Source organism: Vibrio marinisediminis (genome assembly GCF_014050145.1).
In the GTDB taxonomy this organism is placed as follows: domain Bacteria; phylum Pseudomonadota; class Gammaproteobacteria; order Enterobacterales; family Vibrionaceae; genus Vibrio; species Vibrio marinisediminis.
Genome location: NZ_JACFYF010000004.1, coordinates 57,672 through 115,342 on the forward strand (window position 1 = coordinate 57,672; position 57,671 = coordinate 115,342).

A 57,671-nucleotide genomic window follows, 5' to 3' on the forward strand; every position below is an offset into this window, starting at 1 on the left:
TCTTAACCCATAAGGGGATTTAAGGCGGTACTATGCATAAGATATCAGAAGCGGAGGTCTTACCGTCAAGCACTGTGGCTTTACAAAGAAAACGAGTAATGCTGGTTGATGACGACCCAATATTTCGTCGAATGACCGGAACCTATTTGGAGTCTCAAGGCTATGAAGTTATAGAAGCAGAAGACGGTCTCGAAGGACTAAAATTCTTAAGAGAATGCGAACCCGATTTGGTGTTGTGCGATTTATTAATGCCCGTTTTAAACGGTGTTGAGTTCGTTGAAGAAGTTAGCATTGCTTATCCTTCGATTCCTATGATTGTCGTTTCTGCGACTGAAAGTATTTCTGATGTGGCGAAAGTGGTTAAATGCGGCATCAAAGATTTTCTTACCAAACCCATTTCTAACCCAGACAACTTACGTGATGCAATTGAAAGCTCACTTGAGGATGCTGACAGCCATCTGAGTGATCAGCGTGACATTGCCACTCAATGGTTCCGAGTTGATGGCGCTGAAATGCCAGAAGAGCAAGAACTGCATTGGCATTTAGAATATTTAGCGCAAAATCCTAGTGCGGCAAAAGACTTTTTACTGGCTTTACTACCCGAGAAAGAAACCTCACAAGGCGATTGGAAGTGTACCTATCGCTTACTTCAATCAACGGATGTTATGCCGCTGGTGTTTGATTATGCATGGTTGATCAGTGGGCAGTTTGTTTTTTATTTGGTGGATTCGGATAGTGAAACAAAACATGGTGCAGCAACAACATTGCTCGTTAGAGCGCTATTCCATGACTATTTGCGTGGTCTGAAATCGCAAAGTACCGACTTGAATAATATTGCGCGAATATTAGAGAAGGGGATTGATTGCGCACATTGTGCCTCCCCAATCAATGTTGTATTGGGTATAGCCGATGTGGTGGATGGGACGCTCAGTATACTTCCCGCGGGTTTAGAAGTGAGGGTTTCTGACCAAAATGGTTCACAGCAAATTCATTCGAGTCGTCGTTTAGGTGAGTTATCGGCGGGCAACCATCAAGTTATGGATTTAAAGTTGGGCAATCGTTGTTCTATTAGCTCAAGCCGAATGGGAACAAGTAGCTTTGCACTTGAGATAATCGATAAGTACCCAAATTAGAATGAAATAACATTATTTCGGTCCCAGAAAAGCAGCCTAATGAGCTGCTTTTTCCTATTAATAACCCCAATTATCTTCCGTGTTTGTCGCCTAAAGATTGAGGTATAGTCTTAATTCAACATAAAAAATACATATCAATAACATTTGTATTGATTTTAAGTGTTTTAAATTTTCTTACCAATTTGAGATTGAGCAATGGCAGACAAAGATTTTAAAGAACCTTATAATATCTTCTACTTTCTTGGGTTTATCGCAGTACTACTAATCCCAACACTTCCAGCTACGTTGACTTGGATGCGCGTTATTAACGGGTATGCTGGATTCTAGATTATTTGGAGCTGAGCCATCGTTATTCGACGTTTTCTACTAAACCTGATTGGTGGCTTTAGCTTGTGTTTAGGTGTCCTTGGCATCTTTCTTCCTGTCCTTCCAACTACGCCATTTGTTTTACTTGCCAGTGCATGCTTCATGCGCAGTAGCCCTCGTTTTCACCGCTGGTTAAGTGAACATCAAATCTTTGGACCGATTATCGTGAATTGGCAGCAACATCGTGCTGTGTCGCAAAAAGTAAAATGGCGTGGCGCGCTGATGATGGTCGCGAGTTTTGCGTTATCTATCTATATTGTCCCCCATGATTGGCTAAAGATTATGCTACTAGTCATGTTGCTAGTCCTACTTAGCTGGTTTATTCGTTTGCCTGTGATAGAGCACCTTGCTGACCAAGAAGAAAATCACTAAGATTGGCGAGAAGTGTGCCCACGTAATTAGGTGGGCGTTTGTTTTTTCATCCTTGGCTTTTTCAGTTTTGTAGGGTGGAAACAATTAGTATTCGTAAGTCGTGAGCTAAAATTATTACGACTTCGCAGCCAATCATTAAGAATAAATTATGACGACTGAAACAATCTCATTGATCAAAGCGAGCATTAAAAGCATTGCTGATTACCCAAAACCAGGCATCCTTTTCCGCGACGTAACAAGTCTTCTTGAAGATGCACAAGCATACCAAGCAACTATCCAACTGCTTGTTGATAAATATAAAGCGATGGGCTTTACCAAGGTTGTTGGTACTGAAGCTCGCGGTTTCCTATTTGGTGCGCCTCTTGCGCTTGAACTAGGCGTTGGTTTTGTGCCTGTTCGCAAACCAGGTAAATTGCCACGTAAAACTGTTGCTCAAACTTACGATCTTGAGTACGGCACAGACACATTAGAAATCCACGTTGATGCGATCAATGAAGGTGACAAAGTACTAGTTGTTGATGATCTACTAGCGACTGGCGGCACTATTGAAGCAACAACTAAGCTTATCCGCCAACTTGGTGGTGAAGTTGAACACGCAGCATTTGTAATCAACCTACCGGAAATCGGTGGTGACAAGCGCCTAGAGAAATTAGGTCTGAATGTTTACAGCATCTGCGAGTTCGACGGTCACTAATCGGAATAGTTCATGAGTTATCTTGCCTTAGCGCGAAAATGGCGACCAACTAAATTTAAAGAAGTGGTTGGTCAAGCCCACGTTTTAACCGCTCTAGAGAATGCTTTAGCGCAAAATCGCTTGCACCATGCCTACTTATTCAGTGGCACGCGTGGGGTAGGTAAAACCACAATCGGGCGTTTGTTTGCCAAAGGTTTGAACTGTGAAACAGGAATAACCGCTACGCCATGTGGTGAGTGTGATACTTGCCGTGAGATCGATGAAGGTCGATTTGTAGACTTGCTCGAAATCGATGCGGCGTCGCGCACTAAAGTGGAAGATACTCGTGAACTGCTCGACAACGTACAGTACAAACCTGCACGCGGACGTTTTAAAGTTTACCTAATCGATGAAGTCCACATGCTGTCGCGCCACAGTTTCAACGCGTTGTTAAAAACGTTGGAAGAGCCGCCTGAGTATGTGAAGTTCCTTTTGGCAACCACTGATCCGCAAAAATTGCCGGTGACGATCTTATCTCGATGCTTACAGTTTCATCTTAAGCCAATCAGTGTTGATGATATTCATCAGCAATTAGAGCACGTGCTTAACCACGAACAAGTGAGTTTTGAACAGCGCGCTCTTGGCATGATTTCTCATGCCGCAGATGGCAGTATGCGTGATGCGTTGAGTTTGACAGATCAAGCCATTGCCCTAGGTAATGGTCAAGTGCAAACCGAACTTGTTAGCCACATGTTGGGGACGCTTGATACCGACCAAGCATTGCACTTATTAGATGCGATCGCTTCGAAGCAGCCGCAAACGGCAATGGACGCAATCTTGCGTTTGGCACAAAACGGTGTTGAGTGGGATGGTTTACTCAATCAGCTAGCAGCGCAGTTGCATCGAGTTGCTATGTTCCAAGCTTTGCCATCGACATTGGATAAAGCACAGCCTGACGCTGAAAAAGTTGAGTTGTTGAGCCGTGCTCTGTCACCGGAAGATGTACAGCTATACTACCAAATTGCACTCAAAGGTCGCCAAGATCTGCCGTTTGCTCCTTCTGAACGTGTTGGTTTAGAAATGGTGGTTCTGCGCATGATGGCATTTCGTCCTGCGCCAGTAAGCAGCAATCTGATTTCTACTCAAGTGGCGCAACCACAGGTGAGTAATGCGAATCCTGCTCAAACTGCACAGCCAACCACAGCAAGTCAACCAACACCAGTTCAACAAGTGGTATCACAACAAAGTGCACCACAGCATTCGGCACCGATAACGAATACGCCAATGGCGAGTGCGCCTAGCCCTGCAGCAGGAATGCCAAATACGCAGCCATCAGCTCCGCGACCAATGGCGCCGGAATATGATCTTGCTCCGCCGCCAGAAGGTTATTATGAAGAGTATGACGCAGCCCCTATGCCTGCGCAGCATGTGGCTCCGCGTCAAGAACAACCGCCTCAGGCACAGAGCCAAGCGGCAGTTGAGCCTTCAGCTCGTCCATCACTTGGTGGTTTACGTCATCAGTTGCGTTCTCAGCGCTCTGGGCAAACTCCAACCGGTGGTATGCCAAAAAAGGCTAATGCGACATCTGCAAATAAGAAAGAATCTGTGCTCGACCGTGTTGCTCAAAAACACGCTGGAGCCGCGCAGGTGTCGCCATTCAAGCATGGTTTGCCTTCTGTCCCAGTAGAGGCAGAGAAGGATGATGCGTACCGCTGGAAGCCATCTTCTCCGCAAATCAAGCAAGAAAAGAAAGAACTAACGCCGACTCAAATTAAACAAGCGTTAGAACATGAAAAGACACCTGAAATGGTTAAAAGGCTAGCAGACGAGTCAATCGTGCAGAATTCATGGGCGGCGATGATCGACCAGTTGAATACCGCAAAACTTGTTGAACAGCTCGCACTAAACTCATTCTATGAGAAGAATGGTTCTACCATTTCGTTAACGCTAAGAGCGCAGCAAGCACATTTGAATACCGATCGTGCACAAGCTGAGTTGTTAGCGGCGTTAAATGATAACCTTGGAGAAGAATGTCACTTAACCGTTGAGATAGGTGACAAAGGGCAAACCCCACTGGAGCTGCGCGAAGCACTCTATCAAGGTAAGTTGCAACAAGCATTTGACAGCTTAGAACAAGATCCTCACGTACAATTTATAGAGCGACGCTTCGCAGCCGAGCTAGATAAAGAGAGTGTGAGACCAGTTTAGGGTTGAAAGCATTACTTTTGACCCCAATCTAACATTACAACCACAAGCAATTAGCTGAACCTTATTAAATTAAAGTTCTGTTAAGCACAACCAGAGAGATAAACATGTTTGGTAAAGGCGGTATGGGCAACCTGATGAAGCAAGCCCAGCAAATGCAAGATCGTATGCAAAAGCTTCAAGAAGAAATCGCAAATATGGAAATAACTGGCGAGTCAGGTGCTGGCCTAGTTAAAGTGACTATCACTGGCAGCCATAGTGTGCGTCGTGTCGACATCGACGAGAGTTTGATGGAAGACGACAAAGAGATGCTTGAAGATCTTATCGCAGCGGCATTTAACGATGCAGCTCGTCGCGTAGAAGAAACGCAAAAAGAAAAAATGGCTCAAGTGACTGGCGGTATGCAACTACCACCAGGCATGAAAATGCCATTCTAATCAGCAAGGTTAGTAAATGCGCACCAGTCATATGCTGGAGCAATTGATGGAGGCCTTACGTTGTCTACCTGGGGTGGGTCCCAAGTCGGCGCAACGTATGGCCTTTCATTTGTTACAGCGAGATAGAAAAGGCGGATTGCAGCTTGCCGATGCATTGAGCCAAGCAATGACTGAAATAGGTCATTGTAATGAATGTCGAACCTTTACCGAGGAAGACGTTTGTCATATCTGTACCAATCCTAAACGTCAAGAAAACGGTTTGATGTGTGTGGTTGAAAGCCCAGCAGATATTGCTGCGGTGGAAGCGACCGGTCAATTTTCAGGACGCTATTTTGTACTGATGGGGCATTTGTCACCACTGGATGGTATTGGTCCAAGTGACATTGGCTTAGATGTGCTTGATTACCGCTTGCGCCGTGGGGATGTGAAAGAAGTGATTCTAGCCACTAACCCAACGGTTGAAGGCGAGGCTACCGCGCACTACATTGCAGAACTGTGTCATGAACACCAAGTTGAGGCGAGTCGTATCGCCCATGGTGTGCCAGTGGGTGGCGAGTTAGAGTTGGTTGATGGTACAACCTTGTCTCACTCCTTACTCGGGCGTCACAAAATCTGACTTATTAAAAATAGAGCCGCTTTAAGCGGCTTTATTTTTTACTAAACCTTATTCATCGCTGCCGGCAATGACTTTATAGAGTAAAGCGCCTATCACTGCGCCTACAATTGGGGCAAACCAGAACAGCCAAAGTTGGCTGACCGCCCAGTCACCCACATACACCGCAACGCCTGTACTACGCGCTGGATTGACAGAGGTATTCGTCACTGGAATAGAAATTAAGTGGATTAAGGTTAAACATAAACCAATAGCCAATGGGGCAAACCCTTGTGGTGCGCGAGCATCTGTTGCGCCCATAATCACCAGCAAAAATATCATCGTCATCACCACTTCACAGACTAATGCTGCCGTTAGTGAATACTGCCCTGGGGAGTGCGTACCATACCCGTTAGCGGCAAAGCCGGACGCCGGAACATCAAAGCCTGCTTGCCCTGTGGCTATAATATATAAAACACCACCCGCAATAATACCGCCAATCACTTGAGCAATGATGTAGGGCAAAACGTCTTTTGCATCAAAGCGCCCGCCAACCCATAGCCCAACCGTAATCGCAGGGTTCAAATGGCAACCTGAAATATGACCAATCGCGTAAGCCATGGTGACGACGGTTAAACCGAATGCCAGTGCCACGCCGAGTAATCCTATGCCCACTTCTGGAAATCCTGCCGCTAATACGGCACTACCACAGCCCCCTAAAACCAACCAAAAGGTGCCTAACATTTCTGCTAATAATCTATTCATAACGACGAGATCCTCTTTGAGAGTACTTGCTGAACATAGTCAAAGATTGTTCATTTTGCTTACTTTGATATGAAATCAAGCCAGCCAAGTATGCAGTCTGTTCACTATTGCATATGGAAAACATCAAATTAGTTTTAGTTTTTTGCTGAATTCACTGGCAGATAAACCTCAGAAATAGTTGAGTGATCTTGCTAATTTGGGTAACTAATACCAAATATGTGATCTATACCGATTGTATAAATCATATTTTGTTGAGAATATGGCGCGGTGATAAGTTGTTGCTCAAAACAATTTGAATTAAAAATAAAATATATATGAGGAAAATCATGAAAAAAGTGATCTGCGCAGAACAAGCTCCTGCAGCTATCGGTCCATACTCACACGGTACTACTTTTGGTGATATGATCTTTACTTCTGGTCAGCTACCTGTAGATGGCGCAACGAGCAAAGTTGTTGAAGGTGGTATCACTGAGCAGAGCGTTCAGTCACTAACTAACCTTAAGCTTGTTCTAGAAGCAGGCGGCGGCAGCATTGATACAGTCCTAAAAACAACGTGCTACCTAGCAAACATTTCTGACTTCGCTGAATTCAACAAAGTGTACGCAGACTTCTTCAAAGAAGAGTGCCCAGCACGTAGCTGTTTTGCAGTAAAAGATCTACCACTTGGTGTTCTTATCGAAGTTGAAGCAATTGCTCACAAACTGTAGTTAAACCGCTCATCGCTTTTTGATGAAATAATTGACTAGCTAGAAGGGTAATCGTGCGGTAAATGAATGATTCCCTTATACATAGATACGCCTATGTATTCGTTGGATGATCTTTCACGGAATGAGAGCATCCAGCCTTGCTGCAACTTCTCGTTAGTCGGTTAAACGAGTCAATGGTAAGCGAAGAGACAACACTATAGTGAGCATGGGCTTGATTACGTATTTAATACAGCAATTTACTGTGTAACGTTTTCGAGCCCTTCCTTTTTATCGTAAAAAGCTAAGGCAAGTAGATTGGAAATAAAGAAACTGACCAAAAGTGATCTTGATATTCTTTACTCGATGAGAAATGTGGTTGATGGTATTGCTCGTATGTATGGCGAATATACCGAAGTCGTGCTCCACAGCCTTGATGCCGAATCTCCGGCAATTATAAAAATCGCGAATGGCCATGTTACTGAACGAGGTGAAGGGGCTCCAATCACCAACTTAGCTTTGATGAAATTAAAAGAGGGCAAGGATGTTTCTGACTCGTATTTGACTAAAACCTCATGCGGTAAGACATTGCACTCTATTACAACTATCGTAAGAAACCCAAAAAATAAGCCAATTGGTTTGCTGTGTATTAACGTGGATATGGATGCGCCTATTCAGTCATTCTTAAAAACGTTATTGCCGCCATGCTCGGACAATGAATTGGAAGTGGCTTCACCTGAAACTTTTGCTAGAAACATCGATGAGACGATAGAAAGTACCATTGATACGGTGCAAACCGAAGTATGGCAAAACGAGATGATTCCGCCTTCAAAGCGTAACCGAGAAGTGGTTACACGCTTACATGGATTAGGCATATTTAAGATAAAAGATGCGGTTTTGATGGTTGCCAATCAATTAGGTATTTCGCGAGATACGATATATCTATATTTACGAGAATTGGGTAACAATTGATGCATCGTTTGATGGCATCGACATAAATCAATTCCCTTGGAATTGGTAAAATAAGCACAAACGGTCGCTCTTCGGGGCGACTTTTTGTGTTTTAGAGCCGCAGTCATTGTAGGCATAAGACCAACCAATCGTTGGTCTTAGAGTTGATTAACGTTTGAGATAGTGTTTGTAGGAAATCGTCTCAGGTTTTGAGGTGATCTTAGTGTACTCAAAGATACGCCCATCCTTTAACACACCCAGAGAAAGGATCTGAATTAACGGTTTTTTTGGATCGACCTTCAAAGTATCGCACATGTGTTTATCAGGTAAAATGGCGTCAAAATCTTGATAAGCGCCATCAATTTCAAAACCAAGCTCTTCTTCTAAGTATCGATACTTAGAGCCTTCCATCGACATTACATTCATTTTCGGGTACATCGACATCGGCATGTATGAGTCTTCATAAACCGAGGGTAAATCGTTTACCAGTTTAAAACGGCGAATAAAGTAGACTTTTTCATCCATACCGATTTTTAAGATCTCGGCGAGATCTTCATCAGGGTCGATCAACGCAAATTCGCAGATCTTATATTCAAGCTTCGATTTACTGTCGCTTAAGTACTCCTTGGTACTTTTGAGTGTCAGCATTGAGCTAACCATGGTTTTACCAATAACCGTCGAACCAGCCCCTTGGCGTTTCTCTACTAAACTAAGTGCGACCAGTTCGTCTATCGCTTTACGAATAGTGATACGGCTAACGGAATATTGTCCGATCAACTCTTTCTCGGTTGGTAAAGTATCACCAATAGAGAACTCTTCTGAATCAATGCGGGAACGCAAGTCCTGCATCACCTTCTTATATAGCATATGCCACCTCTCTTAGGGGATAAATTTACCATATTTTAATAGAACAAATCAATTACCTATTATCTGTGGCACAGTTCAAAATCAGCTTGTTATGGTTAAAATGCGATTAATTGTTACTCAAAGGTATTAAATATTGATCGATATCTCAAAATACATCTCTTATTTGTACTTGATCACGTTAAACATATCTTATATTTGTCATGTCTAATTTGTTGGAGTAGTTTAAATCCTGTCGAAAGACGGAACACTCTGGAAAATATTAATAACAAATTTAAGGACACTGCCATGTTGAGTTCGATACAACGATTAGGCGGAGCAATGTTTACCCCGGTCTTGCTGTTCCCATTTGTGGGGATATTAGTCGGCTTAACCATTGTTCTTAAAAACCCGATTTTTGTTGGTGATCTAGCTGATAAAAACGGATTGTATTATCAAGTGTTACAAGTCATTGAAGAGGGTGGCTGGACTATCTTCCGCAACATGGCTCTATTATTCGCTGTAGGTTTGCCAATTGGTTTAGCAAAAACCGCCCATGCACGAGCAGTGATGGTGGTGATGGTTTCTTACTTAACCTTTAACTACTTCGTTGGCGCGATGGGTGGCTTCTGGGGTGAATATTTCGGTGTTGATTTCACGCAAGCAATCGGCGGAACATCGGGTTTAACTGAAATTGCAGGTATTAAGACCATTGATACCGGTATCTTCGGCGCGATTATTATATCCGGTCTGGTGACTTGGATTCACAACCGTACATTTGAGAAGCAATTACCCGCATATTTAGGTATTTTCCAAGGTGCTTCATACGTTGCGATGATCTCTTTCTTTGCCATGTTACCAGCCGCTTGGTTAACACTATACGTGTGGCCATCTATTCAGCACGGCATCTTAGGTTTACAGACATTCTTTGTTGAATCTGGCGCATTTGGTGTGTGGCTATTCACCGCTCTTGAACGAATCCTTATTCCTACTGGTCTGCATCACTTTATCTATACCCCGTTCCAATTTGGCAACGTTGTCACGCCAAACGGTATTACTGTGGACTGGTTTACTAACCTAGAAGCATTTACTCAATCAAGCCAAAGCATGAAAGAGCTGTTCCCTGCGGGTGGATTTTCTTTACACGGCAACTCTAAAGTCTTTGGTTGTACGGGTATTGCGCTTGCGATGTACCACACGGCAAAACCTGAAAACCGTAAGAAAGTGGCTGCGCTACTTATCCCTGCAACCTTTACGGCTGTGTTAGTGGGTATTACTGAACCGCTTGAGTTTACCTTCCTATTTATTGCGCCATGGTTATTTGCGATTCATGCAATCCTAGCAGGTACGATGGCGATGGTGATGTACAGCTTTGGTGTTGTTGGCAACATGGGTGGTGGTTTGATTGAGTTTATCACTGGTAACTGGATTCCACTGCTTGGTAACCATACCGCGATGGTGGTGACTCAAATCTCGATAGGTCTATGTTTTACGGTTATTTACTACTTCACCTTTAAGTACCTGATTATCAAATTTGATGTGCCAATTGCAGGTCGAGGTGACGCAGAAATGAAACTGCACACTAAAGATGATTTTAACAAGAAACATGGCATTACAGGCAAAGACGCGCAAGGTGTTAACCCGCTACAAATCCAAGCGATTGAAACCATTGAAGGGCTAGGTGGCGTTGAAAACCTAGAAGATTTAAGCAACTGCGCGACTCGCCTTCGAGTCACGGTGATAGACCCAGACAAAGTTCAATCAGCAGAATATTTCATGAGTACAGGCGCGGTGAACTTAGTCAAAAATGGTAAAGCAGTGCAAGTCATTATTGGTCTGAGTGTCCCTCAGCTTCGAGAGCAGTGCGAGCAGATAGTCAGCGCATATAAAGAAGAACAGAAAGAAAAACAACAAGAGCTAACACTCAGTACGGCGAGTTAAAGGTTGTAGCGTAGATACCATAAAGGCTTAAACAAGATTTCGAAACAAACAGATTTTATTTAAACACGATTCACATACTAATTTATAGGGCGGCATTGGCGCCGCCCACATTAAGCGAGGCTTATTATGAAAACAGAATTCTCAGTAGTTATTGCAGGCGGCGGTTCAACATTCACACCTGGTATCGTAATGATGCTATTGGAAAACCAAGATCGTTTTCCTATCCGCAAACTGAAATTCTATGACAACTTTGCTGCTCGTCAAGAGACGGTAGCGGAAGCGTGTAAGATTCTATTGAAAGAACGTGCACCACATATCGAGTTCTCATACACCACAGACCCAGAAGAAGCGTTTACAGATGTTGATTTCTGCATGGCACACATTCGTGCGGGTCTATATGCAATGCGTGAGCAAGATGAGAAAATCCCACTACGCCATGGCTGTGTTGGCCAAGAAACTTGTGGTGCTGGTGGTATGGCTTACGGTCTTCGCTCTATCCCTGCAGTAATCGAAATGATTGATTACATGGAAAAATACTCGCCAAATGCTTGGATGCTGAACTACTCAAACCCAGCGGCTATCGTAGCTGAAGCGTGCCGTGTAATGCGTCCTAACTCAAAAGTGCTTAATATCTGTGATATGCCAATTGGTATTGAAACTCGTATTGCAGAAATCTTGGGCTACGAAGATCGCAAGCAGTTCGACATTATGTACTACGGTCTAAACCACTTCGGTTGGTGGAAAGAGTTTAAAGATGCGAAAACAGGTGAAGACCTAATGCCACGCATTAAAGAGTACATCAAAGAGTTCGGTTACTTGCCACCAAGCGCGATGAATGGCGCACAGCATACCGATGAATCTTGGAAAGAAACCTTCATCAAAGTACGCGATGTGTATGCATTGGATCCAGAAACGATTCCCAATACATACCTAAAATACTACATGTACCCAGACTACGTAGTAGAGCACTCAAACAAAGAGTTCACTCGCGCGAACGAAGTAATGGAAGGTCGTGAGAAAGAAGTATTTACAGAGTGTCATCGCATTATCGCAGCTGGTACCGCGGTAGACACGACCATTGAAGTGGAAGAGCATGCTTCTTACATTGTTGACTTGGCAACAGCGATTGCTTTCAACACCAAAGAACGTATGTTGTTGATTGTACCTAACAACGGCGCTATCAGTAATTTCGACCCAACAGCGATGGTTGAAATCCCATGTATCGTCGACAACACAGGTGCAAAACCGCTACAAATTGGTGAAATCCCTGAGTTCCAAAAAGGCATGATGAGCCAACAAGTTTCTGTTGAGAAGTTGGTTGTTCAAGCGCATGTTGAGCAATCAAAACAAAGACTATGGCAAGCACTAACACTGTCGGCAACGATTCCAAGTGCGTCGGTAGCGAAAGCGATTCTGGATGACCTAGTTGAAGCGAACAAAGAGTTCTGGGTAGAAATGAAATAGTCGTAACTAACCATCAATGCCCTGCCAATGCGGGGCATTTTTCATAGGTGTAACGAATGTTGGATATTACAACACTTGGCTACGTCGCGGCATTTTGTACTACATGCTCGTTTGTGCCCCAAGTTCTTCACATCCTTAAAACTGGCGACACGGCCTCTATCTCACTCGCGATGTACAGTTTGTTTGTTTTTGGTGTATTTCTTTGGTTTGTGTATGGCGTTGCGATGGTTGACTGGCCAATCATTGTTGCCAATGCCATCACTTTGCTGTTGGCGTGCATGATTCTGGTGCTCAAAATTCGCGACCTGTTTCGCACGAGAAATGCCATAAAAGCCAAGGCATAAAGAATACGAAACGCCTACCTGCATCTTCAAATAATGTGGGTATAACCAAACAAAAATGAATAATTAATAAGAGCTTAAATAACGGAATTTTGCCTGATGAAATACAAACAAATTAAAGACATCAATGCTTCAGCAATCGGCTTTGGTTGCTGGGCGATTGGTGGTACTTGGAACAATGTCACCGATGATAAGTCCATTCGCGCAGTTAAAACGGCGATTGAAACCGGGATCAACTTCTTTGATGTAGCACCAGTATATGGCAAAGGGCATGCGGAAACGGTCTTAGGTAAAGCGCTAAAAGGCGAGCAGCGTGATTCAATCATCATTGCGACAAAGTGTGGTTTGCCGTGGTCACAAGATGAGCGAAGAAAAACGCGTAAAGATCTCAGCAAAGAGAGCATCTTTAAAGAGGTTGATGACTCTTTGACTCGTCTTCAAACTGATTATATTGATTTATACCAAGTGCATTGGCCTGACCCAAACACACCAATCAGCGAAACCGCGCAAGCGTTAGCTGAGCTAAAAAAACAAGGCAAAATCCGCCATGTGGGTGTATCAAATTACTCGTTAGAGATGACTCGTGAAATGATGGCAGGCGTGGAGGTAGCAACCTTCCAAGGTTTGTATAATTTACTTGAGCAAAACCCAGAGCATTACCACAACATCCCATTGCAATATCGCGCCCGTGAAGAAGCGCTGCCATTTTGTAAAGAGCATGACATGAAGTACTTGCCATACTCACCACTGATGCAAGGTTTGCTAACCGGCACATTAAAACGAAGCGGTAATTGGGATGAGCATGATGACCGCCGCAATAACCCAAAACTCAATGGTGCGGCATTTGAACCTTACTTCGATTGTGTTGAACAGCTAAAAAGCTTAGCTAAAGATGCGAACATTTCACTGGCTCACTTAGCTATTCATTGGCTAGTCGCCCAACAAGAAGTCGGTCCGGTCATTGCCGGTGCTCATACCGAAGAGCAAGTGCGTGATAACGCCGCGTTTATGCAGTCTACTTCTAGCACTGAGCTCCTGAAACGTGCAGAAGAGATTGTGGCTAAATGGCAACTGAAATAGTTGCGAACAGCGCGATGAAAGCAATGCGCCATTAGCCTGAACAAATTCCCGTCACTCCCCCTGACGGGATTTTTTTCTTGTAACAAATGAGAAAAAGCTCAGTCCGTTGCTGATTCCAAATCTAATAAAATGGCTAACGCCTGCTCAGGACCACCGCTGCAAATAGCGTCATCACTATCAAATGCCGAGCAGACTTTTGGGCGTTCTGGCTGACCAAATATCTTACACAGATTGTGTTCGTTTAACTGAATACAGCGCACGCCAGAAGGTTTGCCATTTGGCATCCCGGGAATTGGCGAGCTGATAGAAGGGGCAATGCAGCACGCGCCGCAGCCTCGGCTCAAAGTGGCAGAGATACAAGGGGACCAATCAGAAGCGTCGATAGTGGAGACTTCGATAGTAGTGGCGGTCATGTTTTTTCCCTCAAAGGTGGTCGAGCGTATCGGCAGTAAAGTTAAACGATGGAATTCAAAGAGGGGCGATTCTAGAGGATTGTTTGATAGGTTGCCAGTATAAGGCGAGAAGTAATAATCAAGCCCCAATAGTGGGGCTTAGGGATTAGTAGCGTTAACTGCGAATAAAACGGTTATATAAGAAGAGCAGAACAAACGCCCCCAACGTAGCGGTCACAATACTGCCAATGTTGACACCGTCTGCACCACCAAAGCCAAGTAAGCCACCTAGAAAGCCACCGACAAACGCGCCAGCAATGCCAAGAACCATTGTAGCGATCCAACCGCCGCCGTCTTCGCCTGGCATTAACCATTTCGCAAGTGCCCCCGCGATTAAGCCGAGAATGATCCACGAAATTACGCCCATGTGTACTCCTTAGTTGAAGTGTCAATGACGTATTAAGAATAGAACACTCAGAGAAAAGCGCTTATTTCAGTGTGAGACTTGCACTTATTAGTTGAGAGCGGTATAAATCGCACCCTGTTTTGAATCGAAGTATGAGTCTATGAGCGAACAATTTTGGCAAACGAAATCCCTAGAACAAATGAGCGACCAAGAATGGGAAGCGCTTTGTGATGGTTGTGGCAAGTGCTGCCTGCATAAACTCATGGATGAAGATACCGATGAAATCTACTACACCAATGTGGCGTGTAGTTGGTTAAATAGCAAAACGTGTTCATGTAAAGATTACGCGAATCGTTTTACCTCAGATGAAGACTGCACCAAGCTTACTCGTGAAGACATTGAAGACTTCGAGTGGCTACCGCATACCTGTGCGTATCGCTTATTAGCGCGAAATGAGCCTCTGCCTGAATGGCATCCGCTAATTACCGGGTCTAAATCGGCAATGCACAAAGCTGGAGAGAGCGTACGTAACAAAGTGGTGTACGAAATTGAAGTGGTGGATTGGCAAAACCACATTCAAAACCTACCGGACTGGGCTAGAAAAGCCTAAGTTGTTTTTCCAGTTTTGTTATCCCTAAGTTATTACCTTGGAGCGATGTTTAGAACACTTTGCCCATTGTATTGCTTTCAACTGCTACTGAAGCGTTAAGAGATGGTGTCTTTAAGCGCTTTGGCAGCAGTTAAATAGCCTAAATCTGAGGTTGTTTTCCTGATTTTTCCAAATTAACCACGCATTTAATATGGTTAATTTGTGGCAATTCTATTTCATATGTCGTCACGTGATCAATTCCTCTATTTACATAAATAAAACATTTAGAATACAAAAAATTGACGTAAATCAATCTGTTTGATTTTTCATCAACTAGTCTTAAGTAACATTTTGACCTGCCTCATATGGAGCTGCAAATGGGTTACATGTTACGAGCACCATGTTGGTTTAATAAAAGCCAAACCACTGTAATCCTGATCTGCTCTGTTTTTTTGCTCACATTGTTTTCATTTTCAGCTCAAGCACTATTTGTTAGCCCCCCGAAAGACCCAATCCCTCTTATAGAAGAAACATTTCCTAATTTAACCAGTATCTCTGACAAGCAGGGTGAGCCACTTTTGCGAGTGGTAAAGAAAGATCAACAGATCCTTGGGTATGCATTCGAAACGGACGATATAGCGAAAATTCCTGCCTATTCTGGTGAGCCAGTCAATATGTTAGTGATCATCGATCCTAGAGGGGAGTATCTTGCCTCAAAAGTACTTGAGCATCATGAACCGATTATTTTAGCTGGTATTCCCGAGAGTAAATTGTGGGATTTTAGCGATCAATATGTAGGTCTTTCTGTCAAAGACCGAATCAAAGTAGGTGGCAAGCCGAATAAAGGCTATATCCCTATTGATGGTCTATCTGGGGCTACTGTGACGGTGATGGTGATGAATGCGGCCATAACCAAATCAGCCACCAAGGCGGCAGAGTCTCTGGGTATTATTGAGCGCCAAACCAACATCATTCAGCCTATCTCAACAATTAAGCAAGAGCTATTTAGCCCCAAAAGTTGGCTTGATTTAACCGGCGATGGGTCAATAAGAAAGCTGTACTTAACCAATGAAACGGTACAGAAAGCGTTTGATGACACTGAGGCGGAAAATGTTGACACTGTAGATGCGTCAAAAAAAGATGAGATGTTTGCTGAGATTTACTATGCCCTTGCTGATATTCCTACTATTGGTAAAAACCTGTTTGGTGAAGCAGAGTATCAGTGGCAAATTAAACAACTTAAACCCAATGAGCACCTTATCGCGGTGTTTGGTAACGGCTATTCTTACAAAGGCTCGGGTTATGTGCGTGGTGGGATATTTGACCGAATTCAACTCCACCAAAATGATAATGAAATAACCTTTCGTGATCTCGACCATAACCGCATTTCTGATTTGTACACCCAAGATGCCCCTCATTTTAATGAAATGTCGGTATTTAAAGTACAATCACATCATGAATTTGACCCCGGAGCCAGTTGGCAATTAGAACTGCTTGTACGTCGACAAACCGGTCCAATTGATAGTGTATTTACCAGTTTTAAAGCGAGCTACGATGTACTCGAACAATATGTAGACACTCCGGCACCGATTGTTCTAGAGCCTGAACTTAGTCTCACCGAGCAAGTTTGGCAGGAGAGCCAAGTCAAAGTCATTATTCTTCTTATTTTAATCGGTGTACTGCTGCTGATTTTATTCTTCCAAGATATTTTGGTTAAACACCCAACATTTATGCACCGACTTAGACATGGATTTTTAGTGGTGACTGTGGTGTTTATTGGTTGGGTATGGGGAGGGCAGCTTTCTGTCGTCAACGTCTTTACCTTCTTGCAGTCGATGGCCAAAGGCTTTTCGTGGGATCTTTTCTTACTTGACCCTATTATTTTCATTTTATGGGTGACGGCTGCCGTTACTATGTTGCTTTGGGGTCGTGCTGTTTATTGTGGGTGGTTATGCCCATTTGGTGCGCTACAAGAACTGATTAACCAAACCGCACGCTATGTGAAAATTCCTCAGTTCGAACTGCCATGGGCAGTGCATGAAAGACTATGGGCGATAAAATATCTAATTTTGTTGGCTCTGTTTGGTATCTCATTAGACTCGCTTGCTCTGGCTGAAACGTTCGCAGAAATCGAGCCGTTCAAAACCACCTTCTTACTCAAATTTGATCGAGAATGGCCATTTATTCTTTGGGCTGTTTTCTTACTCGCCCTTAACTTATTTAATCGCAAGACGTTCTGCCGTTATTTATGCCCACTTGGCGCTGCGCTTTCTGTCTCGAATAGTGTGCGTTTATTTGATTGGCTTAAGCGTCGCCCTGAATGTGGTTCACCTTGTAAAATTTGCGCCAAAGAGTGCGAGATTCAAGCCATACAACCGGATGGCGTGATCAACCTGCGCGAATGCCACTATTGTCTTGACTGCCAAATCACCTATTCCAACGATGGAAAGTGCCCACCATTGAAAAAAATGGCGCATAAAAAACGTAAGCAATCGGGCACTGATATCCCCATAACAGAGATTTAATTATGGGTGAACAGCTATGGCTATCGACTAATTCACGTTTGTTAGTGAAACCATCAGTGTATATGAAAACGTAAAATGGAGGTTTACCATGAGCGATGACAAGAACAAACTGGAAGACGAGAACACCCCGGTCAATACCGAGCGCCGGAAATTTTTCGGTCAAAGTGCCGCGATAGGGTTAGGCGTAGCAGCAGCACCCATGACAGCGGCAATGTTCGCATCGATGGCGAAAGCACAAGCTGAAGAAGTCCAAAATAGCCCATTTATTCATCCTGGTGAGCAAGACGAATATTATGGTTTTTGGAGTGGTGGGCACTCAGGTGAGGTTCGTATTTTAGGTTTGCCTTCTATGCGAGAGTTAATGCGAATTCCTGTGTTTAATGTGGACAGCGCAACGGGGTGGGGGCTCACCAACGAAAGTAAGCGTATTAAAGGTGATAGCGCTAATTTGTTGTGTGGTGATTCGCACCACCCGCATATGAGTATGACTGACGGCCACTACAATGGTAAGTACGTTTTCATCAATGATAAGGCCAACAGTCGCGTGGCACGTATTCGTTGTAACGTAATGAAAACGGATAAGATGCTGACCATTCCAAATGTACAAGCGATTCACGGTTTGCGCGTACAAAAAGTGCCTTACACAAAATACGTCATGTGTAACAGTGAATTTGAAATTCCAATGAACAATGATGGAAAATCCAGTTTAGAAGATGTAAGCACTTATCGTTCATTGTTTAATGTTATTGATGCAGAAACCATGGAAATGGCGTTCCAAGTTATGGTTGATGGCAACCTTGACAACACCGATGCTGACTACGACGGTAAGTATTTTGCTTCAACCTGTTATAACTCAGAAATGGGCATGAATTTAGGTGAAATGATCACTGCTGAACGTGACCATGTAGTAGTGTTCCACCTTGCTCGCTGTGAAGCAGCACTAAAAGCGGGCAAATTCAAAACCTATAACGGTAACGATGTTCCAGTTCTTGATGGGCGCAAAGGTTCAGAACTAACTCGTTATATCCCAGTACCAAAATCACCTCATGGGATGAACACCTCATCTGACGGTAAATACTTTGTTGCCAATGGTAAGTTGTCACCAACGGTATCGGTGATAGCAATCAACAAGCTTGATGATTTGTTTGCCGATAAGATCGACGCTCGAGAGACGGTAGTCGCGGAGCCTGAGCTTGGTCTTGGTCCACTGCATACCGCCTTTGATAATCGTGGTAATGCCTACACAACCTTGTTCCTTGATAGCCAAATAGCGAAGTGGAACGTAGAGGATGCCATCAAGGCGCACAATGGTGAGAAGGTAAATTATCTGCGCCAAAAACTCGATGTGCATTATCAACCTGGTCATAACCATACGTCGCAAGGTGAAACCCGTGATGCGGATGGTAAATGGTTAGTCTCACTATGTAAGTTCTCCAAAGATCGCTTCTTACCGGTAGGACCACTTCGTCCAGAAAATGATCAATTGATTGATATTTCGGGTGATGAAATGAAGTTGGTTCACGATGGACCAACCTACGCGGAACCACATGATTGTATGATTGTGCATCGCAGTAAAGTGAAGCCAGATAAGCTGTGGAGCCGCGATGACTCTATTTTTGCTGAGACTTTAGCGATGGCAGAAAAAGATGGCGTTAATGTGATGACAGAGAACAAAGTCATTCGTGATGGTAATAAAGTTCGCGTCTACATGACTTCAATTGCGCCAACTTTTGGTATGTATGAGTTCAAGGTCAAGCTGGGTGATGAGGTAACCATAGTGGTTACAAACCTCGATATGATTGAAGATGTTACGCACGGGTTCTGTGTCACTAACCATGGTGTTCAAATGGAGATTGGTCCTCAAGCAACCGCGTCGGTCACCTTCATTGCCGATAAGCCAGGGGTTCAGTGGTACTACTGTAACTGGTTCTGTCACGCGCTACACATGGAAATGCGTGGCCGTATGTTAGTGGAAGCTTAGAGCAGGTTTTTATGGGGTACTTTGTGCCCCTATTTCACTCTCTCACGACGGCGTATTACCCAAGGAGCCTTATTTGAAGTTTAAAGGTTTGAAGCATAAAGGTTTGAAGTTAGAAGATGTGAAATTAAGTGGTTTGAATAAAATTAGCTCAACGCGAGTAGCGCTCTCTTTTCGATTCTTTTTACTCTCTGTTGTCACATTGTTTCACTCTGGCGTCTTAGCCGCTGTTATCACATTGACTAGCCAAGACAACCTGCAAATTGAATTGGATGCAGCCCAATCCGGCGACACCATAATCCTCAATGGTGGGGAATATGTGGGGAACTTTACCATTAGTCAAAGCATTACCTTACAAGGTAAGCTTGGGGCAAAAATAGATGCCGGTGGTACAGGCAATGCGCTTACCTTATTGGCGTCTGACACTACGATAGAGAATCTTAATATCGTCAATTGGGGGCGTAATTTAACTGAGCAAAATGCGGGGATCTATAACGATAAGTCACTAAAAAACTTAATCTTTCGAGGTAACACACTCAAAGGTGATGCGTTTGGGATTTGGGCTCAGCAAGTCGATGGTATCTTAATAGAAAATAATACCGTTGAAGGCAACCCTATTCTTCGCTCTGCTGACCGTGGTAATGGCATTCAACTCTCTAGCGTTAAAAATGCCTTAGTGGTCGGAAATGAGGTCAGTAAAACCCGAGATGGACTGTATATTATCTCCAGCCAAGATAGCGAATTGCGAGATAACATTTTGCATGACCTGCGGTACGGTGTGCACTATATGTATTCACACCATAATCGTGTCATTGATAACTTTGCTTACAATACCCGAGCTGGTTACGCATTAATGAGTTCACGCCAACTCACAGTTCACGGTAATCGTAGCCAAGATAGTGAAGATTACGGCATGCTAATGAACTTCATTACCCAATCAGATATCAGCTACAACCAGATAAAAAATGTTTGGACGAAGCCCGAAAACAAAGTCATAGGCCGTGATGGTAAAGGATTCTTTGTTTATAACTCTGGTTATAACACCATCAGCCACAATGTTATCGACACCGCTGAAATAGGTATTCACCTAACGGCAGGATCGGAAAATGGCAAAATTTTCGGCAATAGTTTTATTAACAATCCTGTTCAAGTGAAATACGTTTCTAATCAGAAACAAGAATGGAGTCAAAACGGCGAAGGGAATTTTTGGAGTAACTACCTTGGCTGGGATTTGGATAATAACAGTATTGGTGATACCCCATTCGAGCCCAATGATGGTATTGATAAAATGGTGTGGAAATACCCTGAATCGAAAGTATTGCTAGATAGCCCATCAGTACTAATGCTTCGCTGGATACAAAAGCAGTTTCCAGTATTAAAACCGCCAGGAGTAAAAGATTCACATCCGCTTATGATGCAGCCAAGTATTCATTCTTCTCAACCGAAATCAGATACAGCAGGGACACGCTTATGACTCATCTCGTATCGCTGAAAGGCGTAACTAAGCAATACAAGCAGTTACGAGCCTTAGATAGTGTAGATTTAAGCATAGATAGTGGTGAAGTACTGGGGCTATTTGGTCACAATGGTGCCGGAAAGACCACGTTAATGAAGCTGGTTTTAGGTGTTACCGCAGCCTCTAGTGGCAAGGTCAGTGTGTTTGGTCGCGATCCAAGCAGCAAGCAAGCTTGGCAGGGGCGAAAATCGATTGGTTATTTGCCTGAAAATGTTAGTTTTTACGATCAACTGACTGGGCTGGAGGTGTTGACCTATTTTGCTCGGTTGAAATCTGTGCCCAAAGCACAGGCTATTTCTTTGTTGAAGGAGGTTGGTCTCACTGATGCTCTGCATCGCCAAGTAAAACACTACTCTAAAGGCATGCGCCAACGTCTTGGCTTAGCCCAAGCATTTCTTGGTGAGCCCAAACTTCTTCTACTTGATGAGCCTACGGTAGGCTTGGACCCTATTGCTACTCAAGAGTTCTATGTCAGTGTTGATCGGCTCAAACAGCAAGGTGCAAGCGTACTACTTTGCTCTCACGTATTACCCGGTGTTGAGCAGCATATTGACCGTGCGATGATCCTCGCTGGAGGCAAAACTGTCGCTGAAGGTACGCTTAGTCAACTGCGCCAACAAGCCAGCCTACCGGTGGTGATTAAAACTCATGGCATTAATGGCGCACTGGCAAGCAATAGTCAACTTGCCGGGTTTATGGTGGCGGCAGATCAACTGCATATCCCAGAAGCCAATAAGATGACCATTATCAAAGAGTTGATGAGTTACGATTCGTTGACCGATATTCAAGTGACTCCTGCCAATCTAGAGCAGATTTACCAACACTTTTTAAATGATGAACCGTCGTTAACGCTTAGTGGTAAGGAGGAAGCACAATGAATCCGATCATCGCGGTAGGACTTAAAGAGTTCCAAGACGGTTTGCGTAATCGTTGGTTTGTATCGATTACTTTTATCTTTTCTTTACTCTCGATTGGTTTGAGTTATTACGGCAGCGTTGCATCAGGTCAGCTAAGTGCTCCCTCGCTTTCTACCACTATCGCAAGCCTCTCCAGTTTGTCAGTGTTTATTATTCCTTTGATTGCTTTGCTACTGTGTTACGACAGCTTTGTTGGTGAGCAAGAATCGGGCACCTTATTGTTACTGATGACTTACCCTATTAGCCACGCACAACTTCTCGTTGGTAAGTTTGTCGGTCAAGCGAGCATTATCACCCTTGCGACAGTTATCGGCTTTGGTAGCGCTGGCGTCTTGCTTAGTATGACCACTGACATTGCGTCAGTCGCACCTGCATTTAGTCTATTTATCATTACCTCAACCTTACTGGGTTTGTGCTTTATTAGCTTGGCTTACCTAATCAGCCTTATCGTTAATGAGAAATCAAAAGCCGCAGGTATCGCGCTGCTCGTATGGCTGTTTTTTGTGCTTATTTTTGATTTGGTGTTGCTGGGAGTATTAGTCAGTGGCAGTGAAGGACTGACTCAGCATGGGTTAGTTCAAGTAATGATGTTCAACCCTGCTGATTTATTTCGTTTAATCAACCTATCGACTCTGAATACCGATGACGTCAGTGGTGTGCTTGCCGTTGCCATTAATAGCAGCTTTTCTACAGCAACTTTATTGGTTGCAATGCTGGCATGGGTTATTGCACCACTCGGTTTATCACTGATTATTTTTCGCAAGAAAACACTTTGAGGAGTTACGCATGCAACTATGTAGTTTAAAGAAATGGTCGGTATTGGCGATATTGTTTACCGCGTTGTTTGGTTGTACTGAAGATCCTACAGAAGCAATGGTAAGGCAGGCTGCTGCAATAGAAAGCGGTGACGAATGCCATCTATGCGGTATGATCATTATCAATTACCCGGGTCCTAAAGGGGAATCTTTCCAAGCAAGCAGCGACAACGCAATGAAGTTTTGTTCTACCCGAGATCTATTTTCATTTTTACTCCAACCAGAGAATACGCGCCAAGCAAAAGAGATTTATGTCCACGATATGAGTAAAACGCCATGGCAAAAACCAGAAGATCAATATTTCATAGATGCACGAGAGGCGTGGTATGTGGTCGGTTCAAGTCAAACGGGGGCAATGGGTCAGACACTGGCAAGCTTTGGCAACATTGATGATGCTAACGCCTTTAGTAAAGAGTTTGGTGGCAAGGTGTACCCGTTTGATGAGATCACGCTTGATATCTTGTAATAGAGAATGATGGTTGTGACTATTATTTTCGCGAATATCAGTTGATGAGGGGCAAGTAGGGATGAGCTCTGCTTGCCCCTCATCATGTCATTTCAAGCTGAGTCGTTTGAGTAAGCGATGTAAATTGGCAGGGTAAACCCCCAGCTTTTTGGCGGTAACAGATAGTTTTTGATCGTTTTCAAAGTAGGCTTGTTGGACAAACTCTAGTTTAAATTTCTCGGTGGCTTCTTTTAGTGTTAAATCACTATAGCCTGAAAGGGTTGGCGCTTCTTCGTTTATCGGTACTGTCGAGCCAGTCATAAGCGCTTCACCAAATTGAAAATGGTGTTTACGTAATACAAGGTGAGGCTGGTTGGTTTCTGCTTTCGCTATTACCGCCGCACGATTTATCGCGTGTTCTAATTCCCGTACGTTACCATTCCATGGATGTTGTAGCAGCTGTGAGTGCACGCTACCGTCGAGCTGGATGCTAGAAACATTGAGCTTGTGCTGGCAAAGTTCAGCGAAAAAACCAGCCAATAAGATCATATCATGGTCACGTTCTCGTAAAGGCGGAACAAAAATAGGGAAGACACTGAGCCGATGATAAAGATCGGCGCGAAATCGTCCGGTTTTGACCTCTTCATGCAATTGGCGATTGGTTGCTGCAATGATCCTTACATCAACTTTGATTTGTCTATCATCTCCGACGCGCTGAATATCACCGTATTGCAAAGCTCGCAGCAGTTTCGCCTGTAGCGCGAGTGATAATTCGCCCACCTCATCAAGAAAGAGTGTTCCTTTATCAGCCAGTTCGAATTTGCCTTTACGGTTACTGATTGCCCCGGTAAATGCCCCTTTGATATGCCCAAATAACTCACTTTCCGCCACTGATTCAGGTAGCGCGGCGCAGTTTAAATAGACGAAAGGGTTGTCATGGCGTTTAGATTGGCTGTAGATAGAGTGGGCGACTAACTCTTTACCGACTCCAGTTTCTCCCATTACCAATACCGACAAGTCAGTCTGCGCGACCGCTTCAATATGAGATTTCAATTCAAGCATGCTGGTGGATTGCCCAATGATGCCGTGTTTGTCTGAACTGAACCTTTTGCTCTTGCTTGCACTAGAGCTAAACTCCGACCCTTTTTCCAGTTTTTCAACCAATAGTGCTGTGTGCAGGCTATTCGAAGCTAACGCACTGATTAATCGCAGGTTGTTGTCATCAAATTGTTCAAACTGTTTTGGGTCAAACGCATCAATGGTCACCGCGCCTATTAAGCGCTCATTGTGTAATAGAGGTAAGCCAATGCAAGCATGCACTTCTAAGTTGTCATCATGGTTTGGGATCAAACCATCATAGGGATCGGGTAGTTCACTGTCGGTGGGGAATCGCACAATATCGCCCGCACGTGCGATAGCTTCAAACCGTGGGTGTTGCTCCACAGCAAAGCGTCTTCCTAGTACATCTTGGCTTAAGCCGTTGATCGCTAGTGGGATAAAGTTTTGCTCTTTATAAAGTAACAGTGCTGACGCATCACATTTCAGCATGTTACGAACTGTGGACAGTAGCCGCTCAAATCGGTCTTGCTCTGAAATGCCAGATGTGATGTCCAACGCGACTTGTAGCCACTCGTTACGAAAGTGTCCCATCGTGTTTCCTACGCCAAATTAAACCTTTATCAAAAGGATAATTTATTATCTTGATGATATAAAGTTAGCTTTATCAAAAAGATAATGCGGCTAAATGAATTTTAATTAAGCTATTGATTTTTAATGGTTAAATTTATTGGCACGTTCTTGGCAATGTATAAGGAAGAATTTTTGTTTCACAGATTATTTAATTGCAAAGAATGGTAGGTAGTACGATGACAATTCATGTAAAAAACAACATTCACTGGGTAGGACAACGCGACTGGGAAGTACAAGATTTCCATGGTACTGAATATAAAATTACCAAAGGCACCAGTTACAATAGCTACCTTATTCGTGAAGAGAAGACTGTGTTGATCGATACGGTGGATCATCGCTTTAGCCATCAGTTTATTCAAAATTTAGAGATGGAAATTGATCTCAACTCAATTGATTACATTGTGATCAACCACGCTGAAGAAGATCACTCAGGTGCTTTGTCTGATTTGATGGCACGCATTCCTAATACGCCAATCTATTGTACAGAAGCGGCGATTGATTCAATTGTTGGTCACCACCATCACCCTGAATGGAATTTTAAAACCGTTAAAACCGGTGATTCGTTAGATATTGGTAATGGTAAACAGTTGGTGTTTGTTGAAGCGCCGATGCTGCACTGGCCAGACAGTATGATGACTTACCTAACGGGCGATGCTGTATTGTTCAGCAATGATGCGTTTGGTCAACACTATTGCGATGAGCGTCTGTTCAACGATGAAGTTGATCAAGCTGAGTTGATGGATCAATGTCTACGTTACTATTCAAATATCCTAACGCCATTTAGCAGCTTGGTGACAGCGAAGATCCATGAAGTACTAAGCTTTAACCTTCCGGTTGATATGATCGCAACCTCTCACGGCATTGTGTGGCGAGACAACCCAGCACAAATTATTGAGAAATACTTAGAGTGGGCGAATAGCTATCAAGAAGATCGTATTACTATTTTCTATGACTCTATGTCTAACAATACCCGCATGATGGCTGATGCGATTGCTCAAGGCATCCATGATGTTGATCCAGGTGTAGCGGTGAAGGTATTCAATGTTTCTCGTCATGACAAGAATGAGATTCTAGCCAATGTATTCCGCTCGAAAGGTGTGTTGGTGGGATCGTCCACCATGAACAACGTCATGATGCCAAAAGTGGCTGGCATGCTTGAAGAGATCACCGGTTTACGTTTCAAAGAGAAAAAAGCAGGCGCATTTGGTAGCTACGGCTGGAACGGTGGGGCTGTTGACCGTATCCACTCGCGTTTAACCGATGCGGGCTTCCAAATGGTGGAAGGTCTAAAAGCGAAATGGAAGCCGGATGGTAATGCGCTTAAGCTTTGCCGTGAACATGGTCAGCGCATTGCCAAATTGTGGGCACTAGGTGAGTTGAATGTTGAGCCGATGCTGGCATCAAACACTCAACCAACAATAGAGCCTAAGGCGCTAGAGGTTGAAGTTGCGGCAACAGTAAAAGTAAAACAAGAGCATGGACCGGATTGCCAATGCATGATTTGCACCGTGTGTAATTGGGTTTACGATCCACAAGTAGGCGAGCCAAACCAAGGTGTGGAAGTTGGTACTCCTTGGGCTGAAGTGCCTGATTATTTCTTATGTCCGGAATGTAATTTAGGTAAAGATGTATTTGTACCTCACCGCAAAGAGGACGCAGCGTAATGTCTGATCCGATTGTTATTATTGGTAGCGGTTTTGCCGCTTACCAATTGGTGAAGGCGATACGTCGTCAAGATAGCGATGCCAACCTATGTGTGATTACTGCAGATGATGGGCATGATTACAATAAACCGGATTTAAGCCATGTATTCTCCAAAGCTCAAAATAAAAATGATCTTATTTTGGCGACAGGAGGAGAGTTTGCTCAGCAACATCAATTCAAACTGCTTAGTCGTACAAAGGTAGATAGCATTGATGCGCAATCGCACAGCGTGATAGCGAACGGTGAGCGAATTCATTATACCAAGCTCGTATTGGCTACTGGCGCAAGCGCATTTATACCGCCGATTGAGGGAAGCGGCGTTGAGCGAGTTCGTACCCTCAACAGCCTTGAGGAATTTGCACAGCACCATGATGCGCTCAACGATGCGCAGCAAGTTATGGTGCTCGGTGGGGGCTTGATCGGTGTTGAAATTGCGTTGGATTTAGCCAATGCAGGTAAAAGCGTGGTATTGGTGGAGCCTGCGTCTACATTGATGGCGAACCAATTACCGGACGTGATTGGGCTTAAATTGCAGCAGCACTTACGCGATCAAGGTATTGATATACAGACAGGGACAACAGCTGAGCAGGCAAACCTATTTGGTAATAAGCATCACGTTAGCTTGAGCCATGGTCAAACCCTTAAGGTAGATGAAGTGGTTGCGTGTGCGGGTTTGCGTGCCAATACAGCGTTAGCACACTCCGCTGGGGTGTTAGTGAATAAAGGGATAGTCGTGGACCAAACCCTGCAAACATCATTAACTGATATTTATGCTCTAGGAGATTGTGCGGAGTTAGAGGGGGAAGTTCGATCGTATCTGCAACCCATCTTGCTAAGTGCAAACGCGTTGGCAAAAACTTTACTGGGTGCGCCAACTCAAGTGGTATTGCCGACCATGATGGTGAAAGTAAAAACACCAAGTTACCCGATTCAATTAGCGGGAGTGACATCTGGGCAAGCAGTAGAACGCTGGCAGATAGAGAGCCAGGCTCAAGGTATGGTCGCCAAAGCGTACAATAGTGCGAATAGGCAGGTCGGTTTTGTTGCGACTGATCAAATGGCGAGCCAAGCCTTTGCGCTTTTGCGTGAGTTAACTACTCAGCATTAGATCATATTGCTGCTGTGTTGAATGAAAAGCTTACTCCGGTAAGCTTTTTTTATCGCGTCAAAATCAACAACCTTAACGTTTGGTCACTGTTCACATTTCACATCAGAACTACACTTATCATTGACTATTTTCTGATGCAGTTCTTTATTTTAGCTGCTAGGCTCGCATTGATAGCTTTGTAAGTGAGGTTTGTATGTCTTTCATATTCAGCAAGAATTTTTATCTTGCTCTTATTATTAGCCTGTTCTCTTTTGCTGTTGTTGCCCAGCCGGAAACTACCGAGTCACTGCCATCGAAAACGGAACTCGCGATAGAATCAATCAATCAAGATATTGTCGACCTTTCAAAAAGCTTGGCATCGGCCACTGGCGATGATCGTGATGCCATTCAATTGCAGTTATTCCAGAAAAATGAAGATCTACGCAGCCAATTAGCCGTTGCGGTCAATAATAATAGCTTGAGTAAAGCGATATTGCTTAAGCAGATAAAGCAGCAGATTGCCTATTCTCAAGGCGCGAGGAAATACCTTGATGAAACTATTAAGCGGCTCAATGAGCAGATCAATGAAGCGAAAACAGAAGATAAGCTCGCGCTGCTTAATCAATATCGAGAGCTGCAGCATTATCTTGATACGACTTACCAAGCCAGTTGGCAAAATCTAACGTGGTTAAATAATTTAGATAAAGCTAACCCCAAACTTGAAGAAGCGCTACGCGATGCGACCAATACCCGTTTGCGTTTGCTCTCGGCATCGGTTGAGTACTTTAACCAACAGAGTGAACTCGCCGCTACTCAACTTGCCAGCAGCCCTGAATCTGAAAAAGCGACCATCCAACTCAACCAACTGATCATCAAACAGCGTTTAAACAGTGCGACTGAGAGCATGCGTGATTTGATTACTATTGGTGATCACCTAGGTTTGGAAACCTCAGAATATAAACGCTTGGCATTTGAGGTGACGGGTAATATTACTCATGATTTACTCAATACACAGGTGATTCTAGCCATTATCACCAGTTGGTCGACTAATGCGTTTGACTGGGTGGTGGATAACGCTCCTCAACATCTCTTCGAGTTAATGATCTTCGCGATTATTTTGCTTATTGCCAAAGGTCTAGCAGGGCTTGCGCGGAAAATAGTGACTAAAACAGTCTCATCAAAAAACCTTAAAATGTCACAACTGATGCAAGACTTTTTTGTCTCTATGTCGGGTAAGGCGGTTTGGGTTGTCGGTATTATGGTTGGCTTATCACAGATTGGATTGAATCTTGCGCCAATCTTAACCGGTTTCGGTATTGCCGGTGTGATCATTGGTTTCGCTTTGCAAGATACACTATCCAACTTTGCTGCCGGGATGATGTTATTGATCTATCGTCCATTTGATGTCGGAGATTTCGTTTATGCCGGTGGCGTGGATGGCAAGGTGAGCCACATGAGTTTGGTTAACACCACGATTCGCACCTTTGATAACCAGATCATTATCGTGCCAAACAGTAAAATTTGGGGCGATGTGATTAAGAATGTTACCCATGAGCGAATCCGCCGTGTGGACATGGTATTTGGTATTGGCTATAGCGATGATTTGCTGCTCGCAGAGTCAGTGTTACTCGACATCGTGACCTCGCATCCAGCGGTGTTACGTGCACCGGAGCCAATGATTAAAGTGCATACGCTAAACACTTCTTCTATCGATTTTATTGTACGACCTTGGGTTAAAACGGATGACTATTGGGATGTGTATTGGGATGTGACGAAAGAAGTGAAACTGCGTTTTGACCGTGAAGGTATCTCGATTCCGTTCCCACAACAAGATGTGCATTTGCATATGGTGGATAAGAAGGAAGCTTAACGTCTGTAAATCATGGAACAAAATAAGCGCCCTGATCAGGCATCAGAGGCGCTTTGCTTTTTAGTAATGGATTACTTTACTTGCGTCATTAGGTAATCACCTAATTCTGAATGATGCATAATTTTCGACACGGGTAAGATCTGTTCTGCAGGTCCCCAAGCAAAGACGTTGACTGGCGTGTGCGTGTGAGTACCTGTTCCCCAAACTGTGTTTTGTAACGTCGCTTGCTCACGAGCGAGAAGGTTGCCACGATCGTTGTATGGGAAGAACGCATCAAAGTCATTAATCGCTGGAACTTGCTCCGCATCTAAATACTTGTGGTTAGCAACTCGGTAAGGGTTTGGTTTGCTTTTTAGCACGTTAGCCGCTTGCTCTGCAGTGATAGGAAATGCACTGTTTGCATTGACGATTTGTGCAAATTTTTGTGGCGTTTGCTCTGCTTTGGCGAGTTTTTCGAATTCACTGATCATACCGTAGTAGCTCTTTTTCTGATTGTAGAGACCATCAAGAATCGCAAACTGACCAAAGTTGAAGTTCGGTGCATATTCACGGTTTTTGAACGCTTCACCGCTGCGCTTTTCTGGGGCTGGTAAGTCTGAAGAAGAGTAACTAAAGCCAAATGAGCCTGTTTCATGATCGGCAGTAACTATGATGATGGTGTCATCACGACCTTTAGCCCACTCGTAAACAGAGTTAACCGCTTGGTCGAATTTAATCATTTCATGGAGCATAGTTCCTGCATCGTTGCTATGCCCAGCCCAATCAATTTGACCGCCTTCAACCATTAAGAAAAAGCCGTCTTTATCTTTGGAAAGAAGCTCTAGGGCTTTAACTGTCATCTCTTCAAGCGACGGTTGTGTGCGTTCTGGATTATTCTTATTGTTGCTGTAGGCAATACCATCATCCATACCAGAGTAAGCAAACAAGCCAAGCACCTTGTCTCCTTGAGCGCTGTCTAACATTTGGCGATTGAAGGCGAGGCTATAACCAGCATCTTTGGCTTCAAGCAGTAAATTACGCTCATCTTTGCGTTTTGATTTTAAGTAGACATCACCTTGAGTGAGTGTTTTAAGCTCGTTATAAGTATCGCCTTTGTCATTAGTTGATTTTGGGATCCAGTGGCGAATGCCCCCTGAGAGCATTACATCAACATGGTTTGCCAACATGTCAGAGGCTATATCATTTTCCAGTGAACGATGAGGCTGGTGAGCGGCAAAGGAAGCGGGTGTCGCGTGGGTCAAACGAGTATCAGAAACTAACCCTGTCGCCTTGCCCAGTTTTTTGGCTTTTTCGAGAACCGTTTCAACGTGGTTACCTTGTGAATCGACACCAATGACCTCTGAAGCACTGTATTGTCCTGTTGCCAGCATAGTGGCAGAACAAGCAGAGTCGACCACAATCGCATCGTCAGGGTGGGTGAGTGATGAACCAATGACCCCTTCTTCGGCAAGCTTAAAGAGTGCCGTTGTTTGACCTTTGTAAATTGAATTTGGGGCTTGATTGGCGTAAGTCTCTAATAGACCGACTTGCTGTGGTCCCATACCATCGCCAATCATTAAAATAACGTTTTTGATTTCAGCAGACGCAGCACTGAAAGAGAAAGAACTAGCTGCAGCAGCAACGGCTACAGAGGTAAGTAAGCGCTTCATTGTATTGTCCTTTATTTGAAAAGCGGGCTCAGTACATCAGCCCTGCGTGACAGATAAATTACAGTAACAAATATTTCACAATTAATTGATTGTAGTTATCATTTATTAGCACTGGATTATAAAAAAAGCCCACAGAGTGGGCTTTGAGCTAGGGAAGGAGAAGAGAAGCACGGCCCAAAAGCCGTTCTTTCTTATCGAAGCATTGTGGTTTGGCAAACCACAATGCTTCAATCTGCTATTAGCTTGGAACGAGACTATTGAAATCGATCCTTGCTTGTTGAGAAAGCTCAGAGGCTTGCTGTTTGTACTCTTTAGCTTTAGCAACGTTATCCATCGCTTGTTGCAATGCATCTTGAAGATCTTGTGGCAAATGGTGGTCGGAGTAATGCTCATCAAGGCTGTGTTCAAGCGCAAATGCGCGAATACGTTTACGGACCAGCATCAGTTCTGTCATTGAAAGTCGCTCAGCTTCAGCCGCTTCTTGTGCGGTATCGCGTGCTTTTTCAAAACGAGCAAGTGCCATACCTTCTGATGACCATGGGTCCACGTCAGGTAATTCTTCAATGTTAATGGTTGGCTCAACGTAGGCATCTTGATGGCGCAAGTCTAGTGAGGTTGCACGTACCGCCGAAATCATCAGCATCACAGCAATAACCAGCAAGGGTAAGCCGCCAACAATCGCAGCCGTTTGCAGAGTGCTTAGACCGCCCATGAACATCAATACCGTTGGTAGGAATGACAGCGTGAATGCCCAGAACATACGGTTCCAACGCATTGGCTCTTCAGTCACATTGTTTTGTACCACTGATGCCAAGATATACGAGATTGAGTCGAATGTCGTGGCAGTAAAAATAATACAAAGAATGGTAAAGACAGCAATAACCACTGTGCCCATCGGCAATGCTTCAAGCATTGAGAAAATCGCTTTGGTTGCTCCCTCGGCGTTTAAGATCCCAACCACATCTAACTCGCCAGAAAGCTGAAGAGAAAGACCGTAGTTACCAAGGATCATAAAGAATAGGAAACAGCCTAAAGAGCCAAAGAAAATTGAGCCAGCTACCATTTGCTTGATGGTGCGACCACGTGAAATGCGCGCAACAAATAAGCCCATGCTTGGTGCAAATACAAGCCACCACGCCCAGTAGAAAATAGTCCAATCTTGCGGGAAGTGTGTATTCTCGAATGAACCGTAACCACCGAAAGGTTCCGCCCAAGTCGCCATGACGAAGAAGTTCGACAGCATTCGACCAATAGAGTCTAAGCCGGTTTCCAGCATGAAAATCGTTGGTCCAGCTATTAGCACGAATGCTAACAAACCCATCGCACCCCAAAAGTTGATGTTGCTGAGGATTTTAATGCCCTTTTCAAGACCAGCATAAGAGGAGTAGGCAAAGATGGCAGTACATACCAAGAGTACCAGTACTTGGCTCATGGTATTTTTAGGTAAACCAAATAGGTAGTGTAAGCCTTCGCCAATCAGCGGCGCCGCTAAACCTAAACTGGTTGCTGCACCGCCAAGTAGACCAAAAATAAATAGCACATCAACAACTTTACCAACAGCACCTTTACTGCGTGCTTCACCTAGAACTGGCATTAGTGCACTGGACACTTTTAGTACAGGCTGCTTACGAACATAGAAGAAGTAGGCAATTGGTAGCGCTGGAATCAGGTAAATTGACCAAGCAATCGGACCCCAGTGGAACAGACCGTAAGTGGCAGCCCAGCGAACAGCTTCTTCACTGCCCGGTTCTAACTGGAATGGTGGTGATTGGTAGTAATAGGCCCACTCAATGCAGCCCCAATAAAGAATACTGGCACCGATACCACCGCAGAAAAGCATGGCAGCCCAAGACATTGTTGTGAACTCTGGTTTTTCATCAGCTTCACCCAGTTTGATTTGCCCCATGTCACTAAAGATGACGTAAATCATAAAGAACAGAGCACTGATACCAAGCGCAAGATAAAGGAAACCGAGTTTATCGGTCATAAATGTTTTTGCGATAGCAATCCATTCAGCCCCTTCGACAGGAAAGAGTATTAAAGGGATCACAATTGAAAGGAGCAGCGCTATTGCGCCAAAAAAGGTAGGTTTATCTATTAACGAGAAAGAGTTTTTCACGGTACATTTCATCCATAAAGACCATTATAAGCCATTATGTGTGCTGTTATGCTTATGTGACAAACAGCAGATTTTACCGTAAAGATTAATTAAATTTTAAGTGAACAAGCTTACCTGACCGCGTGATCAGGCAAGCATCAGTAGTAGACCGCCAACCGTTGCCGCTGCGGAAACAAATTGCCCGGCAGAATAAGAGTCATCCTCTTCTTCTTTTACTGTGTCGGGATGATCCATTCCAAGAGCACCATGAGCAAAAGACTCTACTTTATCACTTACCGTTTTCTCAGATTTTGCTGTTAGTGCGCTCTCTTTTTCAATTTCTTGAAGTGCAGCAAGCAATGCTTTGCCTTCTTCTGAAAGGGTTACTTTGTTTTGTTCAACCTTGAGTGGTGCAGCGTTTGTCGCCACCTCTGCCGGTTTAGATTGAGGTTTGACCTGCTGGGTTGGGGTCAGCTTTGCTGGCTCCATGCCTACTGGTGTCATAAAAGTCTCCTCTAACATTCCTCAGTCATTGTATCGACCAAAGCGTGAAAAACTTGTGGGAAATATTCGTGCTAATGATGAGTATTTTAAGAGCAAAAAGTGAGCCAACTTTAGTAGCTAGGCAAAAATAAGCCATTTTGTTGGTTCATATCGTCCATGTTGGTGTAGTGACAGAGATTAGTGGCATTCAAGTTCGTCCACCTGATTAATGAGAGAGTGATAGGCTTTGATTCGATTCTCTTGTTTAACATAGCGCACTGGTGGCGGCAGAACATGCAATTGAAAATCACTGCTCGTCTCTGAAGTTATTGCGTCAGTTGGTGTAATGACGACGACATGTAAATTTGGTGCTCGGCGTAGAATGGACGCTTTAATCCCTAGCCCGTCTTCCACATGGAATTTGCCCGCAATGTGCATTACCTTGTGCTCCGGATGGGTTGCTAAATAGTTGACGATACTTTCCGCCATGGTTTCATCCCATGTCACTTGGGCGGCATATTGTTTTGCCGTTTGAGCTGGTTCACCATGATGCATTGATGCCATAAATTTGCTTTTGTATGCGGAGTCTTGGGTGTTGATTAGCTCTGCGACCCACGATCGCTGCTGCGAGGGGAGAGTATTTAAATACGACTCTCCTTTACGTCCAATACAGCGCACAATATTGCGTGGTGCATTGGCGGCAATGACATCCACTTGGTTACTTTTTGCAAATTCAATGAGGGCTCGATAATCACTTTGGTAATTTTGCCACGCGTTACCCTCGGTGATCAGGGGCTGTTCACCAATGTCACCTGCCAGATATTGATCAAGAGTTGACTGTTTGTCGCGAGAAAATTGCTCCATGGATAAAGCCAGCGGCGAGTTATTGCGGTAGAGCTGATTCAATAAATCACTTTGGAAGCGATGAATTGCTGGGTGGGTGTGCCACTCACCAACGAGGATGACATCGGCAGTTGTAACCAAGGTTGTAAATCGTTCTAAAGAGGTCGCTTGTGCCTCTGGAGAATAGAGTTGGTAGTCGTAATAGCTAATGAGACGATCGTTTGTGGTCTTAGGCGTCAAAGAAGCACAGCCTAGCAAAGACAGTAAAGTCAGGATCAATAGCCAGTACCTAAACATAAAAAAGCCCTATTGTTTTTTCAAAGCTTAAATAGGGCTTAGGTAACTTGCAATTTTTCAGTGAAGATTTTATGCCTTGCGATAGATTCGGATCATAAAGTCGGCTTCACAGTCAAAGCTGTCGGCTGTTTTCAATAGTTCACGAAGTTCATCACTCGCCTTCCATGCAAATGGCGTCATTTGCAGAAGGTCAAAGCCGTCACCTTGCGCAAGGTTCATGACATAGTTGAGCCTCTGTTCGTGCTCTAGGGTGAAGCCTTCTAAATCTTCAGCCTCTTCACTGTGTAAGCGCACATCTTGATAGATATGTTCGCGCAATTGGTATAAATGTCGAGCTGCGGGTGTCACGGTAACCACGATTCCGCTTGGCTTTAGACAGCGAGCCAGCTCTTCGGCTTTGCAAGGAGCATAGATGCGTAAAATGGCGTCTAAACTCTCTTCTGAAAAAGGTAAGCGGTGGCTTGAAGCTACGCTAAACTGACAATTCAAATAGCGCTTTGCTGCGTAGCGAATCGCGATTTTAGAGATGTCTAAACCGAATACTTGTGCATCCGATGATTGCAGAGACAGTTGGGTCGCCACTTCATCAGTGTAATAACCTTCACCGCAACCAATATCAAGTAGCTGATGCGTTGTATCTTGCAGGTGTTCTGCACACAACTTAGCGACTGCTTGCTTCATCGGTTGGTAGTAATCTTTTTCCAAGAAGCGGCGGCGGGCTTGCATCATCTCTTTATTGTCGCCTGGATCTTTTGAGCGCTTGTGCTGTACCGGCATCAAGTTGACGTAGCCTTCTTTGGCAAGATCGAAGCTGTGGTTGTTGCTACAGCGGTACGTACGCTCAGCAAAAGAAAGTGGCAAATGGCAAAGAGGGCATTGATAAGACATAACAAGCTCAACAGATGAATTTAGGCGGCAGAGTCTAACAAGAAAGCGCATTCTGCAAAAGGGGAGAACAAAGAGCCAGCCTATTTATCAGCAAGTATCCAAACGTTACTCGCTGATAAGCTGGCTTATTGACATCATTTGGCTGAAATGACGGTGACTAAGTCGTAACTTTCACCCGGTTGTAAGGTGATACCTTGCTTGATGGTCGGTGCATGCACGGTTGATTCCACACAAATCATGGTTTTATAGCCATCATCTTGCATGTCTGCCATGCCTTGCGCGCCTTCCGCCCACGGGTTCCACAATACCGCGGAGTTGTGACCATGGTTTTCAATGCAAAGCGTACGTTCAAGCACCTTGTCTGCCACTTCAATCACAGCTTCAGGTTGAGTGTAAACTCGGTCAATGGTGTCAGTCAGTACCAGCGTGTTACCACCTTGGCAGACTTTATCGGCTTGAAGGCTGTCAATGTATTCAGCGCCCATACCTGTAGTTTGAGCTTGCAGGATATCCCCGACATTAAGGTAAGAGTGTAGCGCCCCAGAGAAGGTCCACTCTTCATCATCAATGTTGATAACTTTCAGAGTGACTTTCAGTTCAGAGCCTACTTCCACTAATAGTCGAGCATCAAACATGTGCGGCCAAATCTGGTGAGTTTCTTCGCTAGGGAATAGCGCTAACTCAACAATGACACCTTGGTCGTTTTCACGGTGTTCAACCAGTTCCCACTCAGATGTGCGGGCAAAACCATGTGCAGGAGCGGCAATACGTCCAAACCAAGGCCAACAAACTGGAATACCACCACGCAGCGCAGCTTTGCCATCAAAGATGGCTTTTTCGCTCATCCAAATCAGATCTTGTTGGTCTACTGGCTGGTAAGAAACGACATGCCCGCCGTGAAGAGAAATGCCTGCGACGGCTTTGTCATGGATGATACGAACAATTTTAACTTGGTCTTTTTGAACGATAGTGACGTTGTCAGATAAAACGGTTACCGCAGGGAGAGAGACTAAATCCATCAATCAAGTCCTTATGTAATAAATGCACTAGAACCATTGAGCTATGTTCACTTAATGGTGAAAGTTTAATCAATGTTGAAAAATCGAGGGAATTGCAGATACAAAAAAGGCGACTCAAGAGCCGCCTTTTATCACGATTTTTCTCAACGAAAAGTTCGCTAAACGCTATCTAAGCAATTACTTAGAGATGTGTGCGATTAGGTCTAGAACTTTGTTTGAGTAACCGATTTCGTTGTCGTACCAAGATACAACTTTAACGAAGTTATCAGTTAGTGCGATACCAGCTTTAGCATCGAATACAGAAGTTTGAACTTCACCGATGAAGTCTTGAGATACTACTGCATCTTCAGTGTAGCCTAGAACGCCTTTTAGTTCGCCTTCAGATGCTGCTTTCATAGCTGCACAGATAGCTTCGTAAGATGCGCCTTTCTCTAGGTTAACTGTTAGGTCAACTACAGAAACGTTAGCAGTTGGTACGCGGAAAGCCATACCAGTTAGTTTGCCGTTTAGTTCAGGAAGAACAACGCCTACTGCTTTAGCTGCACCAGTTGATGATGGGATGATGTTCTGAGAAGCACCACGACCACCGCGCCAGTCTTTAGCTGAAGGACCATCTACAGTTTTTTGAGTTGCTGTAGTAGCGTGAACTGTAGTCATAAGGCCAGAAACGATACCGAAGTTGTCGTTTAGTACTTTAGCGATAGGAGCTAGACAGTTAGTAGTACAAGAAGCGTTAGAAACGATGTCTTGACCTGCGTAAGTTGAGTCGTTAACACCCATTACGAACATTGGAGTTGCGTCTTTTGAAGGACCTGTTAGAACAACTTTCTTCGCGCCAGCAGTGATGTGCTTACGTGCAGTTGCGTCGTCTAGGAAAAGACCTGTAGCTTCTGCTACTACGTCAACGCCGATTGCATCCCACTTAAGATCTTCAGGGTTGCGCTCTGCAGTTACACGTACAGTTTTACCGTTAACGATTAGGTTACCGCCTTCAACTTCAACAGTACCGTTGAAACGGCCGTGAGTTGAGTCGTACTTCAGCATGTATGCCATGTATTCTACGTCGATAAGGTCGTTAATACCTACAACTTCGATGTCATTGCGCTCTTGCGCTGCACGGAATACGAATCGACCGATACGGCCAAAACCGTTAATACCTACTTTGATAGTCATTATAGCTGCTCCACAACTTAATTTCTGATTAAAGATAACTGGTAGTAAAATTACATAATCCAGTAACAATCTGCAAGTGATAATCGGACTTAACTTGTTTAATGTCAAAAAAAAGCGACGCTTTTTTTCACAATTAGTCTCAAATGACTAGCTTTTGCACGGATATTGAAATCTTATTCCCAATTATTGTCGTAAAATAGGGGTGAGGGCAAAACGAAGCCGGCTCACTTTTGCCACTCTATCATGGTGAGAAAGTATGTGCTACAAAGTCTGTATGACGCAAGTTTTTAACGAAATTTTGGGAAATTATAACGAATAAAAGGAAGGAGAATTTCGATGAATTATGAATCAAAAAAAATAGAAAAGCCTGATGAATACTGGCGTGAGCGCTTATCTGATGAAGAATTTAGAGTATGTAGACAGCAAGGCACGGAGGCACCATTTAGTGGTAAGTTGTTGCACAATAGAGCACTAGGTATTTATCGTTGTACTTGCTGTGAAGCTCCCTTATTTCAATCAGAAAACAAATACGATTCGGGTTGTGGTTGGCCAAGCTTTGATGCCCCAATAGATAGCGAGGCAATACGCTATTTAGAAGATCTGAGTCACGGAATGGCTCGTACGGAGATCCGTTGTGCGGCTTGTGATAGCCATTTAGGTCACGTTTTCCCTGATGGACCCAAAACGACAGGTGACAGATTCTGTGTCAATTCTGTGTCGTTAATTTTCAACAATCCACAAAAAAGCGGTGATTAAATCACCGCAATTTGTTTTATCCTTTCAATTGCACTGTTTTACCGAACAAAGCTAACTACTTAATTTTATATGGTTGTTTTGACTTACCATGTTTTGTTAATCATATTCGCTCGGTATTTTCCGTCTTCAATTGCTTCATGAACTTGTTCGGCCATATTGTCGAGCTGTTGGTATTTCTCGTCTGTGAAACCATAAAGTAATGAATTGTTTTTCTTTGATGCTGTTTTTACATCAAATTGTTCCGCGACCTGTGTCCAGATGTAAGCTAGCTCTTTACGGTTTTGTTGTAAATTGAGGCTTGCGAGAGATTTGATTACATCGATATTGGTGTTCTTACCATTACTGAGCTCCAATGAGCGGTGTAGTAGTTGCAGCGTTTTAATGGCATCTCGGCTGGTATAGAAGGTTGCTAATGCGTATTGCATTTCAGCTGTTTCCAGTACGGGTGTCCCTTCCAGTTGCAAGAATGAACGTCGAGCTGCCTCATCACCTTCTTGGCTCCATAGGAAGTAGAGTGCTTGAGGTGAGGTTGATTGTTTTAGTTCGGCAACAATACGATCCTGTTCTTCACTTACATGCATCACAGTGGTGAAGCGCTTAGATTTGCGTTCAGATTGAGTTAACGGCTGAATCTGTGCAGCGAGAGTTAAGCATTTCTCATATTCGGCAAGGATATGGTACTCCTTGATTTTGTTTTCATCAGAAGGTGTCTTTATGAGATCAAATCGATGCCAAATGAGGTCGGTTCGGGGTAGGCGACATTGTCCATCGTCGACATTGAGCATTTCACAGCGTAATGCTGGGTTCGCTTCACATAACTGTTCAGTATTTTTTCTGCTTTCAAAACACCCCATCAGGGCAAAACTAAGACCAATTGTGGCCACCAACTTGAGTTTATTCATAATTCTCGATGCTTGTGATCAATTACACTTATTCGGAGACCATTCCTTGACTCAGAACGCAAGCCAGTTATTTTCTCTGTTAAAAATGATTATAAGGATAAGTCATGGATGTCGAGCAACTTGTTAATGCTATTACCCCAGAAGCCTACGAACGCCTACTGTATGCAGTAGAGACGGGTAAGTGGCCTGAGGGCACTACTTTAAGCCAAGAACAACGTGATTCTTGTATGCAAGCCGTTATGCTTTATCAGTCAAAACACAATGCGGAAGCTCAGCATATGACAGTCGCTCAAGGTGGTGAAGTGAGCTTTAAATCCAAAGCGGAGTTAAAGAAACAATTTCAATCCGCGCAGTCTGATATTTTGCGCGTCAATCCCAACCATAACGAGTAACTTCTCTACCCAGATAATAAAAAGGTAGATGCCTTAACATCTACCTTTTTTGTTTAATTATCCGCAACACTTCTTAAATTTTTTACCGCTGCCACAAATACATGGGTCGTTGCGTCCAATTTTGAGACTCTTAACCGGTTGTGACAGTCTCTCATCTTGTTGTTCTTCTAATGGGTATTCACCATCAATATAGAACCACAGACCATTTTCACGAACAAAGCGAGAGCGTTCTTCTAAACAATATTGTGTGTCGTCTTGGTTAAAGAACGCTTTGAAAGTGACATAGCCTTCATCGTCATTGCTACCTAACTGACTTTCAAGCACTTCAAGTTCTACCCAATCACTGTCAACCGACTCTGCAATAGCATCTCGCTGCTCTGGTGCGTGGCAGCTTGAGTGGTAAGTATCAACCACAAAATCAACCAAACCTAATACGTGTGCACTGTAGCGTGCGCGCATCAGTTGCTCTGGAGTGTGTGCTGCTGAATGGTCATGGTGAATAGGTTGGCAGCATGCTTCATATTGATTGGCGTTTCCGCACGGACAATGGCTCATAAAAATTGGATTCGTTGGGCTTATAAAGGAATGCATAAGTGTATGTAGCCCAACGTCATCCGTAAAGTTATTCGTCACGTATATCCATTAATTCAGCCGTCCATTGGATGGCAATGTCATAGCAAACAAAAATTTCCATTTCAGTCAGGTTGAGCTTTTTTCCAATCGCCTCGATTTTTTCCCATCTTGCCCGTTCAATGGAGGTAGACAGTACCAATAAGCCACCAAGAGAACCTCTTTTATTGAGTAATGCTTGCTGGATAGCCTGGTCGATAGGAAATTGCTTGAGGAGTTGCTCTAATGGCACGTCAAGCAAGCAGTCAAGCAATGAAAACATCCCAGTGAGAAATGCGTGTCCTTGCTCAGGTTGCGGTTGTAGTTTTTGTGCAAGCAACTCACAAAATTTTGCTCGCTGAATAGAGAGGCTATACAGATAGCTGGGTTTGCTATTGTCTGTAGAAGCAAGAGCAACGAGAGAAATAAACTTTCGTAAACGCTCTTCACCTAGGTAAACCAAAGCCTGTCGAAAAGAGGAGATCTTATTGGTGACCACTGGGGATGAGTTGACGTAACTCAGCAGTTTGTAAGATAGCGAAACATCCCGTGAGATTAATCCTTCTAAGGTATCGAAGTTGATATCGTTTTTAGACACTTCCATTAGCAATTGCATCGCAGTTAGCATGGAAGGTTCGAGTGATTTTTTTTGCACTAATTCAGGTTTACTAAAAAAGTAGCCTTGGAAATAATCAAATCCTGCTCGCTTGGCTTGTTCAAACTCTTCATTGGTTTCGACTTTTTCTGCCAAAAAACGAATATTTGTGTTGCTAGAACGAGTAATGAACGCTTCTGCTTTTTGAATTGAAACGGTGCGAATATCAAATTTAATAATTGAAATATACGGTAAGAAAGCGAGCCATTCTTTACTTGGTACAAAGTCGTCAAGTGCTAACGTATAACCGCGCTTGGCTAAGCTTTTTACCGCAGTGAGTAGTTCTGCTGTTGGTGCGCAGTCTTCAAGGATTTCAACGACCAAGTTTTTGGTTGGGAATAGACTGGGAAGGTCGTTAATTAAGCTCTGGTATGGGAAGTTTATAAAGCCAATAAGGTCGCCAATAGTATCTTGCCGAGTGGCGAGTAAGTGATCCGACAACAAGCGACTTGTCGCCAGATCTGCGTCTATATCGGGAAAACTGTTTTTTGGACCGTCGCGAAATAATAGTTCGTAACCGATAGTTTGTTTATCCACGTCCATGATCGGTTGTCGTGCGAAATAGGAATACTTCAAAATTCTACATCAACTCCTTTTAACTCGGAGTCAATCATAAGGTGCGTTTAACTATTTACCATGAAGTAGTTCAAACTAACACGGTTTCGAACTGAATGGACGAGCTTGCAAACTGTAATTATTTGCGTCAAAGCACAAAATTGAACCTTGCTCATACCAGTCACCGAGTACGATGCGAGTCATTGTTTGGTCGTTGACAGAAAATGTATGCATATCAGGACGATGAGTATGACCATGGATCATTAAATCCACCTGATGATCAAGCATTACTCTTTCAACTTCGCTTTGTGTCACATCCATAATCATTAATGATTTGGATTTTTTATTATCACGAGCGTCAGTTTGCACCTTACGTACGATAGGCGTTTTTACTGACATTGGCAGTCGATTGAAGACCCATTGCAACCAAGGTTGATTCACTTTTGCTCGGAATGCGAGATATTGAGTATCTTCGGTACACAGTGTATCACCATGCAGAACAACAGCTTTTCGACCATAAAGGTCAATGACTGTTTCGTCACCCAGCAGTTCAACACCGGTTTGTTTAGCAAAGCGTTTGCCGACCAAGAAGTCACGATTGCCTTTAGTGAAAAAACAAGGCACGCCACTATCCGTAAGGCGCTTAAACTCGGCGCGAATTTGATTGGCGAACTCGCTTTTGTCATCATCACCTATCCAAAAATCAAACAGGTCACCGAGCACATACAGCGCATCGGCATTGATGGCTTCTGTGCGCATGAAATGTTGAAAACATTGGTTAATGTCTGGTGTGTTGGGTGATAAATGCAGATCTGAAATAAATAGTGTGGTCATAATATTAGCTGAATAAAAAAGGGCGCAACGCGCCCTTTAATGAAGATTATTCTTCGATAGTTGTACCAGTGATAACAACATCTTCTAGCGGTACGTCTTGGTGCATACCGTAAGAACCAGTGCTAACACCTTTAATTTGGTTAACAACGTCCATGCCTTCAACAACTTCAGCGAATACGCAGTAACCCCAACCATCTAGGCTTTCGCTACGGAAGTCTAGGAATGTGTTGTTGTTTACGTTGATGAAGAACTGAGAGCTAGCTGAATGCGGTTCCATAGTACGCGCCATTGCAAGCGTGCCTACTTTGTTGCTTAGACCGTTGTTTGCTTCGTTTTTGATAGATGGACGAGAAGCCTTTTCACGTAGACCAGCTTCCATACCACCACCTTGAACCATGAAACCGTCGATAACACGGTGGAACAGTGTGTTGTCGTAAAAACCGTCACGGCAGTATTGTAGGAAGTTTGCACTTGTCTCTGGAGCTTGTTCTGTATTTAGCTGAACTTTAATGTCACCAAAATTTGTGTGAAGGGTGATCATGATTATGTCCTTAACCTATGTTTTTGATTTGAGCGTAAGATTCTAACTTAACTTTTCTGACATTAATATGCGAAAAGCTGTGAATCAGACTTCAGTATAGGCGCTAATGATGGCTTTTTGAGCGTTTGAGGGATTACCTAAACAGCGATGAGTTGATATACTGGAACACTATTTTATTTGACCCAATGAAGCATAGAGATCATGTTGAAAATATATAACACACTCACAAGACAGAAAGAGGAATTCAAACCAATTAATGCTGGCAAGATTGGCATGTATGTCTGTGGGGTAACCATATACGATCTCTGTCATATTGGTCACGGTCGCACCTTCGTTTCATTTGACGTTGTGTCTCGTTACTTGCGTTACTTGGGTTACGATTTAACTTTCGTACGTAACATCACGGACATTGATGACAAAATCATCAAACGTGCTAACGAAAATGGTGAAAGCTGTGACTCGCTTACCGAGCGTCTCATTGGCGAAATGTACACGGATTTCGACGCGCTGAATATTAAACGCCCAGACGTTGAACCTCGTGCAACACAATTTATTGCTGAAATCATCGAGTTGGTTGAAAAACTGATTGAGCGTGGTTTTGCTTACGTGGCTGATAATGGCGACGTGATGTTTGAAGTTGGCAAATTTAATGAATACGGCAAGCTTTCTAAGCAAGATTTAGAGCAGCTACAAGCGGGTGCGCGTGTTGATATTGAAACAGCAAAACGCAGCCCTCTAGATTTCGTATTGTGGAAAATGTCTAAACCTGGCGAACCAACATGGGAATCTCCATGGGGACCTGGTCGTCCGGGTTGGCACATTGAGTGTTCAGCAATGAACTCTTCTATCCTTGGTAATCATTTTGATATTCATGGCGGCGGTTCAGACCTTCAGTTCCCTCACCATGAAAACGAAATTGCACAATCGTGCTGTGCTCATGACACTCAGTATGTGAATACTTGGATGCACAGCGGTATGGTGATGGTTGATAGAGAGAAAATGTCGAAGTCGCTAGGTAACTTCTTCACTATTCGTGATGTACTTGGTCACTACGATGCTGAATCTGTTCGTTACTTCTTGATGTCTGGTCACTACCGTAGCCAGCTAAACTACAGTGAAGAAAACCTCAATCAAGCGCGTGCTTCTCTTGAGCGTCTATATACCTCACTACGTGGTCTAGATTTGTCTGTAGCAGCAGCGGGCGGTGAAGAGTATGTATCTCGCTTTGCTGAAGCAATGAATGATGACTTCAACACACCGGAAGCTTACTCAGTGCTGTTTGATATGGCGCGTGAGATCAACCGCCTAAAAACAGAAAGCCTAGAACAAGCAAGTGCACTAGGTGCGCTAATGCGTGAATTGGCTGACGTGATTGGTATTCTTCATCAAGATCCTGAAGCGTTCTTGAAAGGTGATGCAGGCAGTGATGATGAAGTCGCTGAAATCGAAGCATTGATCAAGCTACGTAATGACTCTCGTGCAGCAAAAGATTGGGCAAATGCTGATATGGCACGCGACAAGCTGAACGAAATGGGTATCGAACTGGAAGATGGTGCGGAAGGTACCACTTGGCGTCGTAAATAACATCCACGTCCTTTTTGACGTTGCAGCGGTGTTGACTGTCGCTCGAAAACCTCATCACATAGTGAATCTATGCTCAGAGGCTTTTCTCCTTAGTCGCCTAGCTGCAACATCAATAAGTTAGTGGATGGTTCATCGTTTTAAAGGGGTTGATTTATCAGCCCTTTTTTCTACCAAATTAAATATTTTTACAGGATTATTTCTGTGGCTCAGATGTATTTCTATTACTCGGCAATGAACGCGGGTAAATCTACAACACTTCTTCAATCATCTTTCAACTATCAAGAACGTGGTATGAATCCGTTGATTTTCACGGCGGCACTTGATAACCGTTACGGTGTGGGTAAGGTAAGTTCACGAATTGGTTTGCAGTCAGATGCGCATCTATTTCAGCCTGAAACCGACTTATACCAAGCGATTGCAGAATTGAATGAGCAAGATAAGCGCCACTGCATTTTGATTGATGAGTGCCAGTTTTTGTCGAAACAGCAGGTTTATCAACTGACAGAAGTGGTCGATAAATTGAGTATTCCAGTACTTTGTTATGGTCTGCGAACTGACTTTTTGGGTGAGCTATTTGAAGGTAGTAAGTATTTGCTATCTTGGGCTGACAAGTTGGTGGAGCTGAAAACGATTTGCCACTGTGGTCGTAAAGCTAATATGGTTATCCGCACTGATGAGCATGGCAATGCAATCAAAGAGGGTGATCAAGTAGCGATTGGTGGTAATGACCGCTATCTATCGGCTTGTCGTCAGCACTACAAAGAAGCCTTAGGTAAGTAGCACCGTGGGTTACAAAATGTAGATAACAAAAAACGGAGCCAATTGGCTCCGTTTTTTGTTGTATTCGGTAATCTGAGATTAACGAGCACGGAAGACGATGCGGCCTTTAGAAAGGTCGTATGGAGTCATCTCAACAGTTACTTTGTCACCAGTAAGAATACGGATGTAGTTCTTACGCATTTTACCAGAGATGTGAGCAGTAACTACGTGACCGTTTTCAAGCTCAACACGGAACATTGTGTTTGGAAGAGTATCAAGGACAGTGCCTTGCATCTCAATAACGTCTTCTTTAGCCATCTAATCCTCTTTAAATAAATGGGCGTTTTCACCAGCTGTTCTATGCTGCTGAAAATGATTTAGCAAAGTTGGGGCGTATTCTACCCTTGCCACGTTTGATTTACTAGCCTTTGATGCGGATGAAAGCGGACTTTGTAATTCATCGCGGGGCATTCATCTATCTGATAGCCGAGATATAACCACTGTTTCCCTTGCTCTCGGCAGTACTCAATTTGTATTAATACCCCTAATGTACCCAGTGATAGCGGGTAATCGGGGTCATAAAACGTATAGAACGAGCTGGCACTATTCGACATCAGGTCTGTTACCGCTATTGCGATTAATTTCTTATCGTCATAGAGGTGTAGATATTGAGTGTTTAGCCAATTACAGTGCGAAAATTGTTCAAAATTTTGTTGGTTTGGTGGGTACATTGTCCCTAAATGATGCCGAGCTTCGATATAACGTGCATATAAATCGTACCAATTTTCATCCATGGACTCTTTCAACTGCCAAGTGATCGAACTCGCTTTGTTCAGTAGGCGTTTCTGGCTGCGAGAAGGTTTGAATTGATGAGCGAAAACGCGAATCGGTTCGCAAGCATTACATTGTTCGCAAAGTGGCTTATAAATAGTATCACCACTGCGACGAAAGCCATTGGCGAGCAACACCTCATAGTTGGATGAGCTGTGTAGCGTTGGATCTAAGGCGACAGCCACACGCTCTTGGCGACCGGGAAGGTAGCTACACGGATGGTTATCGGTTAACCCAATTCTGATGTGTTGTAAATCAGAGCTCATTGTTGCTCCTCAACGGGTGACAGTAGCCATTGTGGTTGAAAACACGACTTGCCAATAGCTTCTTGCCTTAAGGATAGCAGGCTTTTGACAAATTCCTCTCGCGGTAATTCAAACGCGCCTAAAGATTGAGTGTGATCATTAAGTACTTGGCAATCAATAAGCTGCCCACCATATTGACGAAAGTGATGGCAGAAGTACCACAAGGCAATCTTAGAGGCATTGCTTTTAAGACTGAACATCGACTCTCCGCAAAAAAGTTGCCCCACTGAAATGCCGTATAACCCACCAATTAGCTGGTTTTCTTGCCATACTTCTACAGAGTGGCAAAGGCCTTGGGCAGCCAACTGCTTGTAGGCGTCTCGCATATCTTCGCTTAACCAAGTTTCCTCAGCCGTTCTCATTGCAGCACAATGGTCAATCACTTGCTCGGTGGCGAGGTTGATGCTTAATTGATATTGATGCTTACGTTGATATTTTTTGACACTTCTTGCCGGTTTAAAGGTCTTAGGATCAAAGACCGCGCGTGGCGATGGGCTCCACCACAAAATAGGTTCACCGGGTCCGTACCAAGGGAATATACCATTGTGGTAAGCTGTCATTAAACGTGCCACTGACAGGTCCCCACCGAAGGCAAGTAACCCATTGGGGTCGTCAAGTGCCTCAAACGGGGAAGGGAAGCTTAGTGTTTCACTGTCTAACTCTGTCAGATATATAGCCATTAAAGGAGTCGAAGTATGATGAAGAAGTGGGTATGGATATTATTGATTTTTCCTCTGTTTGCCAATGCAGCATATCAACGTAATGTTGCACGCCAAGTGAATGATGTGGTTTTTGGTCAAGTAGATTCGGTGCGCTATATGACACAACAAGATGTCGTTAAAGCTGAGAGCAATGGTTGGGAGACCTTACTAGGCGCAGTCGTTGGTGGTGTTATCGGTAACCAATTTGGTGGCGGAACAGGTCGAGAGGTGGCGACCGCGGTTGGTGCGGTTGCGGGAGCCAGTGTGGCGCGAAACAGATCAAATCAAAGCTATAGCGTTGAGTATCGTTTAGTTGAATTGCTGATCCAGACGGAAGATAAGCGCTTGATCAATGTAATTCAAGATGTTGATAGTCATATGATTTTCCAAAGTGGTGATCGAGTAAGAATTCTCTATTTTAATGACGGTGTTAGAGTCGACAGAGAGTATTAATCGAATCACTTTAACTGCGTTCCTCTTCGCCTTTAACTTAAAGCCAGATTAATTCTGGTTTTAAGCGAATTTTTTCGATAGTCTGAAACGACGAAGAATGTTTAATCATCTAGTAAGGATACTGGATGGGCAAGGAATAGTAGTTTTTGATGGAAAGCCTTACGTTACAACCAATCAATAAAGTCGATGGTGAGGTCAACTTACCGGGTTCAAAAAGTGTCTCAAACCGTGCTCTGCTTCTTGCGGCAATGGCTAAAGGGACAACACGTCTAACTAACCTTCTTGATAGTGATGATATTCGTCACATGCTTAATGCGCTGAGTCAATTGGGTGTCAGTTATACCCTTTCTGAAGATAAAACCGTTTGTGAAGTGATAGGTCTTGGTGGTGCATTTTCATCCGCTCAAGCAACCGAGCTGTTTTTGGGCAATGCGGGTACGGCAATGCGCCCCCTTGCGGCTGCGCTGTGCCTTGGAGAAGGTGAATTTGTTCTGACTGGCGAGCCTCGAATGAAAGAGCGACCAATCGGACACTTGGTGGATGCACTTCGCCAAGCGGGCGCACAGATTGAGTATCTTGAAAACGAGAACTACCCACCACTGAAGATCACCGGCAGTGGTCTCAACGGTGGTACAGTTGAAATTGATGGTTCAATTTCAAGCCAGTTCCTAACGGCTTTTTTGATGTCGGCTCCGTTAGCCAAAGACGATGTAACGATCAAAATCGTCGGGGATTTAGTTTCAAAGCCATACATCGATATTACGCTGCATATCATGGCTCAATTTGGTGTTGAGGTTGAAAACAGAAACTACCAAGAGTTTGTGATTAGAGCAGGGCAACACTATGTTGCAGCGGGTGATTTCCTTGTTGAAGGGGATGCATCATCAGCCTCGTATTTTCTTGCAGCGGCTGCAATAAAAGGTGGGGCAATTAAAGTCACTGGTATTGGTAAAAACAGTATTCAAGGTGATATTCAATTTGCGGATGCGTTAGAAAAAATGGGTGCGCAGATCGAATGGGGTGATGACTATGTTATTGCCCGTGTCGGTCAGTTAAAAGCGGTGGATTTAGATTTTAATCATATCCCTGATGCAGCGATGACGATTGCGACAACCGCTCTATTTGCTGAAGGCACAACAGCGATTCGTAACGTGTATAACTGGCGCGTGAAAGAGACTGACCGTTTAGCGGCGATGGCGACCGAATTGCGTAAAGTGGGCGCTGAAGTTGAAGAAGGTGAAGACTACATTATCGTCACGCCACCGACTCAATTAATGCATGCCGCGATCGATACTTATGATGATCATCGAATGGCAATGTGCTTCTCGTTGGTGGCATTAAGTGATACACCAGTGACGATTAATGACCCGAAATGTACCTCAAAAACATTCCCGGATTACTTCGAAAAGCTCGCTGATCTTAGCTGCTGATTAATTCGATAAATAACAAGTCATTAGATGTAAAAAGAGCCAGAAAAACTGGCTCTTTTTATTGTAATCAGTTCTCGAGTGTAAACTCTTTTGATAGGTGGTGCGCTAGGTATTTGAACATATTAAATACCGCAGTGGTATTGCTCGTTGGTAGCCCATTGTCATCGAGAAAATATTGACCTTTGAAAACCAAGACACCTTCTTTTTCTTCAACGCTGTCGGCTCGCATACCGTCAATATAATCATCGTGTGCTTGGATCACTTGGTTGGCGATCAGGAGTAGGTCAAATTGAGAAATTACTTTTTTACCGCTCATTATATGTACCTTACGCTTTCATTATTAGGCGAGATTGGCAGGGATTTTATCGCTTCGATACGCCGATTGCCAATGACTTGTGGCAAATAAGTTTTTTGTTATTCGAGTTAGTAATTTTGAATATTTTGGCTATTGTCCTGTAATAAAGAGAGAAAATGTTTTGTGACGGGCTACATAAATCTGTCTAATCCATTGGCGGAGATATTATTCACACGTTTAGTATGTGGCACTTCGAACGTGGGATACCCTTTTTAGATGGGGTTGATCACTATCACCGATACAGTCTAAGCATTGTAGTGAAACGATCTGACTAGTGAAGCGCGTAAGATCGATGATTTGTCGAGCAGTCAAAGTTGAATTTCAAAAAAGATATTGATCTTCTAGCAATCTCGCTCAATAGTAAAAAAAGAAGCAATGTTTTAAGTATGTTGTGCGTTAAATTCGCATCAGTCATTTAAAGGACACTAGAGTCAGTTATGGGTAAGTCACTCGTTATTGTGGAATCGCCAGCTAAGGCGAAGACCATCAATAAATATCTCGGTAAGGACTTCATCGTAAAGTCTAGTGTGGGTCACGTGCGTGATCTACCGACAGCAGGTCAAAGTACCGGCCAGAAAGCGGCAGCAGTATCAACCAAAGGCTTAAGTGCCGAAGATAAAGCGCGCGTTAAACAAGAAAAAGATCGCAAGTCGCTGATCAAAAAAATGGGCATCGACCCATACAATGGCTGGGAAGCAAATTACCAAGTGCTTCCGGGTAAAGAGAAAGTGGTTGCCGAACTGCAAAAACTCGCCAAAGACGCTGACTGCGTTTATCTCGCAACCGATTTGGACCGCGAAGGAGAAGCTATCGCATGGCACCTTCGTGAGATCATCGGTGGCGATGAAGAGCGATACAAACGTGTAGTATTTAACGAGATTACTAAGAACGCGATCCAGCAAGCTTTCGAAAGCCCTGGCGAGCTGAGTATGGATGGCGTTAATGCACAGCAAGCACGTCGTTTCATGGACCGTGTGGTGGGCTTTATGGTTTCACCGCTGCTATGGAAGAAAGTGGCACGTGGATTATCTGCGGGTCGAGTGCAGTCTGTTGCCGTGAAACTGTTGGTTGAGCGTGAGCGTGATATCAAAGCGTTTATCCCAGAAGAGTTTTGGGATATCCATGCAGACACGAAAACGCAAGACAAAACCGACTTTCGTTTGCAAGTGTCTCAGAAAGATGGCTCGGCGTTTAAGCCTGTAAACCAAGCTGAAACTTTGGCGGCTGTCTCTGTTCTTGAAAATGCAGCGTATGAAGTGTGTAAACGTGAAGACCGCCCGACATCAAGCAAGCCGTCGGCACCGTTTATCACCTCAACATTGCAACAAGCGGCGAGCACTCGTTTAGGCTACGGCGTTAAGAAAACCATGATATTAGCCCAGCGTCTCTATGAGGCGGGTTATATTACTTATATGCGTACAGACTCAACCAACCTAAGTTCTGAGGCTGTAGAAGCGTTACGTGGCTATATTGGCAGTGAATTTGGTGATGCTTACCTACCAGCAAAAGCGATTGTCTACGGTAGCAAAGAGGGCGCGCAAGAGGCGCACGAAGCCATTCGTCCTTCTGATGTAAACGTAAAAGCCGAAGACCTACAAGGTATGGAAGCTGACGCTCACAAAATTTACTCGTTGATCTGGAATCAATTTGTTTCGTGTCAAATGACACCTGCGCAGTACGACTCAACCACAGTGAGCGTAAAAGCGGCAGAGTACACATTGAAAGCTAAAGGTCGCATTCTTAAGTTTGATGGTTGGACTCGTGTTCAACGTCCGCTTGGTAAGAATGAAGACCAGATCCTGCCTGCGGTACAAGTTGGCGATAAGCTCGATATGATTGCGCTTGATCCAAAGCAGCATTTTACTAAGCCACCGGCACGTTACACCGAAGCGGCATTGGTTAAAGAGCTTGAGAAACGTGGTATTGGTCGTCCATCGACTTACGCGTCAATCATCTCAACTATCCAAGACCGTGGTTATGTGAAAGTGGAACAGCGCCGTTTCTACGCAGAGAAAATGGGCGAAATCGTTACCGACCGATTGGATGGCAGCTTCCTTGAATTGATGAACTACACGTTCACATCTCGTATGGAAGAGAAGCTTGACCAAATCGCAACAGGTGATGCTGATTGGAAGTCAGTTCTAGATAACTTCTTTACTGATTTCTCAGGTGATCTTGTTAAAGCTGAACAAGACGAAGAGCTGGGTGGCATGAAGCCAAATCATATCGTTTATACCGATATTGAGTGCCCAACATGTTCTCGCCCTATGGGCATTCGCACGGCTTCAACCGGCGTTTTCCTAGGTTGTTCAGGCTACGCCTTGCCACCAAAAGAGCGTTGTAAGACAACCATTAACCTTGGTGACGAAGAAGGCATCATCAATGTTCTCGAGGAAGACGTAGAAACCGCGGCATTGCGCGCGAAGAAGCGTTGTCCTATCTGTGAAACAGCGATGGATGCTTACCTAATTGACGATACGCGTAAACTGCACGTGTGTGGTAACAACCCGAACTGTGAAGGTTACGTGGTTGAGTTTGGTGAGTACAAAGTAAAAGGTTATGACGGTCCGCTTGTCGAGTGTGATAAATGTGGCAACGACATGGTGCTGAAAAATGGTCGTTTTGGTAAATACATGGATTGCACTAGCGAAACATGTAAAAACACCCGTAAGATCTTAAAAAATGGCGAAGTTGCGCCACCAAAAGAAGATCCGGTGCATTTGCCAGAATTACCGTGTGAAAACTCAGATGCTTACTTTGTGTTACGTGACGGCGCATCAGGTCTATTTTTGGCGGCAAGTACTTTCCCTAAATCACGCGAAACTCGCGCTCCATTAGTGGAAGAGCTAAAACGCTTCAAAGATCGTATTTCAGCGAAGTTCCATTACCTAGCTGATGCACCTGAGAAAGATCCAGATGGTCTGCCTATGGTGGTTCGCTTTAGCCGTAAATCGAAAGAGAATTATGTTCGCTCTGAGGTTGATGGTAAGCCATCAGGCTACACGGCACTTTACATTGACGGTAAATGGGAAGTGACCGACAAGCGTAAGAAAAAGTAATCTCAAATGTTTAAATAAAAAGCAGCGATCCTCGCTGCTTTTTTTGTGCCTGCAATTTACCCAATTGTTTACTTTTGCGCCTTTTCTTTGAAATGCGCGGTAAAGTAACAAAAATGACATTAACAAGGGGTAAAGTGATAGTGATTATTGTTTGCTTAAGTCATGGCTCTGTTTTGCGAGTGTTATCAAATTGTGGTGGTGCGGGGCTGTAGTGTGAGCTAGCTCAGGTGATTGCTAAGCAATTAGTGAGCATTCGACAGTATCTAGTATTAAAAATTGTAATCTTTATTAGATGCGATAATTTATAACAAACGGCTGCAAATAATAATGGAATGGATCCAAATAAAAATGGCAGTCGTTCAGGCTATGCCTATCTAGGGATAACAGTGCCAGCAATTGGCACTGAATGATAAAAAATAATATGGAGTAATAACCAATGGCTGGTGTTTTAGGTATGATCCTTGCTGGTGGAGAGGGTTCAAGACTTCGTCCGCTCACAGAGTCTCGCAGCAAACCTTCGGTTCCGTTTGGCGGGAGCTATCGCCTTATTGATTTCGCGCTTAATAATTTCGTCAATGCCGATCTGATGCGCATTTACGTGCTCACACAATTTAAATCACAATCTCTGTTCCATCACATGAAGAAAGGATGGAACATCAATGGGATCACTGACAGATTTATCGATCCTATTCCTGCTCAAATGCGCACTGGTAAACGTTGGTACGAAGGTACAGCGGATGCAATCTACCAAAACCTACGTTTCATGGAACTCGCAGAACCTGATCAAGTGTGCATCTTTGGTTCTGATCATATTTACAAAATGGATATCAAACAGATGCTTGATTTCCATAAACAAAAAGAAGCCGCACTAACTGTATCAGCGCTTCGTATGCCATTGTCACAAGCGTCTCAATTTGGTGTTATTGAAGTGGATACTGATGGCCGCATGGTCGGCTTTGAAGAAAAGCCTGCTAATCCTAAAGCGATTCCTGGTGATCCTGAGCATGCCCTTGTCTCAATGGGTAACTACGTATTCGAAGCTCCGGTTTTATTTGCAGAGTTGATCGAAGATGCCGACATCCCAGATTCTACCCATGATTTTGGCAAAGACATTATTCCTAAGATGTACCCGCGTGGTGACGTTTTTGTCTATGACTTTAGTACCAACCACATTACCGGTGAACGAGAAGAAGTTTATTGGCGTGATGTAGGTACGATTCATGCCTACTGGGAAGCGCATATGGATTTGTTGAAAAAAGATGCGCCTTTTTCACTCTATAACCGCAAATGGCCGCTGCATACTTACTACCCACCATTGCCGCCAGCAACGTTTACTGATTGCGATAACGGCCGTGTACAGATCATTGATAGCTTAGTGTGTAATGGCAGCTTAGTGCGAGGCTCTCGCATTGAGAAATCAGTATTAGGCTTCCGCAGCAATATTGCATCAGCGTGTGATATTACTGAGAGTATCTTACTTGGTGATGTGAAAATCGGCGAAGGTTGTGTGTTGCGCCGAGTGATCATCGATAAGAACGTCGATATTGCACCGGGTGTTCAGATTGGTGTCAATCTGAAAGAAGATCGTAAGCACTTCCATGTTTCTGATGAAGGTATTGTGGTGATCCCGAAAGGAGCGCGTGTTGGCTATTAACCCGTTATCAATTTTATTTGTCGCTTCCGAGGTGGAAGGGTTGATTAAAAGTGGTGGCTTGGCTGATGTCGCTAAAGCATTGCCTCAGGCGCTTGATGCGTTAGGGCAAGATGTAAGAGTAACCTTACCGGGTTATCGTAAAATTAAGGCGCTGGAAGAGGCGCCTATCGCTTTAGAAACTCATTTGGACCATTGGCCTCATACACCATACAAAGTACGTCAGCTCGCGATAGGCGAGGTGACAGTGTATGCAATAGAGTGTGATCACTATTTCGCACGGAATGAAATGTACTCAGAGTACAATCAAGCCTATGCCGATAACGGTGAGCGCTTCTCTTTCTTTAGCGCTGCGTGTTTAGATATGCTGCCTAAACTGCAATTCCAGCCTGATATTATTCATGCGAATGATTGGCATACTGGCTTTGTGCCGTATCTCCTTAAGCACCGTTATGCTGAGTTCCCGTTTTTTGCTCACACCAAGAGCATTATATCGATACACAATGCGGTGTTTAAAGGGGTGTTTAGCTTTGATGAACTACCAACCTTACCGGAAATGCAAGGACGATATGCGCCGGATGCAGCTGTCAGTGCCACTCATGTCACCATGCTGAAAGCAGGGGTCATGACAGCGGATAAAGTGAACGCCGTTAGCCCCACGTATGCTGAAGAGTTGAAAACGGAACTCGGTAGCCATGGTATGGCAAAAGAGTTCCGTGCTCGAGCGCATGATTTGGTGGGGATCCTTAATGGTTGTGACTACAGCGATTGGAACCCGTCTACTGACGATTTTCTACCGGAAAAATATCACGCTGAGATGTCAAGCATGCTCGCTGGTAAGGCGGCATGTAAGCAAGGGCTCCAGCAGCGAGTTGGGTTGCCAGAAAGAGATGTTGCCGTGTATGGCATGGTCTGTCGTCTAACGAGCCAAAAAGGTGTTCACTACTTACTGCCAATACTAGAGCGGTTTCTTAAACTGGATGCTCAATTGGTTATTGTTGGCACAGGGGATCCAATACTCGCTACTCAACTTGCTGAAATTGCCGCTTGCCACAGTGACAAATTTGCCTTTGTTGAAGCATACAGCAATGAGTTAGCTCATTTAGTCGAAGCGGGCTCTGATTTCTTCTTGATGCCTTCTGAGTTTGAGCCATGTGGTCTTAATCAAATCTATAGTATGGCGTATGGGACATTACCTATAGTGCGAGCTGTTGGTGGATTAAAAGACAGCGTGGTGGATTACGACATAGCACCGGAATCGGCAACAGGGTTTGCTTTTATCAATCCAGAGCCGATTGAGCTACTGAGTGTAATGCAACGTTCATTACTGTTCTATTTGCAGCAAAAAGATGAAATGGAAAGAATGCAACTTTACGCAATGCAGCAGAAGTTTTGCTGGAAAGAGGCGGCAAAGGAGTATTTAGCCCTGTATCGAAGTGCTCTCAATTAGTGAAGGTTAACAGAAAGGCATCAATTGATGCCTTTTATTACATTTTTCTCGTCTCAAACGCTCATAAACTGATATAAGCTCAGTTAAGCTGAAGCAACTTTGTGTTAGGCTTTCTGTCTTCTAGCACAATTAATTCCAACCGCATAAATGAGTAATGCTTTGCTGTTTCATAAAACCTATCTTCATCCAACCAGCAGTGAATGGGTTGTTTTCGTTCATGGCGCTGGTGGCAGTTCCTCTATCTGGTTCAAGCAGATAAAAGCGTACAAAGAGCACTTTAATCTGGTGTTGATTGACTTGCGTGGTCATGGAAAATCCAGTCAATTACTAAAAGAGTTGATGACGAGTCGCTATACCTTTAAAGCCGTTACCCTCGATATTTTGCAAGTACTTGATCACCTTAAAATCCAGTCGGCACATTTTGTTGGAATGTCACTGGGGACGATCATTGTGCGCAATATTGCGGAGTTGGCTGCTGAGCGAGTTAAATCAATGGTACTTGGCGGTGCTGTTACTCGTCTGAATACGCGTTCTCAGTTTCTCGTTACCGTAGGCAACGCCTTTAAACACATAGTGCCTTACATGTGGTTGTACAGCCTATTTGCGTATATTGTTATGCCGCAGAAGACGCAGAAACAATCTCGTCATTTGTTCATCAGAGAAGCGAAGAAACTATGTCAGAAGGAGTTCAAGCGCTGGTTCCGATTGGCTTCGGAAGTGAACCCTTTGATGGGATATTTTAAAGATAGAGAGTTACCGATCCCGACCTTGTATTTAATGGGTGACCGGGACTATATGTTTATTAAACCGGTTAAAGAGATGGTGGCAGCACATAGACAAAGTCGCTTACTCGAAATCGCCAACTGTGGTCACGTGTGTAATATTGAGCGTCCGGATGAGTTCAACCAACACTCAATCCAATTTATTCAGCAACAGATTCGCTAGAACTGCACTGCCAGCATAGTGCGAATTGCCCTTCATTGATTTCATCGCATACTGGACACCGCCAAGAGGGTTCGGTATGCGGCTGTTCAAACTGTTTAATTAATAGTGTGGCTTGGGGTGATTTGTCTAACTCTAACAACCATACGTGAGGCTCGCTAGTCTCACCAAACGGCACTTCACCTTGCAAGCCAAATATACCTTCACCTCTTACCTCGCAATCAATGTTATGAGAGCGCAAAAGCTCACAGACGATGTGAGCTTGAGGTGGGTTAGCTGCGCTGTATATCTTCACTAAATGTCTCCATTCATGTTCTTTTCGCTTCCTGTTCTCTTTCTGAGTTAGGCTTCTTTTTGGGAGTGGGGAGTGCGTCTGTATTTGCTCATTAACCACTTAGCAATAATAGGGAACAAGCCAAGTAGTGCAAACGATACGAGTACCGAAGGTGACACAATGCCTGATAAGCTATCGATCTGCGCCAGTTGTGTACCTGCATTAAGGTAGACGGCCGTGCCTGGCAACATCCCAATTTGGCTGACTAAGTAAAAGCGAGCGGTGGTGATAGGTGTTAAGCCCATGAGTAGGTTGATTAAGAAAAATGGGAAGACGGGGATCAGGCGTAATGAAAAAAGGTAAAATGCACCATCTTTGGCGACGCCTTGGTTGATGGCATTAAG

The 57,671-nt window shown here is 44.0% G+C and carries 55 protein-coding genes (1 of these 55 only partly in view); 32 read left to right on the forward strand and 23 right to left on the reverse strand.

The window, feature by feature from the left end; translation table 11 throughout:
• Nucleotides 1-32 precede the first annotated feature (32 nt).
• From H2O73_RS08630 to recR, 6 genes are all read left to right on the forward strand, one after another.
• Nucleotides 33-1,133 carry a response regulator gene (locus H2O73_RS08630; RefSeq protein ID WP_182108448.1) on the forward strand — a complete coding sequence of 367 codons (1,101 nt, stop codon included), beginning with the start codon at nucleotides 33-35 and terminating at the stop codon, nucleotides 1,131-1,133.
• A 345-nt stretch (nucleotides 1,134-1,478) separates the two neighbouring features.
• Nucleotides 1,479-1,871 carry a YbaN family protein gene (locus tag H2O73_RS08635; protein WP_368737156.1) on the forward strand — a complete coding sequence of 131 codons (393 nt, stop codon included), beginning with the start codon at nucleotides 1,479-1,481 and terminating at the stop codon, nucleotides 1,869-1,871.
• A gap of 148 nt (nucleotides 1,872-2,019) precedes the next feature.
• A complete protein-coding gene (gene apt, locus H2O73_RS08640) occupies nucleotides 2,020-2,565 on the forward strand; it encodes an adenine phosphoribosyltransferase (protein WP_182108449.1) in 546 nt (181 codons plus the stop codon).
• A gap of 12 nt (nucleotides 2,566-2,577) precedes the next feature.
• Nucleotides 2,578-4,752, forward strand: a complete 2,175-nt coding sequence (gene dnaX, locus H2O73_RS08645) for a DNA polymerase III subunit gamma/tau (RefSeq protein WP_182108450.1) — start codon at nucleotides 2,578-2,580, stop codon at nucleotides 4,750-4,752.
• Nucleotides 4,753-4,856: 104 nt separating this feature from the next.
• Nucleotides 4,857-5,186 carry a YbaB/EbfC family nucleoid-associated protein gene (locus H2O73_RS08650; protein WP_182108451.1) on the forward strand — a complete coding sequence of 110 codons (330 nt, stop codon included), beginning with the start codon at nucleotides 4,857-4,859 and terminating at the stop codon, nucleotides 5,184-5,186.
• Between the two features lie 16 nt (nucleotides 5,187-5,202).
• Entirely contained in the window at nucleotides 5,203-5,802 is a 600-nt protein-coding gene (gene recR, locus H2O73_RS08655; protein ID WP_182108452.1) for a recombination mediator RecR, read from the forward strand.
• Between the two features lie 48 nt (nucleotides 5,803-5,850).
• Here recR and aqpZ read toward each other — a convergent pair whose 3' ends face one another.
• Nucleotides 5,851-6,543 (reverse strand): aquaporin Z, encoded by a 693-nt coding sequence (gene aqpZ, locus H2O73_RS08660; protein ID WP_182108453.1) that lies wholly within the window; start codon nucleotides 6,541-6,543, stop codon nucleotides 5,851-5,853.
• Nucleotides 6,544-6,869: 326 nt separating this feature from the next.
• Between aqpZ and H2O73_RS08665 the strand changes: the two genes are divergently transcribed.
• Nucleotides 6,870-7,250, forward strand: coding sequence for a RidA family protein (locus H2O73_RS08665; protein ID WP_182108454.1), 381 nt, complete (start codon nucleotides 6,870-6,872; stop codon nucleotides 7,248-7,250).
• A 294-nt stretch (nucleotides 7,251-7,544) separates the two neighbouring features.
• Nucleotides 7,545-8,198, forward strand: coding sequence for a helix-turn-helix transcriptional regulator (locus H2O73_RS08670; protein ID WP_182108455.1), 654 nt, complete (start codon nucleotides 7,545-7,547; stop codon nucleotides 8,196-8,198).
• A gap of 147 nt (nucleotides 8,199-8,345) precedes the next feature.
• Here the strand turns inward: H2O73_RS08670 and H2O73_RS08675 are convergent, their stop codons facing one another.
• Nucleotides 8,346-9,044, reverse strand: a complete 699-nt coding sequence (locus H2O73_RS08675; RefSeq protein ID WP_182108456.1) for a GntR family transcriptional regulator — start codon at nucleotides 9,042-9,044, stop codon at nucleotides 8,346-8,348.
• 285 nt (nucleotides 9,045-9,329) lie between these two features.
• On the opposite strand from H2O73_RS08675, the gene H2O73_RS08680 reads away from it, so the two are divergent.
• The 4 genes from H2O73_RS08680 to H2O73_RS08695 all read left to right on the forward strand — a co-directional run bounded on the left by H2O73_RS08680 (nucleotide 9,330) and on the right by H2O73_RS08695 (nucleotide 13,846).
• Nucleotides 9,330-10,961, forward strand: a complete 1,632-nt coding sequence (locus H2O73_RS08680; RefSeq protein ID WP_182108457.1) for an alpha-glucoside-specific PTS transporter subunit IIBC — start codon at nucleotides 9,330-9,332, stop codon at nucleotides 10,959-10,961.
• Nucleotides 10,962-11,087: 126 nt separating this feature from the next.
• The gene (locus H2O73_RS08685) at nucleotides 11,088-12,425 is read left to right on the forward strand and encodes a 6-phospho-alpha-glucosidase (RefSeq protein ID WP_182108458.1); all 1,338 of its coding nucleotides are present in this window, start codon (nucleotides 11,088-11,090) and stop codon (nucleotides 12,423-12,425) included.
• Nucleotides 12,426-12,481: 56 nt separating this feature from the next.
• Nucleotides 12,482-12,769, forward strand: coding sequence for a SemiSWEET transporter (locus H2O73_RS08690; RefSeq protein ID WP_182108459.1), 288 nt, complete (start codon nucleotides 12,482-12,484; stop codon nucleotides 12,767-12,769).
• A gap of 96 nt (nucleotides 12,770-12,865) precedes the next feature.
• Nucleotides 12,866-13,846: an aldo/keto reductase gene (locus H2O73_RS08695; RefSeq protein WP_182108460.1), complete on the forward strand. Its 981-nt coding sequence runs from the start codon at nucleotides 12,866-12,868 to the stop codon at nucleotides 13,844-13,846.
• Nucleotides 13,847-13,944: 98 nt separating this feature from the next.
• Here the strand turns inward: H2O73_RS08695 and H2O73_RS08700 are convergent, their stop codons facing one another.
• Both H2O73_RS08700 and H2O73_RS08705 read right to left on the reverse strand, forming a co-directional pair.
• Nucleotides 13,945-14,259 carry a YkgJ family cysteine cluster protein gene (locus H2O73_RS08700; protein WP_182108461.1) on the reverse strand — a complete coding sequence of 105 codons (315 nt, stop codon included), beginning with the start codon at nucleotides 14,257-14,259 and terminating at the stop codon, nucleotides 13,945-13,947.
• A 154-nt stretch (nucleotides 14,260-14,413) separates the two neighbouring features.
• The gene (locus H2O73_RS08705) at nucleotides 14,414-14,665 is read right to left on the reverse strand and encodes a GlsB/YeaQ/YmgE family stress response membrane protein (RefSeq protein WP_182108462.1); all 252 of its coding nucleotides are present in this window, start codon (nucleotides 14,663-14,665) and stop codon (nucleotides 14,414-14,416) included.
• Nucleotides 14,666-14,804: 139 nt separating this feature from the next.
• Between H2O73_RS08705 and H2O73_RS08710 the strand changes: the two genes are divergently transcribed.
• The 7 genes from H2O73_RS08710 to H2O73_RS08740 all read left to right on the forward strand — a co-directional run bounded on the left by H2O73_RS08710 (nucleotide 14,805) and on the right by H2O73_RS08740 (nucleotide 23,450).
• Nucleotides 14,805-15,254, forward strand: a complete 450-nt coding sequence (locus tag H2O73_RS08710) for a YcgN family cysteine cluster protein (RefSeq protein ID WP_182108463.1) — start codon at nucleotides 14,805-14,807, stop codon at nucleotides 15,252-15,254.
• A 356-nt stretch (nucleotides 15,255-15,610) separates the two neighbouring features.
• Complete coding sequence (gene nosR / locus H2O73_RS08715) at nucleotides 15,611-17,758, forward strand: transcriptional regulator NosR (protein ID WP_220457527.1); 2,148 nt, start codon at nucleotides 15,611-15,613, stop codon at nucleotides 17,756-17,758.
• Between the two features lie 88 nt (nucleotides 17,759-17,846).
• Nucleotides 17,847-19,739 carry a TAT-dependent nitrous-oxide reductase gene (gene nosZ / locus H2O73_RS08720; protein WP_182108464.1) on the forward strand — a complete coding sequence of 631 codons (1,893 nt, stop codon included), beginning with the start codon at nucleotides 17,847-17,849 and terminating at the stop codon, nucleotides 19,737-19,739.
• A 73-nt stretch (nucleotides 19,740-19,812) separates the two neighbouring features.
• Nucleotides 19,813-21,210: a nitrous oxide reductase family maturation protein NosD gene (locus tag H2O73_RS08725; RefSeq protein WP_246335875.1), complete on the forward strand. Its 1,398-nt coding sequence runs from the start codon at nucleotides 19,813-19,815 to the stop codon at nucleotides 21,208-21,210.
• Entirely contained in the window at nucleotides 21,207-22,130 is a 924-nt protein-coding gene (locus tag H2O73_RS08730; protein WP_182108465.1) for an ABC transporter ATP-binding protein, read from the forward strand. The genes H2O73_RS08725 and H2O73_RS08730 overlap by 4 nt, the downstream gene beginning before the upstream one ends.
• Nucleotides 22,127-22,945: an ABC transporter permease subunit gene (locus H2O73_RS08735; RefSeq protein ID WP_182108466.1), complete on the forward strand. Its 819-nt coding sequence runs from the start codon at nucleotides 22,127-22,129 to the stop codon at nucleotides 22,943-22,945. The genes H2O73_RS08730 and H2O73_RS08735 overlap by 4 nt, the downstream gene beginning before the upstream one ends.
• 10 nt (nucleotides 22,946-22,955) lie before the next feature.
• Complete coding sequence (locus tag H2O73_RS08740) at nucleotides 22,956-23,450, forward strand: nitrous oxide reductase accessory protein NosL (RefSeq protein ID WP_182108467.1); 495 nt, start codon at nucleotides 22,956-22,958, stop codon at nucleotides 23,448-23,450.
• Nucleotides 23,451-23,537: 87 nt separating this feature from the next.
• Here H2O73_RS08740 and norR read toward each other — a convergent pair whose 3' ends face one another.
• Nucleotides 23,538-25,079, reverse strand: a complete 1,542-nt coding sequence (norR, locus tag H2O73_RS08745; protein ID WP_182108468.1) for a nitric oxide reductase transcriptional regulator NorR — start codon at nucleotides 25,077-25,079, stop codon at nucleotides 23,538-23,540.
• A 215-nt stretch (nucleotides 25,080-25,294) separates the two neighbouring features.
• On the opposite strand from norR, the gene norV reads away from it, so the two are divergent.
• The 3 genes from norV to H2O73_RS08760 all read left to right on the forward strand — a co-directional run bounded on the left by norV (nucleotide 25,295) and on the right by H2O73_RS08760 (nucleotide 29,779).
• Nucleotides 25,295-26,782, forward strand: coding sequence for an anaerobic nitric oxide reductase flavorubredoxin (gene norV, locus H2O73_RS08750; RefSeq protein WP_182108469.1), 1,488 nt, complete (start codon nucleotides 25,295-25,297; stop codon nucleotides 26,780-26,782).
• The gene (gene norW, locus H2O73_RS08755; protein WP_182108470.1) at nucleotides 26,782-27,930 is read left to right on the forward strand and encodes an NADH:flavorubredoxin reductase NorW; all 1,149 of its coding nucleotides are present in this window, start codon (nucleotides 26,782-26,784) and stop codon (nucleotides 27,928-27,930) included. Before norV ends, norW begins: the two co-directional genes overlap by 1 nt.
• A 193-nt stretch (nucleotides 27,931-28,123) precedes the next feature.
• Entirely contained in the window at nucleotides 28,124-29,779 is a 1,656-nt protein-coding gene (locus tag H2O73_RS08760) for a mechanosensitive ion channel domain-containing protein (protein ID WP_182108471.1), read from the forward strand.
• Nucleotides 29,780-29,850: 71 nt separating this feature from the next.
• On the opposite strand, the gene H2O73_RS08765 is transcribed toward H2O73_RS08760, so the two are convergent.
• The 7 genes from H2O73_RS08765 to gap form a co-directional block, all read right to left on the reverse strand.
• The gene (locus H2O73_RS08765; protein WP_182108472.1) at nucleotides 29,851-31,428 is read right to left on the reverse strand and encodes an alkaline phosphatase; all 1,578 of its coding nucleotides are present in this window, start codon (nucleotides 31,426-31,428) and stop codon (nucleotides 29,851-29,853) included.
• Between the two features lie 238 nt (nucleotides 31,429-31,666).
• Nucleotides 31,667-33,547 carry a BCCT family transporter gene (locus tag H2O73_RS08770; protein ID WP_182108473.1) on the reverse strand — a complete coding sequence of 627 codons (1,881 nt, stop codon included), beginning with the start codon at nucleotides 33,545-33,547 and terminating at the stop codon, nucleotides 31,667-31,669.
• Between the two features lie 126 nt (nucleotides 33,548-33,673).
• Nucleotides 33,674-34,030, reverse strand: a complete 357-nt coding sequence (locus H2O73_RS08775) for a hypothetical protein (RefSeq protein ID WP_182108474.1) — start codon at nucleotides 34,028-34,030, stop codon at nucleotides 33,674-33,676.
• A 177-nt stretch (nucleotides 34,031-34,207) separates the two neighbouring features.
• Nucleotides 34,208-35,149: a ChaN family lipoprotein gene (locus tag H2O73_RS08780; protein WP_182108475.1), complete on the reverse strand. Its 942-nt coding sequence runs from the start codon at nucleotides 35,147-35,149 to the stop codon at nucleotides 34,208-34,210.
• A 69-nt stretch (nucleotides 35,150-35,218) separates the two neighbouring features.
• Nucleotides 35,219-36,037, reverse strand: a complete 819-nt coding sequence (gene rlmA / locus H2O73_RS08785) for a 23S rRNA (guanine(745)-N(1))-methyltransferase (RefSeq protein WP_182108476.1) — start codon at nucleotides 36,035-36,037, stop codon at nucleotides 35,219-35,221.
• A gap of 134 nt (nucleotides 36,038-36,171) precedes the next feature.
• Nucleotides 36,172-37,056, reverse strand: coding sequence for a D-hexose-6-phosphate mutarotase (locus H2O73_RS08790; RefSeq protein WP_182108477.1), 885 nt, complete (start codon nucleotides 37,054-37,056; stop codon nucleotides 36,172-36,174).
• A gap of 177 nt (nucleotides 37,057-37,233) precedes the next feature.
• Nucleotides 37,234-38,229: a type I glyceraldehyde-3-phosphate dehydrogenase gene (gene gap, locus H2O73_RS08795; RefSeq protein WP_182108478.1), complete on the reverse strand. Its 996-nt coding sequence runs from the start codon at nucleotides 38,227-38,229 to the stop codon at nucleotides 37,234-37,236.
• 336 nt (nucleotides 38,230-38,565) lie between these two features.
• Between gap and msrB the strand changes: the two genes are divergently transcribed.
• On the forward strand, nucleotides 38,566-38,985 hold the full coding sequence (gene msrB, locus H2O73_RS08800) for a peptide-methionine (R)-S-oxide reductase MsrB (protein ID WP_182108479.1): 420 nt from the start codon (nucleotides 38,566-38,568) through the stop codon (nucleotides 38,983-38,985).
• Between the two features lie 83 nt (nucleotides 38,986-39,068).
• On the opposite strand, the gene H2O73_RS08805 is transcribed toward msrB, so the two are convergent.
• Nucleotides 39,069-39,887, reverse strand: coding sequence for a DUF2989 domain-containing protein (locus H2O73_RS08805; RefSeq protein WP_182108480.1), 819 nt, complete (start codon nucleotides 39,885-39,887; stop codon nucleotides 39,069-39,071).
• A gap of 104 nt (nucleotides 39,888-39,991) precedes the next feature.
• Between H2O73_RS08805 and H2O73_RS08810 the strand changes: the two genes are divergently transcribed.
• On the forward strand, nucleotides 39,992-40,279 hold the full coding sequence (locus H2O73_RS08810) for a YeaC family protein (RefSeq protein ID WP_182108481.1): 288 nt from the start codon (nucleotides 39,992-39,994) through the stop codon (nucleotides 40,277-40,279).
• 57 nt (nucleotides 40,280-40,336) lie between these two features.
• Here H2O73_RS08810 and H2O73_RS08815 read toward each other — a convergent pair whose 3' ends face one another.
• The 4 genes from H2O73_RS08815 to H2O73_RS08830 form a co-directional block, all read right to left on the reverse strand.
• Nucleotides 40,337-40,834: a YchJ family protein gene (locus H2O73_RS08815; protein WP_182108482.1), complete on the reverse strand. Its 498-nt coding sequence runs from the start codon at nucleotides 40,832-40,834 to the stop codon at nucleotides 40,337-40,339.
• A 67-nt stretch (nucleotides 40,835-40,901) separates the two neighbouring features.
• Complete coding sequence (locus tag H2O73_RS08820) at nucleotides 40,902-42,119, reverse strand: EAL and HDOD domain-containing protein (protein ID WP_182108483.1); 1,218 nt, start codon at nucleotides 42,117-42,119, stop codon at nucleotides 40,902-40,904.
• 75 nt (nucleotides 42,120-42,194) lie between these two features.
• Nucleotides 42,195-42,932, reverse strand: a complete 738-nt coding sequence (lpxH, locus tag H2O73_RS08825) for a UDP-2,3-diacylglucosamine diphosphatase (protein ID WP_182108484.1) — start codon at nucleotides 42,930-42,932, stop codon at nucleotides 42,195-42,197.
• 46 nt (nucleotides 42,933-42,978) lie between these two features.
• Nucleotides 42,979-43,473, reverse strand: coding sequence for a peptidylprolyl isomerase (locus H2O73_RS08830; protein WP_182108485.1), 495 nt, complete (start codon nucleotides 43,471-43,473; stop codon nucleotides 42,979-42,981).
• Between the two features lie 201 nt (nucleotides 43,474-43,674).
• Between H2O73_RS08830 and cysS the strand changes: the two genes are divergently transcribed.
• Both cysS and H2O73_RS08840 read left to right on the forward strand, forming a co-directional pair.
• On the forward strand, nucleotides 43,675-45,057 hold the full coding sequence (cysS, locus tag H2O73_RS08835) for a cysteine--tRNA ligase (RefSeq protein ID WP_182108486.1): 1,383 nt from the start codon (nucleotides 43,675-43,677) through the stop codon (nucleotides 45,055-45,057).
• Between the two features lie 201 nt (nucleotides 45,058-45,258).
• Nucleotides 45,259-45,837, forward strand: coding sequence for a thymidine kinase (locus H2O73_RS08840; RefSeq protein ID WP_182108487.1), 579 nt, complete (start codon nucleotides 45,259-45,261; stop codon nucleotides 45,835-45,837).
• 78 nt (nucleotides 45,838-45,915) lie between these two features.
• On the opposite strand, the gene infA is transcribed toward H2O73_RS08840, so the two are convergent.
• From infA to aat, 3 genes are all read right to left on the reverse strand, one after another.
• Nucleotides 45,916-46,134 (reverse strand): translation initiation factor IF-1, encoded by a 219-nt coding sequence (gene infA / locus H2O73_RS08845; RefSeq protein WP_001040192.1) that lies wholly within the window; start codon nucleotides 46,132-46,134, stop codon nucleotides 45,916-45,918.
• Between the two features lie 80 nt (nucleotides 46,135-46,214).
• Entirely contained in the window at nucleotides 46,215-46,913 is a 699-nt protein-coding gene (locus tag H2O73_RS08850; RefSeq protein ID WP_182108488.1) for an arginyltransferase, read from the reverse strand.
• Nucleotides 46,910-47,632, reverse strand: a complete 723-nt coding sequence (gene aat, locus H2O73_RS08855) for a leucyl/phenylalanyl-tRNA--protein transferase (RefSeq protein WP_182108489.1) — start codon at nucleotides 47,630-47,632, stop codon at nucleotides 46,910-46,912. Before aat ends, H2O73_RS08850 begins: the two co-directional genes overlap by 4 nt.
• An 18-nt stretch (nucleotides 47,633-47,650) precedes the next feature.
• Between aat and H2O73_RS08860 the strand changes: the two genes are divergently transcribed.
• Nucleotides 47,651-48,106: an outer membrane lipoprotein gene (locus H2O73_RS08860; RefSeq protein WP_182108690.1), complete on the forward strand. Its 456-nt coding sequence runs from the start codon at nucleotides 47,651-47,653 to the stop codon at nucleotides 48,104-48,106.
• A gap of 149 nt (nucleotides 48,107-48,255) precedes the next feature.
• Nucleotides 48,256-49,536 carry a 3-phosphoshikimate 1-carboxyvinyltransferase gene (gene aroA, locus H2O73_RS08865; protein ID WP_182108490.1) on the forward strand — a complete coding sequence of 427 codons (1,281 nt, stop codon included), beginning with the start codon at nucleotides 48,256-48,258 and terminating at the stop codon, nucleotides 49,534-49,536.
• A gap of 67 nt (nucleotides 49,537-49,603) precedes the next feature.
• Here the strand turns inward: aroA and H2O73_RS08870 are convergent, their stop codons facing one another.
• Nucleotides 49,604-49,852, reverse strand: a complete 249-nt coding sequence (locus H2O73_RS08870; RefSeq protein ID WP_182108491.1) for a YciN family protein — start codon at nucleotides 49,850-49,852, stop codon at nucleotides 49,604-49,606.
• Nucleotides 49,853-50,328: 476 nt separating this feature from the next.
• Between H2O73_RS08870 and topA the strand changes: the two genes are divergently transcribed.
• From topA to H2O73_RS08890, 4 genes are all read left to right on the forward strand, one after another.
• Entirely contained in the window at nucleotides 50,329-52,950 is a 2,622-nt protein-coding gene (gene topA / locus H2O73_RS08875; protein WP_182108492.1) for a type I DNA topoisomerase, read from the forward strand.
• A 436-nt stretch (nucleotides 52,951-53,386) separates the two neighbouring features.
• Nucleotides 53,387-54,604 (forward strand): glucose-1-phosphate adenylyltransferase, encoded by a 1,218-nt coding sequence (gene glgC, locus H2O73_RS08880; RefSeq protein WP_182108493.1) that lies wholly within the window; start codon nucleotides 53,387-53,389, stop codon nucleotides 54,602-54,604.
• Nucleotides 54,594-56,051 (forward strand): glycogen synthase GlgA, encoded by a 1,458-nt coding sequence (gene glgA / locus H2O73_RS08885; protein WP_182108494.1) that lies wholly within the window; start codon nucleotides 54,594-54,596, stop codon nucleotides 56,049-56,051. Before glgC ends, glgA begins: the two co-directional genes overlap by 11 nt.
• Before the next feature lie 147 nt (nucleotides 56,052-56,198).
• A complete protein-coding gene (locus tag H2O73_RS08890) occupies nucleotides 56,199-56,996 on the forward strand; it encodes an alpha/beta fold hydrolase (protein WP_182108495.1) in 798 nt (265 codons plus the stop codon).
• On the opposite strand, the gene H2O73_RS08895 is transcribed toward H2O73_RS08890, so the two are convergent.
• Nucleotides 56,974-57,288 carry a putative signal transducing protein gene (locus H2O73_RS08895; protein WP_182108496.1) on the reverse strand — a complete coding sequence of 105 codons (315 nt, stop codon included), beginning with the start codon at nucleotides 57,286-57,288 and terminating at the stop codon, nucleotides 56,974-56,976. The genes H2O73_RS08890 and H2O73_RS08895 overlap by 23 nt on opposite strands.
• Nucleotides 57,289-57,335: 47 nt before the next feature.
• Nucleotides 57,336-57,671: the end of a TVP38/TMEM64 family protein gene (locus H2O73_RS08900; RefSeq protein WP_182108497.1), read on the reverse strand. It continues 354 nt past the right edge of the window; only the last 336 of its 690 coding nucleotides appear in the window; its start codon lies beyond the right edge, outside the window; the stop codon is at nucleotides 57,336-57,338.

What these genes read in the sequence shown, in the direction of transcription:
- H2O73_RS08735 (WP_182108466.1), top strand. Translation starts at nt 22,127, where the DNA reads ATGAATCCGATCATCGCGGTAGGACTTAAAGAGTTCCAAGACGGTTTG.
- H2O73_RS08685 (WP_182108458.1), top strand. Translation starts at nt 11,088, where the DNA reads ATGAAAACAGAATTCTCAGTAGTTATTGCAGGCGGCGGTTCAACATTC.
- H2O73_RS08680 (WP_182108457.1), top strand. Translation starts at nt 9,330, where the DNA reads ATGTTGAGTTCGATACAACGATTAGGCGGAGCAATGTTTACCCCGGTC.
- msrB (WP_182108479.1), top strand. Translation starts at nt 38,566, where the DNA reads ATGAATTATGAATCAAAAAAAATAGAAAAGCCTGATGAATACTGGCGT.
- recR (WP_182108452.1), top strand. Translation starts at nt 5,203, where the DNA reads ATGCGCACCAGTCATATGCTGGAGCAATTGATGGAGGCCTTACGTTGT.
- norR (WP_182108468.1), bottom strand. Translation starts at nt 25,079, where the DNA reads ATGGGACACTTTCGTAACGAGTGGCTACAAGTCGCGTTGGACATCACA.
- norW (WP_182108470.1), top strand. Translation starts at nt 26,782, where the DNA reads ATGTCTGATCCGATTGTTATTATTGGTAGCGGTTTTGCCGCTTACCAA.
- cysS (WP_182108486.1), top strand. Translation starts at nt 43,675, where the DNA reads ATGTTGAAAATATATAACACACTCACAAGACAGAAAGAGGAATTCAAA.
- H2O73_RS08815 (WP_182108482.1), bottom strand. Translation starts at nt 40,834, where the DNA reads ATGAGCCATTGTCCGTGCGGAAACGCCAATCAATATGAAGCATGCTGC.
- H2O73_RS08790 (WP_182108477.1), bottom strand. Translation starts at nt 37,056, where the DNA reads ATGGATTTAGTCTCTCTCCCTGCGGTAACCGTTTTATCTGACAACGTC.
- glgC (WP_182108493.1), top strand. Translation starts at nt 53,387, where the DNA reads ATGGCTGGTGTTTTAGGTATGATCCTTGCTGGTGGAGAGGGTTCAAGA.
- H2O73_RS08870 (WP_182108491.1), bottom strand. Translation starts at nt 49,852, where the DNA reads ATGAGCGGTAAAAAAGTAATTTCTCAATTTGACCTACTCCTGATCGCC.
- aqpZ (WP_182108453.1), bottom strand. Translation starts at nt 6,543, where the DNA reads ATGAATAGATTATTAGCAGAAATGTTAGGCACCTTTTGGTTGGTTTTA.
- aroA (WP_182108490.1), top strand. Translation starts at nt 48,256, where the DNA reads ATGGAAAGCCTTACGTTACAACCAATCAATAAAGTCGATGGTGAGGTC.
- aat (WP_182108489.1), bottom strand. Translation starts at nt 47,632, where the DNA reads ATGGCTATATATCTGACAGAGTTAGACAGTGAAACACTAAGCTTCCCT.
- H2O73_RS08730 (WP_182108465.1), top strand. Translation starts at nt 21,207, where the DNA reads ATGACTCATCTCGTATCGCTGAAAGGCGTAACTAAGCAATACAAGCAG.
- H2O73_RS08705 (WP_182108462.1), bottom strand. Translation starts at nt 14,665, where the DNA reads ATGGGCGTAATTTCGTGGATCATTCTCGGCTTAATCGCGGGGGCACTT.
- H2O73_RS08650 (WP_182108451.1), top strand. Translation starts at nt 4,857, where the DNA reads ATGTTTGGTAAAGGCGGTATGGGCAACCTGATGAAGCAAGCCCAGCAA.
- H2O73_RS08765 (WP_182108472.1), bottom strand. Translation starts at nt 31,428, where the DNA reads ATGAAGCGCTTACTTACCTCTGTAGCCGTTGCTGCTGCAGCTAGTTCT.
- H2O73_RS08775 (WP_182108474.1), bottom strand. Translation starts at nt 34,030, where the DNA reads ATGACACCAGTAGGCATGGAGCCAGCAAAGCTGACCCCAACCCAGCAG.
- H2O73_RS08675 (WP_182108456.1), bottom strand. Translation starts at nt 9,044, where the DNA reads ATGCTATATAAGAAGGTGATGCAGGACTTGCGTTCCCGCATTGATTCA.
- H2O73_RS08710 (WP_182108463.1), top strand. Translation starts at nt 14,805, where the DNA reads ATGAGCGAACAATTTTGGCAAACGAAATCCCTAGAACAAATGAGCGAC.
- H2O73_RS08780 (WP_182108475.1), bottom strand. Translation starts at nt 35,149, where the DNA reads ATGTTTAGGTACTGGCTATTGATCCTGACTTTACTGTCTTTGCTAGGC.
- apt (WP_182108449.1), top strand. Translation starts at nt 2,020, where the DNA reads ATGACGACTGAAACAATCTCATTGATCAAAGCGAGCATTAAAAGCATT.
- norV (WP_182108469.1), top strand. Translation starts at nt 25,295, where the DNA reads ATGACAATTCATGTAAAAAACAACATTCACTGGGTAGGACAACGCGAC.
- H2O73_RS08690 (WP_182108459.1), top strand. Translation starts at nt 12,482, where the DNA reads ATGTTGGATATTACAACACTTGGCTACGTCGCGGCATTTTGTACTACA.
- nosR (WP_220457527.1), top strand. Translation starts at nt 15,611, where the DNA reads ATGGGTTACATGTTACGAGCACCATGTTGGTTTAATAAAAGCCAAACC.
- H2O73_RS08630 (WP_182108448.1), top strand. Translation starts at nt 33, where the DNA reads ATGCATAAGATATCAGAAGCGGAGGTCTTACCGTCAAGCACTGTGGCT.
- H2O73_RS08665 (WP_182108454.1), top strand. Translation starts at nt 6,870, where the DNA reads ATGAAAAAAGTGATCTGCGCAGAACAAGCTCCTGCAGCTATCGGTCCA.
- H2O73_RS08695 (WP_182108460.1), top strand. Translation starts at nt 12,866, where the DNA reads ATGAAATACAAACAAATTAAAGACATCAATGCTTCAGCAATCGGCTTT.
- nosZ (WP_182108464.1), top strand. Translation starts at nt 17,847, where the DNA reads ATGAGCGATGACAAGAACAAACTGGAAGACGAGAACACCCCGGTCAAT.
- infA (WP_001040192.1), bottom strand. Translation starts at nt 46,134, where the DNA reads ATGGCTAAAGAAGACGTTATTGAGATGCAAGGCACTGTCCTTGATACT.
- dnaX (WP_182108450.1), top strand. Translation starts at nt 2,578, where the DNA reads ATGAGTTATCTTGCCTTAGCGCGAAAATGGCGACCAACTAAATTTAAA.
- H2O73_RS08890 (WP_182108495.1), top strand. Translation starts at nt 56,199, where the DNA reads ATGAGTAATGCTTTGCTGTTTCATAAAACCTATCTTCATCCAACCAGC.
- H2O73_RS08760 (WP_182108471.1), top strand. Translation starts at nt 28,124, where the DNA reads ATGTCTTTCATATTCAGCAAGAATTTTTATCTTGCTCTTATTATTAGC.
- H2O73_RS08805 (WP_182108480.1), bottom strand. Translation starts at nt 39,887, where the DNA reads ATGAATAAACTCAAGTTGGTGGCCACAATTGGTCTTAGTTTTGCCCTG.
- topA (WP_182108492.1), top strand. Translation starts at nt 50,329, where the DNA reads ATGGGTAAGTCACTCGTTATTGTGGAATCGCCAGCTAAGGCGAAGACC.
- H2O73_RS08700 (WP_182108461.1), bottom strand. Translation starts at nt 14,259, where the DNA reads ATGACCGCCACTACTATCGAAGTCTCCACTATCGACGCTTCTGATTGG.
- rlmA (WP_182108476.1), bottom strand. Translation starts at nt 36,037, where the DNA reads ATGTCTTATCAATGCCCTCTTTGCCATTTGCCACTTTCTTTTGCTGAG.
- H2O73_RS08850 (WP_182108488.1), bottom strand. Translation starts at nt 46,913, where the DNA reads ATGAGCTCTGATTTACAACACATCAGAATTGGGTTAACCGATAACCAT.
- H2O73_RS08860 (WP_182108690.1), top strand. Translation starts at nt 47,651, where the DNA reads ATGAAGAAGTGGGTATGGATATTATTGATTTTTCCTCTGTTTGCCAAT.
- lpxH (WP_182108484.1), bottom strand. Translation starts at nt 42,932, where the DNA reads ATGACCACACTATTTATTTCAGATCTGCATTTATCACCCAACACACCA.
- gap (WP_182108478.1), bottom strand. Translation starts at nt 38,229, where the DNA reads ATGACTATCAAAGTAGGTATTAACGGTTTTGGCCGTATCGGTCGATTC.
- H2O73_RS08830 (WP_182108485.1), bottom strand. Translation starts at nt 43,473, where the DNA reads ATGATCACCCTTCACACAAATTTTGGTGACATTAAAGTTCAGCTAAAT.
- H2O73_RS08810 (WP_182108481.1), top strand. Translation starts at nt 39,992, where the DNA reads ATGGATGTCGAGCAACTTGTTAATGCTATTACCCCAGAAGCCTACGAA.
- H2O73_RS08740 (WP_182108467.1), top strand. Translation starts at nt 22,956, where the DNA reads ATGCAACTATGTAGTTTAAAGAAATGGTCGGTATTGGCGATATTGTTT.